The organism is Amycolatopsis speibonae, from assembly GCF_042647925.1.
Classification (GTDB): domain Bacteria; phylum Actinomycetota; class Actinomycetes; order Mycobacteriales; family Pseudonocardiaceae; genus Amycolatopsis; species Amycolatopsis speibonae.
The window spans coordinates 1-57,025 of record NZ_JBHRWK010000077.1 but is presented as its reverse complement, the minus strand read 5'-3'; the positions used below and the strand labels follow the sequence as shown (position 1 = coordinate 57,025).

The 57,025-nt window shown below is 69.1% G+C and carries 54 protein-coding genes (1 of these 54 cut by a window edge); 25 read left to right on the top strand and 29 right to left on the bottom strand.

All coding sequences use genetic code 11. The features are described 5' to 3' along the window. Positions 1-2,661, bottom strand: the 5' portion of a protein-coding gene (topA, locus tag ACFOSH_RS36710; protein WP_378245045.1) for a type I DNA topoisomerase. 264 nt of this gene lie to the left of the window's left edge; the window shows 2,661 of its 2,925 coding nt (coding positions 1-2,661); the start codon lies at positions 2,659-2,661; its stop codon lies off the left edge, out of view. Positions 2,662-2,930: 269 nt separating this feature from the next. On the opposite strand from topA, the gene ACFOSH_RS36705 reads away from it, so the two are divergent. Beyond that, complete coding sequence (locus ACFOSH_RS36705) at positions 2,931-3,743, top strand: S1 family peptidase (protein WP_378245044.1); 813 nt, start codon at positions 2,931-2,933, stop codon at positions 3,741-3,743. Between the two features lie 84 nt (positions 3,744-3,827). Here the strand turns inward: ACFOSH_RS36705 and ACFOSH_RS36700 are convergent, their stop codons facing one another. The 4 genes from ACFOSH_RS36700 to ACFOSH_RS36685 all read right to left on the bottom strand — a co-directional run bounded on the left by ACFOSH_RS36700 (position 3,828) and on the right by ACFOSH_RS36685 (position 8,125). Next, positions 3,828-4,439 carry a hypothetical protein gene (locus ACFOSH_RS36700; protein WP_378245042.1) on the bottom strand — a complete coding sequence of 204 codons (612 nt, stop codon included), beginning with the start codon at positions 4,437-4,439 and terminating at the stop codon, positions 3,828-3,830. Positions 4,440-4,473: 34 nt separating this feature from the next. Beyond that, complete coding sequence (locus ACFOSH_RS36695; protein WP_378245040.1) at positions 4,474-5,058, bottom strand: hypothetical protein; 585 nt, start codon at positions 5,056-5,058, stop codon at positions 4,474-4,476. 104 nt (positions 5,059-5,162) lie between these two features. After that, on the bottom strand, positions 5,163-5,714 hold the full coding sequence (locus tag ACFOSH_RS36690; RefSeq protein ID WP_378245038.1) for a hypothetical protein: 552 nt from the start codon (positions 5,712-5,714) through the stop codon (positions 5,163-5,165). 116 nt (positions 5,715-5,830) lie between these two features. After that, positions 5,831-8,125, bottom strand: coding sequence for a sodium-translocating pyrophosphatase (locus tag ACFOSH_RS36685; protein WP_378245036.1), 2,295 nt, complete (start codon positions 8,123-8,125; stop codon positions 5,831-5,833). A gap of 320 nt (positions 8,126-8,445) precedes the next feature. On the opposite strand from ACFOSH_RS36685, the gene ACFOSH_RS36680 reads away from it, so the two are divergent. After that, on the top strand, positions 8,446-10,929 hold the full coding sequence (locus ACFOSH_RS36680) for a DEAD/DEAH box helicase (RefSeq protein WP_378245034.1): 2,484 nt from the start codon (positions 8,446-8,448) through the stop codon (positions 10,927-10,929). Positions 10,930-10,954: 25 nt separating this feature from the next. Here ACFOSH_RS36680 and ACFOSH_RS36675 read toward each other — a convergent pair whose 3' ends face one another. The 8 genes from ACFOSH_RS36675 to ssd all read right to left on the bottom strand — a co-directional run bounded on the left by ACFOSH_RS36675 (position 10,955) and on the right by ssd (position 16,408). Further along, positions 10,955-11,581, bottom strand: a complete 627-nt coding sequence (locus tag ACFOSH_RS36675) for a bifunctional DNA primase/polymerase (RefSeq protein ID WP_378245032.1) — start codon at positions 11,579-11,581, stop codon at positions 10,955-10,957. Positions 11,582-12,000: 419 nt separating this feature from the next. Further along, a complete protein-coding gene (locus tag ACFOSH_RS36670; protein WP_378245030.1) occupies positions 12,001-12,357 on the bottom strand; it encodes an Rv3654c family TadE-like protein in 357 nt (118 codons plus the stop codon). Next, a complete protein-coding gene (locus ACFOSH_RS36665; RefSeq protein WP_378245028.1) occupies positions 12,354-12,698 on the bottom strand; it encodes a TadE family type IV pilus minor pilin in 345 nt (114 codons plus the stop codon). Before ACFOSH_RS36665 ends, ACFOSH_RS36670 begins: the two co-directional genes overlap by 4 nt. Continuing rightward, the gene (locus tag ACFOSH_RS36660; protein WP_378245026.1) at positions 12,698-12,871 is read right to left on the bottom strand and encodes a DUF4244 domain-containing protein; all 174 of its coding nucleotides are present in this window, start codon (positions 12,869-12,871) and stop codon (positions 12,698-12,700) included. Before ACFOSH_RS36660 ends, ACFOSH_RS36665 begins: the two co-directional genes overlap by 1 nt. Before the next feature lie 15 nt (positions 12,872-12,886). Continuing rightward, positions 12,887-13,465 carry a type II secretion system F family protein gene (locus ACFOSH_RS36655; RefSeq protein ID WP_378245024.1) on the bottom strand — a complete coding sequence of 193 codons (579 nt, stop codon included), beginning with the start codon at positions 13,463-13,465 and terminating at the stop codon, positions 12,887-12,889. Further along, a complete protein-coding gene (locus tag ACFOSH_RS36650) occupies positions 13,459-14,199 on the bottom strand; it encodes a type II secretion system F family protein (protein ID WP_378245022.1) in 741 nt (246 codons plus the stop codon). Before ACFOSH_RS36650 ends, ACFOSH_RS36655 begins: the two co-directional genes overlap by 7 nt. Then, positions 14,196-15,338 (bottom strand): TadA family conjugal transfer-associated ATPase, encoded by a 1,143-nt coding sequence (locus tag ACFOSH_RS36645; RefSeq protein WP_378245020.1) that lies wholly within the window; start codon positions 15,336-15,338, stop codon positions 14,196-14,198. Before ACFOSH_RS36645 ends, ACFOSH_RS36650 begins: the two co-directional genes overlap by 4 nt. Continuing rightward, positions 15,335-16,408, bottom strand: coding sequence for a septum site-determining protein Ssd (ssd, locus tag ACFOSH_RS36640; RefSeq protein ID WP_378245018.1), 1,074 nt, complete (start codon positions 16,406-16,408; stop codon positions 15,335-15,337). The genes ACFOSH_RS36645 and ssd overlap by 4 nt, the downstream gene beginning before the upstream one ends. A 594-nt stretch (positions 16,409-17,002) precedes the next feature. Between ssd and ACFOSH_RS36635 the strand changes: the two genes are divergently transcribed. The 7 genes from ACFOSH_RS36635 to ACFOSH_RS36605 all read left to right on the top strand — a co-directional run bounded on the left by ACFOSH_RS36635 (position 17,003) and on the right by ACFOSH_RS36605 (position 26,568). After that, positions 17,003-17,800 carry an HAD family hydrolase gene (locus ACFOSH_RS36635; protein ID WP_378245016.1) on the top strand — a complete coding sequence of 266 codons (798 nt, stop codon included), beginning with the start codon at positions 17,003-17,005 and terminating at the stop codon, positions 17,798-17,800. 576 nt (positions 17,801-18,376) lie between these two features. Further along, positions 18,377-20,182, top strand: a complete 1,806-nt coding sequence (locus ACFOSH_RS36630) for a glycoside hydrolase family 3 protein (protein ID WP_378245014.1) — start codon at positions 18,377-18,379, stop codon at positions 20,180-20,182. Further along, complete coding sequence (locus ACFOSH_RS36625; protein ID WP_378245012.1) at positions 20,179-21,447, top strand: exo-beta-N-acetylmuramidase NamZ family protein; 1,269 nt, start codon at positions 20,179-20,181, stop codon at positions 21,445-21,447. The genes ACFOSH_RS36630 and ACFOSH_RS36625 overlap by 4 nt, the downstream gene beginning before the upstream one ends. Positions 21,448-21,458: 11 nt before the next feature. Further along, complete coding sequence (locus ACFOSH_RS36620) at positions 21,459-23,234, top strand: serine hydrolase (RefSeq protein ID WP_378245010.1); 1,776 nt, start codon at positions 21,459-21,461, stop codon at positions 23,232-23,234. Between the two features lie 210 nt (positions 23,235-23,444). After that, positions 23,445-24,443, top strand: coding sequence for a MurR/RpiR family transcriptional regulator (locus ACFOSH_RS36615; RefSeq protein WP_378245008.1), 999 nt, complete (start codon positions 23,445-23,447; stop codon positions 24,441-24,443). A 17-nt stretch (positions 24,444-24,460) separates the two neighbouring features. Then, the gene (locus tag ACFOSH_RS36610; protein ID WP_378245006.1) at positions 24,461-25,390 is read left to right on the top strand and encodes an N-acetylmuramic acid 6-phosphate etherase; all 930 of its coding nucleotides are present in this window, start codon (positions 24,461-24,463) and stop codon (positions 25,388-25,390) included. 74 nt (positions 25,391-25,464) lie between these two features. Next, positions 25,465-26,568, top strand: coding sequence for a HoxN/HupN/NixA family nickel/cobalt transporter (locus ACFOSH_RS36605; protein ID WP_378245004.1), 1,104 nt, complete (start codon positions 25,465-25,467; stop codon positions 26,566-26,568). 304 nt (positions 26,569-26,872) lie between these two features. Here the strand turns inward: ACFOSH_RS36605 and ACFOSH_RS36600 are convergent, their stop codons facing one another. Next, positions 26,873-28,042 carry an MFS transporter gene (locus tag ACFOSH_RS36600; protein ID WP_378245002.1) on the bottom strand — a complete coding sequence of 390 codons (1,170 nt, stop codon included), beginning with the start codon at positions 28,040-28,042 and terminating at the stop codon, positions 26,873-26,875. A 51-nt stretch (positions 28,043-28,093) separates the two neighbouring features. Here ACFOSH_RS36600 and ACFOSH_RS36595 point away from each other — a divergent pair, with 51 nt between their 5' ends. Beyond that, positions 28,094-28,399: an ArsR/SmtB family transcription factor gene (locus ACFOSH_RS36595; protein WP_378245000.1), complete on the top strand. Its 306-nt coding sequence runs from the start codon at positions 28,094-28,096 to the stop codon at positions 28,397-28,399. Here ACFOSH_RS36595 and ACFOSH_RS36590 read toward each other — a convergent pair. Next, positions 28,376-29,230, bottom strand: coding sequence for an extracellular catalytic domain type 1 short-chain-length polyhydroxyalkanoate depolymerase (locus ACFOSH_RS36590; RefSeq protein WP_378244998.1), 855 nt, complete (start codon positions 29,228-29,230; stop codon positions 28,376-28,378). The two genes, ACFOSH_RS36595 and ACFOSH_RS36590, sit on opposite strands and share 24 nt — an antisense overlap. Positions 29,231-29,349: 119 nt before the next feature. Here ACFOSH_RS36590 and ACFOSH_RS36585 point away from each other — a divergent pair, with 119 nt between their 5' ends. Both ACFOSH_RS36585 and ACFOSH_RS36580 read left to right on the top strand, forming a co-directional pair. Further along, positions 29,350-30,621 carry a tannase/feruloyl esterase family alpha/beta hydrolase gene (locus ACFOSH_RS36585; RefSeq protein ID WP_378244996.1) on the top strand — a complete coding sequence of 424 codons (1,272 nt, stop codon included), beginning with the start codon at positions 29,350-29,352 and terminating at the stop codon, positions 30,619-30,621. 4 nt (positions 30,622-30,625) lie between these two features. Beyond that, positions 30,626-31,210, top strand: a complete 585-nt coding sequence (locus tag ACFOSH_RS36580; protein ID WP_378244994.1) for a nitroreductase family protein — start codon at positions 30,626-30,628, stop codon at positions 31,208-31,210. Here the strand turns inward: ACFOSH_RS36580 and ACFOSH_RS36575 are convergent. The 5 genes from ACFOSH_RS36575 to ACFOSH_RS36555 all read right to left on the bottom strand — a co-directional run bounded on the left by ACFOSH_RS36575 (position 31,188) and on the right by ACFOSH_RS36555 (position 36,526). Then, complete coding sequence (locus tag ACFOSH_RS36575; RefSeq protein ID WP_378244992.1) at positions 31,188-33,023, bottom strand: helix-turn-helix domain-containing protein; 1,836 nt, start codon at positions 33,021-33,023, stop codon at positions 31,188-31,190. The genes ACFOSH_RS36580 and ACFOSH_RS36575 overlap by 23 nt on opposite strands. Beyond that, complete coding sequence (locus ACFOSH_RS36570; RefSeq protein WP_378244990.1) at positions 33,020-34,357, bottom strand: MFS transporter; 1,338 nt, start codon at positions 34,355-34,357, stop codon at positions 33,020-33,022. Before ACFOSH_RS36570 ends, ACFOSH_RS36575 begins: the two co-directional genes overlap by 4 nt. A 26-nt stretch (positions 34,358-34,383) precedes the next feature. Beyond that, on the bottom strand, positions 34,384-35,142 hold the full coding sequence (locus tag ACFOSH_RS36565; protein WP_378244988.1) for a 3-hydroxybutyrate dehydrogenase: 759 nt from the start codon (positions 35,140-35,142) through the stop codon (positions 34,384-34,386). A gap of 158 nt (positions 35,143-35,300) precedes the next feature. Beyond that, positions 35,301-36,032, bottom strand: a complete 732-nt coding sequence (locus ACFOSH_RS36560) for an oxidoreductase (RefSeq protein ID WP_378244986.1) — start codon at positions 36,030-36,032, stop codon at positions 35,301-35,303. Then, positions 36,029-36,526 (bottom strand): phosphoribosyltransferase, encoded by a 498-nt coding sequence (locus ACFOSH_RS36555; RefSeq protein ID WP_378244984.1) that lies wholly within the window; start codon positions 36,524-36,526, stop codon positions 36,029-36,031. The genes ACFOSH_RS36560 and ACFOSH_RS36555 overlap by 4 nt, the downstream gene beginning before the upstream one ends. A 113-nt stretch (positions 36,527-36,639) precedes the next feature. On the opposite strand from ACFOSH_RS36555, the gene ACFOSH_RS36550 reads away from it, so the two are divergent. The 3 genes from ACFOSH_RS36550 (at position 36,640) to ACFOSH_RS36540 (ending at position 39,954) form a co-directional block, all read left to right on the top strand. Next, on the top strand, positions 36,640-37,218 hold the full coding sequence (locus ACFOSH_RS36550; protein ID WP_378244982.1) for a GNAT family N-acetyltransferase: 579 nt from the start codon (positions 36,640-36,642) through the stop codon (positions 37,216-37,218). Between the two features lie 100 nt (positions 37,219-37,318). After that, positions 37,319-39,289, top strand: a complete 1,971-nt coding sequence (gene acs / locus ACFOSH_RS36545; protein WP_378244980.1) for an acetate--CoA ligase — start codon at positions 37,319-37,321, stop codon at positions 39,287-39,289. Positions 39,290-39,453: 164 nt separating this feature from the next. Beyond that, positions 39,454-39,954 carry a DUF6319 family protein gene (locus ACFOSH_RS36540; protein ID WP_378244978.1) on the top strand — a complete coding sequence of 167 codons (501 nt, stop codon included), beginning with the start codon at positions 39,454-39,456 and terminating at the stop codon, positions 39,952-39,954. A gap of 58 nt (positions 39,955-40,012) precedes the next feature. Here ACFOSH_RS36540 and ACFOSH_RS36535 read toward each other — a convergent pair whose 3' ends face one another. After that, positions 40,013-40,348, bottom strand: a complete 336-nt coding sequence (locus ACFOSH_RS36535; RefSeq protein ID WP_378244976.1) for a cupin domain-containing protein — start codon at positions 40,346-40,348, stop codon at positions 40,013-40,015. Beyond that, the gene (locus ACFOSH_RS36530) at positions 40,345-41,649 is read right to left on the bottom strand and encodes an MFS transporter (protein ID WP_378244974.1); all 1,305 of its coding nucleotides are present in this window, start codon (positions 41,647-41,649) and stop codon (positions 40,345-40,347) included. The genes ACFOSH_RS36535 and ACFOSH_RS36530 overlap by 4 nt, the downstream gene beginning before the upstream one ends. Before the next feature lie 108 nt (positions 41,650-41,757). Here ACFOSH_RS36530 and ACFOSH_RS36525 point away from each other — a divergent pair, with 108 nt between their 5' ends. Continuing rightward, positions 41,758-42,438, top strand: a complete 681-nt coding sequence (locus ACFOSH_RS36525) for a DUF2848 domain-containing protein (protein WP_378244972.1) — start codon at positions 41,758-41,760, stop codon at positions 42,436-42,438. On the opposite strand, the gene ACFOSH_RS36520 is transcribed toward ACFOSH_RS36525, so the two are convergent. Next, positions 42,402-43,184, bottom strand: coding sequence for a tRNA(His) guanylyltransferase Thg1 family protein (locus ACFOSH_RS36520; RefSeq protein WP_378244970.1), 783 nt, complete (start codon positions 43,182-43,184; stop codon positions 42,402-42,404). The genes ACFOSH_RS36525 and ACFOSH_RS36520 overlap by 37 nt on opposite strands. Beyond that, entirely contained in the window at positions 43,181-43,633 is a 453-nt protein-coding gene (locus ACFOSH_RS36515) for an AAA family ATPase (protein WP_378244968.1), read from the bottom strand. The genes ACFOSH_RS36520 and ACFOSH_RS36515 overlap by 4 nt, the downstream gene beginning before the upstream one ends. Before the next feature lie 112 nt (positions 43,634-43,745). Between ACFOSH_RS36515 and ACFOSH_RS36510 the strand changes: the two genes are divergently transcribed. Beyond that, positions 43,746-44,465, top strand: a complete 720-nt coding sequence (locus ACFOSH_RS36510; protein ID WP_378244966.1) for a VIT1/CCC1 transporter family protein — start codon at positions 43,746-43,748, stop codon at positions 44,463-44,465. Positions 44,466-44,653: 188 nt separating this feature from the next. Here the strand turns inward: ACFOSH_RS36510 and ACFOSH_RS36505 are convergent, their stop codons facing one another. Further along, positions 44,654-46,114 carry a peptide MFS transporter gene (locus ACFOSH_RS36505; protein WP_378244964.1) on the bottom strand — a complete coding sequence of 487 codons (1,461 nt, stop codon included), beginning with the start codon at positions 46,112-46,114 and terminating at the stop codon, positions 44,654-44,656. A gap of 206 nt (positions 46,115-46,320) precedes the next feature. Between ACFOSH_RS36505 and nhaA the strand changes: the two genes are divergently transcribed. The 4 genes from nhaA to ACFOSH_RS36485 all read left to right on the top strand — a co-directional run bounded on the left by nhaA (position 46,321) and on the right by ACFOSH_RS36485 (position 49,229). Continuing rightward, positions 46,321-47,523: a Na+/H+ antiporter NhaA gene (gene nhaA, locus ACFOSH_RS36500; RefSeq protein WP_378244962.1), complete on the top strand. Its 1,203-nt coding sequence runs from the start codon at positions 46,321-46,323 to the stop codon at positions 47,521-47,523. A 48-nt stretch (positions 47,524-47,571) separates the two neighbouring features. Continuing rightward, positions 47,572-48,060 carry a phage holin family protein gene (locus ACFOSH_RS36495; protein WP_378244960.1) on the top strand — a complete coding sequence of 163 codons (489 nt, stop codon included), beginning with the start codon at positions 47,572-47,574 and terminating at the stop codon, positions 48,058-48,060. A gap of 11 nt (positions 48,061-48,071) precedes the next feature. Then, on the top strand, positions 48,072-48,995 hold the full coding sequence (locus tag ACFOSH_RS36490; RefSeq protein ID WP_378244958.1) for an alpha/beta fold hydrolase: 924 nt from the start codon (positions 48,072-48,074) through the stop codon (positions 48,993-48,995). A gap of 90 nt (positions 48,996-49,085) precedes the next feature. Then, positions 49,086-49,229, top strand: coding sequence for a hypothetical protein (locus ACFOSH_RS36485; RefSeq protein WP_378244956.1), 144 nt, complete (start codon positions 49,086-49,088; stop codon positions 49,227-49,229). 80 nt (positions 49,230-49,309) lie between these two features. On the opposite strand, the gene ACFOSH_RS36480 is transcribed toward ACFOSH_RS36485, so the two are convergent. Genes ACFOSH_RS36480 through nth form a run of 4 tightly spaced genes read right to left on the bottom strand, consistent with a single transcriptional unit; the run spans position 49,310 to position 52,481 of the window. After that, positions 49,310-50,494 carry a MarP family serine protease gene (locus ACFOSH_RS36480; protein ID WP_378244954.1) on the bottom strand — a complete coding sequence of 395 codons (1,185 nt, stop codon included), beginning with the start codon at positions 50,492-50,494 and terminating at the stop codon, positions 49,310-49,312. A 6-nt stretch (positions 50,495-50,500) separates the two neighbouring features. Next, the gene (locus ACFOSH_RS36475) at positions 50,501-51,208 is read right to left on the bottom strand and encodes an NUDIX hydrolase (protein WP_378244952.1); all 708 of its coding nucleotides are present in this window, start codon (positions 51,206-51,208) and stop codon (positions 50,501-50,503) included. Further along, on the bottom strand, positions 51,205-51,801 hold the full coding sequence (locus ACFOSH_RS36470; RefSeq protein ID WP_378244950.1) for a TlpA family protein disulfide reductase: 597 nt from the start codon (positions 51,799-51,801) through the stop codon (positions 51,205-51,207). The genes ACFOSH_RS36475 and ACFOSH_RS36470 overlap by 4 nt, the downstream gene beginning before the upstream one ends. Continuing rightward, a complete protein-coding gene (gene nth / locus ACFOSH_RS36465) occupies positions 51,798-52,481 on the bottom strand; it encodes an endonuclease III (RefSeq protein ID WP_378244948.1) in 684 nt (227 codons plus the stop codon). Before nth ends, ACFOSH_RS36470 begins: the two co-directional genes overlap by 4 nt. Before the next feature lie 238 nt (positions 52,482-52,719). Between nth and ACFOSH_RS36460 the strand changes: the two genes are divergently transcribed. From ACFOSH_RS36460 to dnaN, 4 genes are all read left to right on the top strand, one after another. Further along, a complete protein-coding gene (locus ACFOSH_RS36460) occupies positions 52,720-52,971 on the top strand; it encodes a hypothetical protein (protein ID WP_378244946.1) in 252 nt (83 codons plus the stop codon). Between the two features lie 159 nt (positions 52,972-53,130). Next, positions 53,131-53,805 (top strand): Crp/Fnr family transcriptional regulator, encoded by a 675-nt coding sequence (locus tag ACFOSH_RS36455; RefSeq protein ID WP_003081747.1) that lies wholly within the window; start codon positions 53,131-53,133, stop codon positions 53,803-53,805. A 671-nt stretch (positions 53,806-54,476) separates the two neighbouring features. Then, positions 54,477-55,739: an MFS transporter gene (locus tag ACFOSH_RS36450; RefSeq protein ID WP_378245052.1), complete on the top strand. Its 1,263-nt coding sequence runs from the start codon at positions 54,477-54,479 to the stop codon at positions 55,737-55,739. Positions 55,740-55,748: 9 nt separating this feature from the next. Continuing rightward, the gene (gene dnaN / locus ACFOSH_RS36445; RefSeq protein WP_378244944.1) at positions 55,749-56,813 is read left to right on the top strand and encodes a DNA polymerase III subunit beta; all 1,065 of its coding nucleotides are present in this window, start codon (positions 55,749-55,751) and stop codon (positions 56,811-56,813) included. Positions 56,814-57,025 lie beyond the last annotated feature (212 nt).

Here is a 57,025-nt window from a genome sequence, read left to right as displayed (position 1 = left end):
GTTGTACTCGCCGTCGGTCACGTACGGGCCGAAGCGGCCGTCCTTGACCACCATCGGCTTGCCGGACACCGGGTCGTCGCCCAGTTCCTTGAGCGGCGGCTTCGCGGTCGCGGACCGGCCACGCTGCTTCGGCTCCGAGTAGATCTTCAGCGACTCTTCGAGCGTGATCGAGAACAGCTGGTCCTCGGTCGTGAGCGAACGCGAGTCCGTGCCCTTCTTCAGGTACGGCCCGTAGCGCCCGTTCTGCGCGGTGATCTCGTCGCCGGATTCCGGGTCCTTGCCGACCACGCGCGGAAGCGAGAGCAGCTTCAGCGCGTCTTCGAGGTTCATCGTCTCGATCGACATCGACTTGAACAGCGAACCCGTACGCGGCTTCGGCTGCTTCGCCTTCGCGGCCTTCTTCTGCGCGGCTGTCGCGCCTTCGGGCAGCGGCTCGGGCTCGGGGAGGAGCTCGGTGACGTACGGGCCGAAGCGGCCTTCCTTCGCCACGATCTCGTGCCCGCTGACCGGGTCCTTGCCGAGCACGCGGCCTTCCTGCGGCGTCGCGAACAGCTTCTCCGCGATCGCCGGGGTCAGCTCGTCCGGCGGCATGTCCTCGGGCAGGTTCGCCCGCTGCGACGCGCCGTCGACCTCGCGCTCGAGGTACGGGCCGTAGCGGCCGACGCGCACGACGACGGTGTGGCCGTCGGCGTCGCTGAACAGCGGGATCGAGTTGATCTCACGGGCGTCGATGTCCTCGACACCCGAGCCGACCAGCTTCTTGAGCCCGCCGAGGCGGCCGACGGAGCCGTCGACGCCCATGTCGCCACCGAAGTAGAATTTCGACAGCCACTGCGTCCGGTGCTCGTTGCCGGCGGCGATGCGGTCGAGCTCGTCCTCCATGCCGGCGGTGAAGTCATAGTCGACCAGCCGCTCGAAGTGCCGCTCCATCAGGCCGATCACGGCGAACGCGACCCAGGAGGGCACCAGCGCGGAACCCTTTTTCCAGACGTAGCCGCGGTCCTGGATGGTCTTGATGATCGACGCGTACGTCGACGGGCGGCCGATCCCCAGCTCTTCCATCTTGCTGACCAGGCTGGGCTCCGAGTACCGCGCCGGCGGCGAGGTGGTGTGCCCGTCCGGGTTCAGCTCGGTGGCTTTCAGCGCCTGGTCCTTGACCAGCTGCGGCAGCCGGCTCTGCTTGTCGTCCGCTTCGCCACCGCTCTCGGTGTCGACGGCCTCGACGTAGGCCTTGAGGAACCCGGCGAAGGTGATCGTGCGGCCCGAAGCGGCGAACGTGCACTCCTCGCCGCTGGTGGCCGTGCCGACGATGCGCACCGACATCGTGGTGCCCTTCGCGTCCGCCATCTGCGACGCGATCGTGCGCTGCCAGATCATCTCGTAAAGGCGGTACTCGTCGGTGTCCAGATCCTTCGCGACCTGGCCCGGCGTGCGGAAGACCTCGCCCGAGGGGCGGATCGCCTCGTGGGCTTCCTGCGCGTTCTTCACCTTGCGGGTGTACTGGCGCGGCGACGGCGAGACGTATTCCTTGCCGTACAGCTGCGTCGCCTGACTGCGCGCCGCCGAGATCGCCGACTCCGACAGCGTCGTGGAGTCGGTACGCATATAAGTGATGTAACCGTTCTCGTACAGCTTCTGCGCGATCCGCATGGTGCGCTCGGAGGTGAACCGCAGCTTGCGGCCCGCCTCCTGCTGCAGGGTCGAGGTCATGAAGGGCGCGTACGGCTTGCGCGTGTACGGCTTCTCTTCGACGCTCGCGACCTTGAAGTCACGGTTCTTCAGCGCCTCGGCCAGCCGGACCGCGTCGGCCTCGGCCAGCACACGGATCTCGTTGTTCGAGGCCTTGAGCCTGCCGTCCGAGCCGAAGTCACGGCCGGTGGCCAGGCGCGCGCCGTCGACGGCGATCATCCTGGCCGGGAAGTTGCGCGGCTCGCCGTTCTCGGTGCCCGCGGCCGTGTTCTCCATCGTCGCCGAGATGTCCCAGTACGACGCCGAGGTGAAGCGCATGCGTTCGCGCTCCCGCTCGACCACGATCCGGGTCGCCACGGACTGCACGCGGCCGGCCGAAAGCTTCGGCATGACCTTCTTCCACAGCACGGGCGAGACCTCGTAGCCGTAGAGCCGGTCCAGGATGCGGCGGGTCTCCTGCGCGTCGACCAGGTCGCCGTCGAGCTCACGGGTGCTGTCGGCCGCGGCGCGGATCGCCTGCTCGGTGACCTCGTGGAAGACCATCCGGCGGACCGGGACCTTCGGCTTGAGCGTCTCCAGCAGATGCCACGCGATGGCCTCGCCCTCGCGGTCGGGGTCCGTCGCGAGGTAGAGCTCGTCGACGTCCTTCAGCAGGCTCTTCAGCTCGGTGACCTTGGACTTCTTGTCCGGTGTGACGACGTAGAGCGCCTTGAAGTCGTTGTCGACGTCGACACCCAGCCGCGCCCACGACTCACCCTTGTACTGGGCGGGCACGTCGGCCGCGCCGCGGGGAAGATCGCGGATGTGTCCGACGGAGGACTCCACGACGTAGTTCCCGCCGAGGTACGGGGCGATCTTGCGGGCCTTGGTAGGCGACTCGACGATCACCAGCCGACGACGGCCGGCGCCGTCGTCCGACGCCGCGCTCTTCTTCGTCCGTGCTCCTGCCACGCTGTCCTGCTCTCCGCTCATCTTCGGCGCCTGCGCGCCGCCTCTCGACCCGTCAGTGTGCACGCTCGCACCGCCCCGACCACGGCTAGGTGGTGCAACACGCCGCCGATCGTGTGTCCAGCGCATCGCCGCTGACCTCGTCGATGTTTCCTTTCAACACCTAGCACGTGATGTCCGACACGTCCGCCTGGGGTACCGCGTGACGGGGTGAACACCCTCCGTTCGACGGTGGTGACACCGTGGCCGCCAACGCTTCACTTGATATCCACGCCGACCCGAAAGGACTCCACGTGACCCGACGACTCCTCGGCACACTGTTCGCCATGCTGACCGCATCCGCCCTGGTCGGAGCCGCCCCCGCGGAAGCGGCGACGACCACTTTCGCCGGAACCGTGGCCCTGTCGAACTGCTCCGGGTCGGTGGTCAAGCCGCCCGAGGCGAGCCTCGGCGACCCGGCCCTCGTCCTCTCCAACGGGCATTGCCTGCTGGAAGGTTTCCCGGAACCCGGAGAAGTACTCGTCAATCAGCCGTCATCACGGACCTTCAGCCTGCTGTCCAAGGACGGCCGCTCGTCACTGGGCACGCTCAAGGCGAAGAAGCTGCTCTACGCGACGATGACCGACACGGACGTCTCGCTCTACCAGCTCAACACCAGCTACTCCAAGATCCAGTCGACCTACGGTATCGCCCCGCTGACGCTCTCGCCGACCCGTCCGTCGGCAGGCGTCGCGATGGACGTGGTGTCCGGGTACTGGAAGAAGATCTACTCCTGCAACGTCGACGGCTTCGTCCACGAGCTGCACGAGGCGGACTGGGTCTGGAAGGACTCGATCAGGTACACCCCGGCGTGCAAGACGATCGGCGGGACCTCGGGGTCGCCGATCGTCGAGACCTCGACGGGCAAGGTCGTCGGCGTCAACAACACCGGCAACGAAAGCGGCCAGCGGTGCACGATGAACAACCCGTGCGAAGTCGACGCCGCCGGGCAGGTGACCGTGCGCAAGGGCATCAACTACGGGGAACAGACCTATCAGCTGACCTCCTGTCTCGCACACAGTGAACTGGACCTGGCGAACCCGAACTGCAAGGCACCGAAACCCTGACGACACCCCTTCGTCCGGTGCTATGAAAGGTCCTTTCCTTGCGAAATTTGCAAGGAAAGGACCTTTCATAGCGTCTACGTGAGATCAGACGGCACGGACGACGGGCACCAAACTGGGCCAAGCGGGCTCCGCCCCGGCGGGTGCGTCCCCGATCAGCTCCAGGACGTGCGCGAGCCGCCGCCGTCCGGTGACCCGGAGCAGCGCATCTTCACCCTTCTGCACCTTCGCCGGCACGCCCAGCTGAGCCAGCGCGGCGATCAGCCGTTCATGCGTCTCCGGCGCCTCCGGATCGAGCGCGAGCAGGTAACCATTGCCCTGCGGACTGCCCGCCGCCAGCGCCCACATCCTCAGCATCGCCCCGTCGAGCCGGAACCCGGCCGGCAGGACCTTCCCCTCACCACGGGCCCAGCGCTGCTCCAGCGGCAGCAGATCGACCCGGAACGGCGTTCTCACGAGCGGCCGCCCGCATTCGGCGGCCGAGACCTGCGCCTGGACGCCGCGACGACGGCATTCCCTGGCGAGGGCACCCGCCCGCCAAGGCTCGTCGACCAGGGCGGACAGCCGTGCCGCCGTCCGCCCGAAGCCCGTCATCCGCCCGGGCCCGCACAGCACTCCGGCGAGGTCGGCGAGCCCAGGCCCGCTCGCCTCCGCCGAGAAGAGCGAGATCGTCCCGTCCACCCGGACACAATAGAACACAAGTTCGAGTCATGGCCAGTGACAGCGCGATGACTCAGCGCGGTTGCTTGACCAATTCCTGGCAGACCGGGATCCGGCTGGCGGCCGAAGCGAGCTGAGGGACGTCATTAAGGCCCCTGAGAAGGTCGAGACGGTCGAGTTCGTCGAGGGAGGTCCTCGCGTCGCGAAGCGCCGTTTTCGTCGTCTCGGGGTCGGTTGAGGAGTCGAGACGGAGGCGGACGTCGTCGGCGCGGGCACTGATGCCGTCGAACTGGGCGACGGCGGCAGCTCGTGAGGCGTCGCCACCGGCGACCGGGGCCGGACCGAGGTTCGCGAGCGCCGCCGAAGTGCGCTTCAGCCCTTCGACCACCGAGGCCATCAGCTCACCGGAGGTCCGGGAGGCCTGCTGGGGCGTGCTCGGATCGACGCTGGGCAACGTCGCCAGCGTGCGTACGAGTCCGCCCGCAGCGCCGCAGTATCCCTCGGCCCAGGCGGAGATGGGGTCGGCCTCCGACGCGCTGACCGTCGCGAGACCTTCTTGTCTGGCGTGGGAAGTCACCGCGGGCTGCTGCCCGCACCCGGCGAGGCCGAGCCCGATACCTGTTGCTAGCGCGGCAAGGACGGTGAACCGCGGCCGCACGAAAACACCTCCCGACCTCCACGACTTCCCAGCTGGCCCCCGACGGTACCGATACCGGGGGGCAATGCAAATCGCCGGGCGATCGACACGGCGGGAAAGAATGGTCAGGAGGGCAACTTCTTGCAGTTCGGGGCCTGTCCGGCCAAGTTCTTCAACGAAGCGTTCGTTTCCAGCTGCTGGAACGGGTCGGGCATGTCGTTGATGTCCGACCCGATTCGCCGGAACGCGATCGCGGCCTCCGCCGTGGCCTTCTTGTCGTCCTTCGGCGCGGCGTCCAGTTTCGCCTTCGCGGCGACGACCTGGTCCCGGATCGGTGTCAGCGCGTCGACGATGCTTTTGCGCGCGCTCTCGGCTTCCGCGCTCGGCGCCTGACCGAGCCCTTTCAGGCCGGTGACGGCGTTGTCGAAACCGGGCGCGAACACCCCGAAGGCCTCGTCCATCGCGTTGCGGGCGTTCGCGGGGTCGTCCTGCTCGAAGTCGGGCATCCTGAAGTCGCCGATCTTGGCGAAGTCGATCAGCGAGCCGCAAAAGCCGTCCATCCAAGAGCCGCCCGCCACGGGCGCGGGAGAAGGAGGCGGGGCGGTCGCGGTCGTCTCGGCACCACCGCAACCGGCCAGCAGGAATGCGGCGGTGAAGAGCGCGAACGAACGCCTCATGACAGGGACTCCCCCGGATCAGGATCAGTGTGACGCGCAGAGATTAACCTGCCAGGACATCGCACTGGGCCCGCCACGGGAAACGTGGCGGGCCCAGTGGGTACTGCTTTACGGCGTTATGCCTTCGCTTCCGCGGGACTGTCGGAAAGAACCGACGCGCGACGCTTGGAAACGACGATCGCGGCCACGATGATCGCGACGGCGACCAGCGAGATCCCGACCCGGACGCCGACGTTGGCGTCCGCCCCGATCGAGAACTGCACGATCGCCGGGGCGATCAGCACCGACACCAGGTTCATCACCTTGATCAACGGGTTGATCGCGGGACCGGCGGTGTCCTTGAACGGGTCACCAACGGTGTCACCGATGATGGTGGCCTCGTGCCCGGCGGAACCCTTGCCGCCGTGGCTTCCGTCCTCCACGAGCTTCTTCGCGTTGTCCCAGGCGCCACCGGAGTTGGCGAGGAAGATCGCCATCAGGGTGCCGGACGCGATCGCACCGGCCAGGTAACCGGCGAGCGCGCCCGTGCCGAGGCCGAAGCCGACCGCGATCGGGGCGAAGACCGCGAGCAGACCGGGTGTGGTCAGCTCACGCAGCGAGTCACGCGTGACGATGTCGACGACGCGGCCGTACTCGGGACGGGTGGTGCCCTCCATGATCCCCGGGATGTCGCGGAACTGGCGGCGCACTTCGTAGACGACCGCGCCGGCGGCCCGGGACACCGCGTTGACCGCGAGACCGGAGAACATGAACACGACCGCCGCGCCCACGATCACGCCGACCAGGGTGTTCGGGCTGACCACCGAGTTCACGAAGAAGTTCAGCGCGCTCGTGCTGGCTTCCGCCGCCTCCGGGATCGACTTCAGCGCCTTGCTGATCGCGTCCTGATAGGACCCGAACAGCGCCGTGGCCGCGAGGACCGCCGTGGCGATCGCGATGCCCTTGGTGATGGCCTTGGTGGTGTTGCCGACCGCGTCGAGCTCGGTGAGGATCTGCGCGGCGTCTTCGTCGACGTCGCCCGACATCTCGGCGATGCCCTGCGCGTTGTCCGAAATCGGGCCGAAGGTGTCCATCGCGACGATGACGCCGACGGTGGTGAGCAGACCGGTACCGGCCAGCGCCACGGCGAACAGCGCGACGCCGCCACCGAGCAGGTACGCGCCGAAGACGGCCGCACTGATGACGAGAGCGGTGTACACGGCGGACTCGAACCCGACCGAGATACCGGCCAGGATCACCGTCGCCGCACCGGTTTCCGAGGACTTGCCGACTTCCTTGACCGGCTTGTGCTCGGTGCCGGTGTAGTACCCGGTGAGCTTGAGGATGATCGCCGCGAGCACGATGCCGATGATCACCGAGATGGTCGCGATGACAGCCGGGTTGCCGGGCTCGCTCGTGGCGCCGCTGGTCAGCTCGGAGAACGAACCGGGCAGGTAGACGAACGCCGCGATCGTCGAGAGCACCGCGGAAATCGCCGCGGAGATGTAGAAGGAGCGGTTGATCGTGACCAGACCGCCTTCGCCCGCCTTGGCCTTGGTGATGTAGACACCGATGACCGCGGTGATCACGCCGATGGCGGGAACGATGAGCGGGAAGATCAGGCCGTGCACGCCGAAGGCGGTGCTGCCCAGGATCAGCGCCGCCACGAGCATGACCGCGTACGACTCGAAGAGGTCCGCCGCCATCCCGGCGCAGTCGCCCACGTTGTCACCGACGTTGTCGGCGATGGTGGCCGCGTTGCGCGGGTCGTCCTCGGGGATGCCCTGCTCGACCTTGCCGACCAGGTCGGCGCCGACGTCGGCGGCCTTCGTGAAGATACCGCCGCCGACACGCATGAACATCGCGATCAGCGCGGCACCGAAACCGAAGCCCTCCAACACCTTCGGGGCCTGTCCGGTGTAAACCAGGACGACCACCGCGGCACCGAAGAGGCCGAGGCCGACGGTGATCATGCCGACGACGCCACCGGTGCGGAACGCGAGGCGCATCGCCTTCTCGCGGCCGCCGGGCTCCCGCGAAGCGGCCGCGACGCGCAGGTTCGCCTGCGTCGCCAGCCACATGCCGAGATAGCCGATCGCGAAGGAGAAGCCCGCGCCGACCAGGAAGAAGATCGACCTGCCGATCTTCTCGTTCCAGTCATCGGCCGGCAAAGCGAAGAGCAGCACGAACACGATTCCCCCGAAGATCACGAGGGTGTTGCGCTGCCGTTTCAGGTAGGCAGCCGCGCCTTCCTGCACTGCCTTCGCGATGTCCTGCATCTTGGAGGTGCCCTGGCCGGCGGCCAGCACCTCCTTGAGCAGTACGTAGCCGATGACCAGTGCGGCAAGGGCGACCACGGCGATTACACCGACAATGGTGTAACCACCTCCGGTGAGCGTGAGTTCGCCCGCCGCGAGGAACTGCCGGGACATTCGTCCTCCTGGAGACGTCGCCGTTGGCCAACGACGATCCGCCGATGGGACCGGCGGCCCGTGCGTTGGCATGGGGATCTGAACCGAATGTCACGCTAGTCGCACTGCAAGGTACGTCTCACATGACGCTCGCCACAGACGGTGTGGATTGCGGGAGTGTATTGGTAGTGGGATGGCGGGCGGCAAGGCGTCCCTGCCACCGCACGTTCCGTTACCTTGTGAGTCTGATCACTGTATCGATCATCCGCGGCCCCCTTCCGGCGTCGTTCGCCTCCGGCGGTGGCCCGTTTCTGTCGGTGCGTTGTGCGAAGCTTCCGAAGGTGGACGGCACGGCGGAATCCGGTAAGGGACGGCGGCTTCTCGACCGCGCGACGGCGGGAATCCCGGCTTCGCTGTACCCGGTCACGCATGTGACCGAACTGCCCGCCCGCGCGGCGGATTCGGTGGACTGGCCGGAATGGGTGGCGGCCGAAGTCGTCGAGGCGTTGAGAGCGGGCGGGGTCGAGGCGCCGTGGCGGCATCAGGCGGAAGCCGCGTCGCTGGTCCATGCGGGCCGGCACGTCGTGATCTCCACCGGGACGGCTTCGGGCAAGTCGCTCGCGTACCAGTTGCCGGTGCTCTCGGCGCTGGTCGAGGACGAGCGGTCTTCGGCGCTGTACCTGTCCCCGACCAAGGCGCTCGGCGCCGACCAGCTGCGCGCCGTTTCCTCTTTGGAGATCAAGAAGGCGCGAGCGGCGTCGTTCGACGGTGACACCCCGATGGAGGAGCGGGACTGGGTCCGCGCGCACGCGAACTGGGTGTTCACGAACCCGGACATGCTGCACCGCGGGATCCTGTCGTCGCACGCGCGCTGGTCCCGGTTCTTCCGGCGGCTCTCGTTCGTCGTCGTCGACGAATGCCACAGCTATCGCGGCGTCTTCGGTTCCCACGTGGCACTGCTGCTGCGCAGGTTGCGAAGGGTCGCGGCGTACTACGGCGCTTCGCCGGTCTTCGTTCTCGCGTCGGCGACGACGGCGGATCCGGCGGCGTTCGCGTCGAAACTCTCCGGGCAGGACTGTGTCCCGGTCACCGAGGACGGCTCGCCGCGCGGCGCCCGCACGGTCGCGTTGTGGGAACCCCCGCTGCTTTCGGAGATTTCGGGCGAGAACGGGGCACCGGTCCGGCGCTCGGCGGGCGCCGAGGCTTCACGGATCCTCGCCGAACTGGTCATCGAGGGCGCTCGCTCGCTGGCGTTCGTCCGGTCGCGGCGAGGCGCGGAGCTGACGGCGATCGGCGCGCGGCGGATTCTGTCCGAAGTGGACGGTTCGCTGGCGGAAACCGTCGCCGCGTACCGGTCCGGGTACCTGCCGGAGGAGCGGCGCGCGCTCGAAGCGGCGTTGCAGTCCGGGCGGTTGCTCGGGGTGGCGACGACGAACGCGCTCGAACTCGGCGTCGACATCGCCGGGCTGGACGCGGTGGTGCTGGCCGGTTATCCGGGAACGCTCGCGTCGTTCTGGCAGCAGGCGGGCCGGGCCGGGCGCGCGGGTGACTCGGCTTTGGTCGTGTTCGTGGCCCGCGACGATCCGCTGGACACCTATCTCGTGCACCATCCGGCCGCGATCCTGGACAGGCCGGTGGAAGCCGCCGTCCTCGACCCGTCGAATCCGTATGTACTGGGACCGCAGCTGGCCTGCGCCATCGCCGAACTCCCGCTGACCGAACCGGAGGTCGCGGCCTTCGGCGGTGACGCGGCGCGTGCCGTACTCGCCGATCTGGTCAAGGAGAAGATCGTCCGGCGCCGCACGAGCGGCTGGTACTGGACTTCGCGGGACCGTCCGCACGCCGAGGTCGGCATCCGCGGTTCCGGCGGCGAGCAGATCGCCGTGGTGGAAGCCGATTCCGGGCGGATGCTCGGCACGGTCGACCCGGGGTCCGCCTGCTACGCGGTGCATCCCGGCGCGGTGTACCTGCACCAGGGTTCGTCCTATCTGGTCGACGAACTGGATCTGGAGACCGGGCTCGCCCTGGTGCACGCGGAGGATCCGGACTGGACCACGTCGCCGCGCGAGATCGTCGACATCAGTGTGCTGCGCACCGAAGAGCGCCGGGTGCACGGCGGGATCACGGTGAACCTCGGCGAGGTTTCGGTGAGTTCGCAAGTAGTCGGCTACCTGCGGAGACGTCCGTCGGGTGAGGTGCTGGACCAGACTCCGCTGGACCTGCCGGAACAGAGCCTGCACACCCGCGCCGTCTGGTACACGATTTCGGCGGAGCTGCTCGGCTGTTCCGACAGCTCCGGGGTTTCCGATGGCGTGGCGGGGACCGGGGGCCATCGGCGGGGGACCGAAGTTCTGGAGCCGGTGGGGACCGGAGGCTCCAGGGTGGGGACCAAGGAACTTGGCGGAGCACCGGGGACGAGCGCCGAGTTGGATCCGGCGCGCGTCCCCGGTGCCCTGCATGCCGCCGAGCACGCGGCGATCGGCCTGCTACCGCTGTTCGCTACTTGCGACCGCTGGGACATTGGCGGGGTGTCTACCGCGTGGCACGAGGACACCGGGGAGGCGACGGTGTTCGTGCACGATGGCCATCCCGGGGGTGCGGGATTCGCCGATCGCGGGTTTGCCGCAATTGTCCCTTGGCTGGCCGCAACGCGGGAGGCGATCGTTTCCTGCGAATGCCCGGCCGGCTGCCCGTCCTGCGTCCAGTCGCCGAAGTGCGGGAACGGCAACGATCCGCTGGACAAGGCGGGGGCAGTGGCCGTTCTGGACACCGTGCTCGGGGCGTTGCGTCAGCACGGGTCCCAGTCAGGCCACTTGGAGCTTTGAAATTGTGGGGTGAATCGTGGGTTGATCAGGCGGCGGTGGTCAGGCTCGCCACGGGGGCGGCGGCCTGGTCTCCGGCCAGCGCACGGACGAGCACGTCGTGCACCTCGGCGGCCTCGGGCAGCTGCCAGCCCCAGACCTCGGGCTTGACCCGCCAGTGCACGACACCGTGCTGGAACGGCGACGGAGGCAGCGGGATGTAGTCGTTCGCGCCGTGCCACTGGACCGAGGCATGCTCGGCCAGTTCCCGCGGGATGCTCGCGGCGGCGGTGGTCAGGAACAGCCAGCGGCCGTTCGGCATAGCGACGATCGGCGCCGGGTGACCGGTGGCGCGCAGCAGACGGGCGGCGGCCTTGCCGAGCTCGTCGTCGACCTCGATGGCGTCCAGCACGGTGCCGGTGGCCACGAGCAGGCTGTGCGTGTCGTCGCCGAACCAGGTGGCGACCTCGTGCGGGTGGGTCTCGATCAGTTCACGCCAGTTGTCCTGGGCCGGGACGGGACGCCGCCAGGTGAGGTCGTCACCTTCCGCGGTGATCGCGGCGGGCTCGGCACCCGGGAGCACCGGCCAGCCACGCCATGCGAGGCCGATCGCCTCCGCCCGCATCTCGATGCGGAAGGCGCCACGCCAGCTGTCCGGCCAATTCGCGTCCAACATTACTGTCCCTGCCTCAGGTCAACTCTGTCCTGTGTGGTCCTGCTGTGCTGCCACCCGGCGACCTTCTCGAGGTGGTGCACATCTCAATAAACGGCAAGTTGCACATCGGGAGAAGACCTCACGCGACAACCGGCCGTTACTTAGCGATGAACGCGCGGTAGTGCGACAGGACGGACCGAAGGCCGGACGTCCGATTAACGGCCGTGCGCGACCGGTCCGGGGCCGTTCGTCGCAGCCGAGCTGGGCATCCTCCGCCCTGTGACCACGCTCACGACCGGCGGTGCGCGACCGTTCGGCGGAGCGCTGATCATGACTTCGACCGCTCGCCGCGCGTCAACGACCGCTGCTCGCGCCCGGCGGTTACTCACCCGTACGACAGGCCGGTCACCGCCGGTCGACCGTTCACCGTGCGACGCTCGTCACGGCGGCCGGTCAACCGGGCCCGCCCTGGCCCGCGCCTCGGCCTGCCCGACCGCCGCGAGGTGTCCCGACAGCTCTGACCGCACTTCGACCAGGGCGTCGCCTCGCACCCACCGGCAGGTCAGCAGCGAGACCGACATCCGGGCGGCCACCTGCCGCGCCCGCTCGCAGGCCGCGCCGGGACCGTCCGCCGCGGACGAGGCCGCGGCGAGCGCCGCCAGATCGGCGGCGGCCTCGGTGTGGTGCCGGGCCGTGACGGCGGCGCCGATCCGGAAGGTGAACGCCGCCACGCAGATCAGGACGGCGACGATCGAGGCGGCCCACACGGTCGCGGCGCCGCGATCGTCCCCGCTCACGGCCCACCGCCCGGCTCGGCCATCGCGAAAGCGTGAGAACGCAGCCGGATACCCGGCAGCAACCCGGCCACCGGTTCGGCCTCGACGCCGGCGGTGATGGTGTCGCCTTCGCGGACGACGTCCAGCCGCGCGCCGGGCGGCGCGATCTCCCGTACCGCCTGTTCGGCACGGGCGGGCTGGCCACGGGCGAGGAGCCGGGCGGCCTCGCGGGCCGCGTCGGTGCAGCGGAGCTGATCGGTGGCGACGCCGATCCCGGCGAACAGCAGGGCCGCGACGAAGGTGAGCGCGCCGATGCCGAGCGCGGCCTCCACCGTGACGGATCCGCGGTCTTCGCCGGGCATCAGAACTTCACCGACAGGGCCCGCTCGATGAGCGCGGTGAGCCCGGCGACGACGGCCTCGCTGTTGACGATCAGGTAGAGGACACCGCCCAGCGCGGCGGCGGCCAAGATGCCGATGGCGTACTCGACCGTCGCCATGCCGTCGTCTTCGCGGAGGGTGGGGAGCTTGCTCATGGGTTCGCCTTTCGATCAGAGGAGGCCGTCGAGACGACCCGCGAGGCCGAGTACGACGGGCAGGACACCGAGGCAGAGGAACGCGGGCAGGAAGCAGAGACCGATCGGTGCCGCCAGCAGCACTCCGGCCCGTTCGGCGCGTTCCTCGGCTTCGGCGGAGAGCGACTCGCGCAGCCTTCGAGCGAGGTCCTTCGCGTGCGTCGCGAGCGCGGTGCCCGCCCTCGCCGTGCGGACGGCGGCGACGGACAGTTCGGTCAGGCCGGGCCGATCACGGATCGGCGCCCACGCTTCGCCCGGTCCGACGCCCACGGCGAGACGCGACGCCACCGCGCGCAGAGCCACCGCGGTCTCCGGTGACGCCGTCGGCACGACGGCTTCGAGCGCGACGGGCACCGGCAGCCCGCCCGCCAGGCAGGCGGCCAGCAGGTCGAGGGTGGCCGCGGACCGGAGGAGTTCGGAGACACCTTTGTCCCGGGCGGCCCGTTCCCGAAGCCAGGTGAGGAGACGTCCTGGCCGCGCGATCGTCCCGGTACCGACGCGTGGCCAGCAGAAGACGGCACCGCCCAGCAGGATCAGCGCCGCCCCGGTCAGCACGGCGCCACCCGCCCGGTGAGGGCCCGGCACCAGGCCGTCCCCGCCCAGATCAGCCCGCTCCCCACGACGAGCAGCGACTGACCGGCGCCTGTCCCGGAGAGGACACGGACCGGGCTCGCGCCCATCGCCTCGCCGAGCACCAGACAGAGCAGAGGGAGGACGGCGAGTACGGCGGCGCTCGCCCTCGGACCGGCCATCTTGGCCTTGAGACGACGCCGGAAACCGATCTCCGCCTCGGCGTCCCGTCGCGCGGCGTCGAGCACGCCGGCCATCGGAAGCCCGTACCGGCCCGCGAGCGCCCACGCGTTCACCAGCGCCGATGGCGCGTCCGGATCGGCCGTCCCGCCGCCGAGCCGGGCGGCCGCGATCAGCCCGCGCAACCGTCCGGACGCCGCGGGCACCGCTTCCGCGACGGCCTCGGCCGCCGCCACCGGATGGGCGCCCGCCCGGAGTTCGCCGGTCATCGTCCGCAGCACGGACGCGGTGAGCTCGGCTTCGGCCAGCGCCGTCTTCGCCCGTGCCCGCCACCGGCGCTCCTGGCGGACGGTCAAGGTGAGCATCAGCGTCGCCAGTGCCCAGCCGAGCCCGAGGAGCGGCAGGACGCACAACGCGGGCAGCGGCCACCAGCCCGCGCGAACGGCCTGAGGCAGGCGCCAGGCGAACGGAGTGCGCGCCGACGGCCTCGGCCAGCAGGCCAGCCCCGCGCCACAGGAGAGGAGGAACCAGGGGTTCATGCCGCCATCTCCTCGAAGGGCGTCTCGTCGCCGATCCAGTCGCCCTGGCTCCAGACCGGGACGACACTGGCCTCGCCTCGCAGCGATCGAAGGACGCCGACCTCGTCGAGCCGCCGGATCCCGCTCGGCAGGCGGCGCATGTGCAGGACCACCCGTACCGCCGCGGTCAGCTGGCTGTGCAGCGCGTCCCGCTTCAGTCCGCCGAGCGCGGCCAGCGCCTCCATCCGCGCCGGGACCTCCGACGGCGAATTGGCGTGCAGAGTGCAGGCTCCGCCCTCGTGCCCGGTGTTCATCGCGTTGAGCAGCGCGCAGACCTCCCCGCCGCGCACTTCGCCGACGACCAGGCGGTCCGGGCGCATGCGCAACGCCTGCCGCACCAGTTCACCGAGGCCGACTTCGCCCGCGCCTTCGACGTTGGCCGGGCGCGCGATCAGGCTGACGAACTGCGGATGGTCCGGCTGGACTTCGCCGGCGTCCTCGACGCAGACGATGCGTTCTCCCGGGGACACCGCGCCGAGCAACGCGGAGAGCAAGGTCGTCTTGCCCGCTCCGGTCCCGCCGGAGACGAGGAACGCGAGCCGTCGCCGGATGACCGATTCGAGCAGGTTCGCGCCGCTGGTGCCGAACGCCCCGCGCAACCGCAGTTCGGCGAGGTCGTGGGTGGCGGGCCGGAGAACGCGGAGCGAGAGGGCCGTCCCGGCGGGCGCGATCGGCGGGAGGACGGCGTGCATCCGGATCCGTCCCGGCGGGCCCACTCCCGGCAGCCAGCAGTCGGCGAACGGTTGCGCGTCGTCCAGTCTCCGCCCGCCGGCGAGGGCGAGCCGCTCGGCCAGTCTGCGGACCGCTTCCTCGTCCGCGAAACGGACTTCTGTCTTTTGAGGACCTCCGCCGGTGTCGGCCCAGACCTCGTCCGGTGCGGTGACGAGAATGTCTGTGACGCCGGGCTTCGCGAGAAGCGGCGCGAGCGGACCGGCACCGACGAACTCGTCCCGGGCCAGCCGGACCGCCCCGAGGACCGCGTCCTGACAGAGCGCGCCGCCCGCTTCGGCGCGGACGGCCCGCGCGACGCTCACCGGATCCGCCGGGACGGCCGATCCGGCCAGCCGCCGCCGGACCCGCTCGACCAGTTCGTCGGTCATCGCGAGGCACCGGCCAGATCTCCGCGTGCGGCCGCGAGGACCTCGGCGGCGGCCGTGGCCAGACGTCCGCGACGCCTCGGGACGAACTCGCCGCGATCGAGGGCGGCCGAAAGGGATCGCTCGCGGCCCATCGACGTGATGAGCGGGGCACCGACGGCGTCGGCGATCTCCTGCGGGACCAGCCCTGCGGGCGACGGACCCCGGACCGCGACACCGATCCGCGCCGCGTGGGGTTCGAGCCTGGCGAAGACCTGTTTCGCCGCCGCGCAGGCGCGTAGTTCCGACGGGACGACGACCACGACCAGATCGGCCAGCCCGATCACGGCGGACGTTTCGGCGCCGAAATACCTCGGCAGATCGCAGACGACCGTCCGCCCCGCCCGCCGTCCGGCGCACAGCACGCCCTCGATCGCGTCCGGCCCTGGACCGCGCCCTCCCCTTCCGTAGGACACAAAGGACAGTGAGCCGCTCGCGTACCTTTTCCGCGGCAGAGCTTCGCTCAACGCCGTCATGGACACCCTGCCGCCGAGGTCGAGCTCCGGCCAGCGCGGCCCGCGATCGCGTTCGGCGGCGAGGAGGACGTCGACACCGCCGCCGAGCGGATCGCAGTCGACGAGCAGCCCGCCGCTCCCGGATTTCTCCGCCCGGTACGCGACTGCGGCCGCCAGCACGGAGGCGCCGGCTCCACCCCGCCCGCCGATGACCCCGATGACGACGCCGTCATCACGCGCCGGGCCGTCGACGACATCGGCGAACTCGCCGATGAGGTCACCTTCCTCGTCCGGCAGCGAAAGGACCTTCTCCGAACCGGTGTTGAAGGCGCGCTCCCAGGTCACCGGGGTCGGCGCGCCCTTACAGACGAGCAGGACCTTGTTCCGCCGCAGCAGGCGGTTCGGCGCGCTCGCGGCCTCTTCGTCGAGCACCACGAGCGGCGCGCGGGCCCATCTCCCGCGAGCGGCGTCCAGATCGGGTGCGCGATCGACCTCGCACCCCGCGGCCGCCGCCACGCGCAGGATCTCGTCGAGCAGGATGTCGTCTCCGGCGACGACGAGCGGATGTTCCTCGGTCATGGCTCCCCCAGGTATTCGGTCGGACTCGGGCGGTGACTCCACGGTCCCGCCGGATCCGGCCGCGCACAACACCATTCCTCGCCACCTGTGGACAACTGGGGTGTTGTGGACAACTCAGCCGCCGGAAACCGGATTCCGGGCGTTTCCGTCGGCCCTTTCCAGCATGATTCCCGGCTTTTCCACGCCGAACGCGCCCGCACCGTTCCGGGTCGAACCGGGCGGGAAAAGTGTTGAGAGAAAAGAAAGTTTACGAACAGCGACCGGTTCGGCCTTGCCCCAGCGAGGTTTCCGCGACCGATGAGGTCTGAACCATTGAGGGGTTGGGAAGTTAGGAGGCGGCCCTCGCCAGGGGGGAGGGACGAGGGCCGCCTGGGGTTCAGCCCCGGGGGGTCGGACTGAACCTGGGTCCGGTGCTACACCGGACAATCTCACTGTAACTCCGGTACCGGCCCGTTGCGGGCGAGGACCGTACCCACAATTCGATAACGGCACGACGCGCCGGATCGGGGGTGCGGTCGTGAAATTTCCACCGCCGTATCCCGATCGTGGTCGACCAACGGGCGCGTGGCCGTCCGGCTCTCCTATCCTTGGCGGGTGGCCCAACCCAGCACGACGCAGAGCCCTGTCGCGGCGTTCTTCGATCTCGACAAGACGATCATCGCGTCCTCGAGCGCGCTGGCCTTCAGCAAACCTCTTTTGCGCGAAGGCCTGATCAACCGCCGAGCCGCCCTTCGCAGCGCGTACGCCCAGCTCGTCTTCTCCCTCGCGGGCGCGGACGCGGCGAAGACCGAGCGGATGCGGGCCGAGGTTTCCGCGCTGTGCGCCGGATGGGACGTCGCGCAGGTGTCCGCGATCGTCCGCGAAACGCTGCACGACGTCGTCGACCCGCTCGTCTACGCGGAGGCCGCGGAACTGATCTCCGCGCACCGCGCGGACGGTCACGACGTCGTGGTGCTGTCGGCGACCGGCGAAGAGGTCGTCGCCCCGGTCGCCGAAATGCTCGGCGCGACGCGCAGCGTGGCCACGCGGATGCAGATCGTGGACGGCCGCTACTCGGGCGAAGTCGATTTCTATTGCTACGGCGAGAACAAGGCCGTCGCCGCGAAGGAACTCGCTGCCACGTACGGCTACGACCTCACCCAGTGCCACGCTTACACCGACTCGAGCACCGACATCCCGCTCCTCGAGGTGGTCGGACGGCCGCACGCGGTCAACCCCGACCGCGTGCTGCGCAAGCACGCGACCGAACAGGGCTGGGAGATCCTCGCCTTCGAACATCCGATGTCGTTGCGGACGCGGATCCCGGCCCGGTCGGCGGGCCTGGTCGCGCTCGGCGCCGTCGCCGCGGGGGCCACCTGGTACGGCTACAACCGGCGTAAACGCACCCGCTGAACGCGAACCCGGACGGCGGTACGGAACCTGTTTTCGCAGCCAGGGCGGCGAATTGTCCGTCGCGGAGGGTGCCCGTGTCACTAGATCGAGCCTCTGTACCGGTGCACCCGTCTGCGCACTTGAAGTGACCCGGCTCACGGCGTAGAAAGAAGGTGCGGACGTTCGGTCGGCCAGGGAACAGGTAGAAGAGAAGCCTGTTCCACCCCGGCGAATCTCCGTGTGCGGACACCGGGTACCCACGCGCAGCGCGCCGCGGGAGGCTCGTCGTCTAGGGACTGCGTACCGGGACGCCGGACGCCGAGTCCATGAAGGTACGACCAGAGTTGCACGCTTGGTCGCCCGAGTAGCCCGCACTGACTGGCGGCGCCCGCCGGCTTCTTGCCGACGGGCGCCGCCAGTGTTTTACCCCCGTTTTCAAGCGTGACAGGCCCCTTCGCGTCCCTTTGTGTATGAACGGACCGATCGCTGGGGTTGCCGATGGACAAGCAAAGTGCTCGTGGGTAGCTTCCGGATATCAGTGCTTCCAGGTGGACTTCTTTCCATCTGAGAGTCAGGCACGAATCTGGGAGGCTTGAGGTGACGACCCGAACCGCGCACGCCCGTCATCGGAGGATCCATGCGCTCGCCTTGCCCCTCGCGGGTCTGCTCACCCTCGCCGTCGCCGGCGTACCGGCGACCGCGCAGCCGGTGACCGCGGACGCGGAGGCTCAGCGGACGCTGCGCGGGCTCACTCTGGAGCAGAAGGTCGGCCAGCTGTTCGTCACGTGGGTGAACGGCAAGTCCGCCGACGAGGTCAACGCCAAGAACAAGGCCGACTTCGGCGTGGACACCCCCGCGCAGGTGATCGAGAAGTACCACCTGGGTGGTGTCATCTACTTCAACAACACCAGCCGCGACAACTTCGACGACCCGGTCCAGGTCGCCAAGCTGTCGAACGGGCTCCAGCGGGCCGCCATCCGCAGCGGTGCCCGCATCCCGTTGCAGATCGCGACCGACCAGGAGGGTGGCACGGTCACCCGCATGGGTGCCCCCGCCACCGAACTGCCGAACGCGATGGCGATCTCGGCGGGCCGTGACACCAAGGCCGCGCAGGAGGCCGCCCGGATCCTCGGGCACGAACTGCGCGCCGTCGGCATCAACCAGGACTTCGCCCCCGACGCCGATGTGAACTCGAACCCGGCGAACCCGGTGATCGGCGTCCGGTCCTTCTCCGGCCGCCCGGATCTGGCCAGCCAGTTCGTCGGGGCCCAGGTCAAGGGCTTCCAAGACTCCGGACGGCGCTCGGAAACGGTGTCGGCCGCCGCGAAGCACTTCCCCGGCCACGGCGACGCGGCCACGGACAGTCACCTCGAACTGCCCCGGATCGACCGGAGCGAAGCCAGCTGGCGCGAGACGGACGTGCCGCCGTTCAAGGCCGCCATCAAGGCGGGCATCGACTCGATCATGAGCGCGCACATCCAGTTCCCCAGCCTCGACCCGTCGGGCGAACCCGCGACGCTGTCGAAGCCGATCCTCACCGGCAAGCTGCGCGATGAGCTGGGCTATCGCGGCGTCGCCATCACGGACTCGCTCGAGATGGACGCGGTACGTGCGATGCACACCGACGCGGAGATCCCGGTACTCGCGCTGAAGGCGGGCATCGACCAGCTGCTCATGCCGGTGAACCTCGAAGTCGCGATCAATTCGGTGCTCGACGCTGTCCGCAAGGGTGAACTGACCGAGCGGCGCATCGACGAGAGTGTCCTGCGGGTGCTCAAGCTCAAGCTGAACCGGGGAATCCTGACCTCGCCGTTCGTCGACCCGGCCAAGGTGATGTCGAAGGTCGGCGTCCCGGCCAACCTCGCGACCGCGCAGGGCATCGCCGACCGATCGGTCACCGCGATCCGCAACGACGGCGGCGTCCTGCCGCTCAAGCAGCAGCCCGCGAAGACGCTCGTCACCGGTTGGGGCGCGAGCACGACGACAGCGCTGGCCTCGAAACTCACCGCGCACGGAACGCAGGCGACAGCGCTGCAGACCGGCCAGACCCCGACAGACGCGCAGATCGCGCAGGCCGTCGCGGCGGCGAAGGACGTCGACCTCGTCGTGGTGCTGACCAACAACGTCGGCACGTATCCGTTGCAGGGCAAGCTGTTGCAGGCGCTGACCGACACGGGGAAGCCCGTGGTCGCGGTCGCCGCCCAGATCCCCTACGACGCCGGTTACGAAAACCCGGTCAAGACGTGGCTCGCGACGTACGGCTACATCACGCCGTCGCTCGAAGCGCTGGCGAAGGTCATCCTCGGGAAGGTGAAGCCGCAGGGCAAGCTGCCGGTGGACGTCCCCGCCGGCAAGGACGTCGGCACGGTGAAGTACCCGTTCGGTCACGGGCTGACCTGGTGAACCTCAACCGCCGCCACTTCCTCGCCACCGGCGCGCTCGCGGTCCCGGCGCTGACGGCGGGCTCCTCGGTCGCGCGGGCGCAGCCGGAAAGCGAGAGCAAAGGTCCCCCGCTCACCCGGACCGGAGCGGACGTGCTCGCCGCCCGCGGCTGGGCGGCGCTGGCCGGGCGCAAGCTCGGCGTGCTGTCGAACCCGACCGGCGTCCTGGCGAACGGCGACCACATCGTCGACTCGATGGTCGCCGCCGGGGTCCGGCCGCTCGCCGCTTTCGGGCCGGAACACGGCTTCCGCGGCAGCGCGCAAGCGGGCGGCTCCGAAGGCGACTACACCGACCCGCGGACCGGTGTGCCGGTGTACGACGCGTACGGCGCCGACGCGACGAAGCTCGCCGGGATGTTCACGAAGGCGGGCGTCGACACCGTCGTCTTCGACATAGCCGACGTCGGCGCGCGGTTCTACACCTACATCTGGTCGCTGTACACAGCGATGGTCGCGGCGGCGAAGGTCGGCGCGGCGGTCGTCGTACTGGACCGGCCGAACCCGCTGGGCGGCAAGGCCGCCGGGCCGATGCTGGACCCGGCGTACGCCTCGGGTGTCGGCCGGAAGCCGATCGTGCAGCAGCACGGCATGACCGTCGGCGAACTCGCGCGGTTCTTCGCGGCCGAGTTCCTGCCCGCCGAGGGCGTCACGCCGGGCAAGCTCGAAATCGTCGAAGTGCGCGACTGGCGACGTGATCAGCTCTTCGACCGCACCGGCCTGACCTGGATCCCGCCGAGCCCCAACATGCCGACACCGGACACCGCGCTCGTCTACCCCGGCACCGGGATGTTCGAGGGCACCGTGTTCTCCGAAGGCCGCGGCACCACCAGGCCGTTCGAGATCATCGGCGCGCCGGGTCTCGACTGGCGCTGGCGCGAAAAGCTCGGCGAACTCCGGCTTCCCGGGGTGAAGTTCCGCGAGACGTACTTCGTGCCGACGTTCGGCAAGTTCGTCAACGAGCCCTGCGGCGGTGTGCAGGTGACGATCACGGACCCGCGGGCGTTCGACGCCATCCGCACCGCGGTCACCATGTTCGTCACCGCGAAACAGGTGCACCCGGACAAGTTCAAGTGGCGCCCCGACAACTTCCTCGACAAGCTCTCCGGCTCCGACAGGCTGCGCACGATGATCGACAAAGGCGCCGGAGCGGACGAGATCGTCGGGTCCTGGCAGGCGGAGCTGACCGAGTTCGACCGGAAACGCCGTCGCCATCTTCTTTACCGCTGAAGGGAACGACCTTGCATGCTAGGAAGATCCTGATCGCGGCTGTTTCCGTGCTGGTCGCGGCGACCACGCTGTCGACGGCGGGAGCACAGGCGATTCCGGGTACCGGAGAACAGGGAGACCGCGCGGCGGGCCGGTTCGACAGGCCACGCCTGGGCTTCGCGCCCGCGTCCACCGTCCTGCGTGACGGCGCGCCCTCCGAGGTCGGCCTCGACCCGGAGCCGATCAAGGCGGCCGAACGGTTCGTCGAGAGCTGGACGAAGCCGGACGCCACCGGGCATCCGCACTTCTCCGGAGCTGTCGGCCTGCTCGCGCACGACGGCGTGGTCGTCGAGCGCCAGGCGGTCGGCGGCGCTGTCCGCTACGCCGACGCGAACGGCACCGAACTGCCACCGGAGCAGCAGGTGCCGATGCGCGCGGACACCCTCTTCGACATGGCCTCGATCTCGAAGCTGTTCACCTCCGTCGCGGTGATGCAGCTGGCCGAGTCGGGCGCGCTGGACATCTCGGCGCCGGTAGTGCGGTATCTGCCGGAGTTCGGGGTGAACGGCAAGGAGACCGTCACCGTCCAGCAGCTGCTCACCCACGTCTCGGGTTTCGCCGCGACGCCGCTGCCGTCGCTGTGGGAGGGCTACCCGGACATCCCGTCGCGTCGGAAGGCCGTCCTCGACAGCCCGCTGAAGAACCCGCCGGGCAGCACGTACCTCTACTCCGACATCAACCTGCTGACGCTCGGCTTCCTGGTCGAGAAACTGGCCGGGGCACCGCTGGACAAGGTCGTCCAGGATCGCATCGCCGGGCCGCTCGGCCTGGCCGACACCGGGTACAACCCGCCGGCGTCGAAACTGGCCAGGGTCGCGGCGACCGAGTACGCGGTGAAGCCGCCACGGGGCCTCGTGCGCGGTGAGGTCCATGACGAGAACGCCTGGTCGCTGGGCGGCGTCGCCGGGCACGCGGGCGTGTTCTCCACGGCAGGCGACATGGCCGTGCTGGCGCAGACGATCCTCAACGGCGGCGCGTACCGCGGTCACCGGATCCTGCGCCAGGAGACCGTGCGGGCGATGCTCACGAACTACAACCAGAAGTTCCCCGACAACGCCCACGGACTCGGCTTCGAACTCGACCAGCCCTGGTACATGGGCGCGCTGTCCGCGCCCTCGACAGCCGGTCACACCGGGTTCACCGGGACCTCGCTGGTGATCGACCCGCTGTCGAGGTCGTTCGCGATCCTGCTCACCAACCGCGTGCATCCGACGCGGAACTGGGGCTCGATCAACCTCGCCAGGGAGACGTGGGCGAGCTCGCTCGCGAAGGCGATGGCCGTCCGTCCGGCGCACGGCCGTGAGGCGTGGTTCAGCGGTGCCGGGGACGTCTCCACGGCCACGCTCACGACGCCGCCGTTACGGACCCGTGGCGGCCCGCTGAAGGTCTCCTTCGACACCTTCGTGGACACCGAAGGGCCGTCGGACTCGCTCTTCCTGGAAACAAGTACCGACGGCGGCGCCACCTGGAAAACGATTACTGTGCGTGCAAGCGGACCGGGCGCACCCGCGGGAGACCAAACCGGCCTCGGCGGGCATGGCCATCGAGCCTGGTGGCAAGTCGCCGCCGAGGTGTCGCAAAGCTCACAAACCACCCTCCGTTGGCGTTACACGACCGATGCCCGTTACACCGGGCGCGGAATTTCCTTGGACGGTGTGAAAGTCACTGAACGAGGCCACATACTGCTGGACAGTGAGCATAATCGCCCTGCTTTTGCAGCTTCCGGATGGAAGTTGAGCAGTAGGTAACCAGGCCACTGCAATGCGCTGACCGAACTGCCCCGTTGACCGGGACACAGCCCCTTGCGTCGCGACACTAAGTTGCCAAGTCGTTAGCTCGACCTCGTTAACGACCTCGACCTGGTTAGCGACTTTCTGGTCAACGATTAATCGCAAATCGAATCCGCAGACACGGATAGGTTGCGATCTTCCCGAAGGGTGTGGGTAGCCTTGTCGCAGATGCCAACGGTTAGTAACTTTCCCACGGTGGGCGATACCGATTCAGTAATCGCGGCCGCACCGTCCGAGGCCGTGCCGGCGCAGCCGACACGGGACGCTGACGCGAGCCCGCTTGTCCGGATTCGCTCCCTCCTGCCCGGGCTCGCCCGGGCCGAGCAGCGCGTCGCGAAGGTCGTCCTCGACGACCCCGCACAGGTCGCGCGACGCAGCATCACCGAGGTCGCGCTCGCGGCCAACACCAGCGAAACCACCGTCACGCGGTTCTGCAAGGCGGTCGGTGTCGGTGGATATCCGCAGCTCAGGATCGCTCTGGCGGCCGACACCGCACGCTCCGAGGCGCGGTCGAGCCGTAACCTCGGTGGCGAGATCGGGCCGGAGGACGATCTGGCCGCGGTGATCGGCAAGGTCAGCTTCGCGGACGCGCGTGCCGTGGAGGAGACCGCCGACCAGCTCGACGTCCCGTCGCTACAGCGCGTGATCGACATCGTGGCCGGCGCGGGCCGGGTGGACGTCTACGGCGTGGGCGCGAGCGCGTTCGTGGCCGCGGACCTGCAGCAGAAGCTGCACCGCATCGGCCGGGTCAGCTTCGCCTGGTCGGACACGCACATCATGCTCACCTCGGCCGCCGTGCTGAGCCCCGGAGACGTCGCGATCGGCATCTCCCACACGGGCGCGACCACGGACACCGTCGAGGCGCTGCGTGTGGCCCGTGAGCACGGCGCGATCACCGTCGCCGTGACGAACTTCCCGCGTTCGCCGATCACCGAGGTCGCCGACCACGTGCTGACCACGGCCGCGCGGGAGACGACGTTCCGTTCCGGTGCGACCGCCAGTCGCATCGCGCAGCTGACCGTCATCGACTGCCTGTTCATCGGTGTCGCGCAGCGGCACATGGACGCGTCGGTCAACGCACTCGACGCGACCAGGGACGCGGTTGGCTCGCACCGTCTGGGCGTCCGGCCCGACGGCAGGCGGCGGCCGCGGGAAACCGGCAAATGAGCGAAAAAGTGAGGCGCATGATGACCGTCCCACGCCAGGTGGTGCACGTCGATTCGCCAACCGAACAGCGCAATCCACGGACGACCGACATCGACCTGATGTCGACCATGGGCATCCTCGGCGCGATCAACGCCGAGGACCGCCGGGTCCCCGAAGCCGTCGCCGCGGTCCTGCCGCAGGTGGCGCGGGCTGTCGACTTCGCCGTGGAAGCGCTGCGGTCGGGACACCGCGTGCACTACTTCGGGGCCGGCACGTCCGGCAGGCTGGCGACGTTGGACGCGGCTGAGCTCGTGCCGACGTTCAACGTGCCCGCGGACTGGTTCATCGCGCATCACGCGGGCGGCGCGCGCGCTCTGCGCCAAGCCGTCGAAGACGCCGAGGACAACGCGAAGGCCGGAGCCGCCGAGGTGGCCGAGTCCGTCGCGCCCGGTGACTTCGTGCTCGGGCTGACGGCTTCCGGCCGGACGCCCTTCGTGCTCGGCGCGCTGGCCGCGGCCAGCCGTCTCGGTGCCCGTACCGCCCTGGTTTCGGGCAATCCGGCAGCGGTGACGCCGCCGGGTGTCGATGTCCTCATCGCGGTGGACACCGGCCCCGAGGCGATCGCCGGGTCGACGCGGATGAAGGCGGGCACGGCGCAGAAGATCATCCTCACCGCGTTTTCCACGGCGACGATGATCAAGCTCGGCCGTACGTACTCGAACCTGATGGTCAGCATGCGGGCGACCAACGCGAAGCTGCGCGGGCGGACCATCCGGATCCTGCGCGAGGCCACCGGGATGAGCATGGCGGACTGCTCCGACGCGCTCACCGAGGCCGACGGCGACCTCAAGGTGGCGCTGGTCCATCTGCTGTCCGGTGAGGACGTCGCGAACGCGGCGAAGGCTCTCACGGCCAACGATGGCCACGTACGCAAGGCTCTCGACTCCCTGCGGGTGCGCGCGAGCTGAAAGATCACTGATTGCCCATCATCAGCTCAGCTGCCTAGGCTCTCGGGTATTCACGATCGAGAGGCCGGGTGGTCATGAGCACCGGCGGACAGCCCCGTTCATCCCGACGCCTCGCGCTCACGCGACGCGAACGGGTGTCCGTCGCCGGGATGGCCGGATTCATCCTGCTGCTCAACGTCGTGGGCTGGGGGGTCCTGACGCTTTTCGTGGCGCCGCGCCAGTACGAGCTCGGCGCCACGGGCGTGTTCGGGGTCGGCCTCGGCGTCACGGCCTTCGTGCTCGGGATGCGGCACGCGTTCGACGCGGACCACATAGCCGCGATCGACAACACCACCCGCAAACTGATGGCCGACGGGCAACGGCCGCTTTCGGTCGGTTTCTGGTTCTCCCTGGGCCATTCGACGATCGTTTTCGTGCTGTGCCTGCTGTTGTCGCTCGGCGTGCGCGCGCTCGCCGGCGCCGTCGAGGACGACTCGTCCGCGCTGCACGAAGCGACCGGTCTGATCGGGACGTCCGTTTCGGCGGTGTTCCTGTACCTCATCGGGATCATGAACCTCGTGGTGCTGGTGGGCATCGTGAAGGTGTTCCGGCGCATGCGGCGGGGCGAGTTCGACGAAGCGGCACTGGAGCGGCAGCTCGACAACCGCGGCTTCATGAACCGGTTGCTCCGCGGCGCCACCAAGGCGGTGCGCAAGCCGTGGCACATCTACCCGATCGGCGTGCTGTTCGGCCTCGGCTTCGACACCGCTACTGAGATCAGCCTGCTGGTGCTCGCCGGCGGCGCGGCCGCGTTCTCGCTGCCCTGGTACGCGATCCTGGTGCTGCCGATCCTGTTCGCCGCGGGGATGACGCTGTTCGACACCGCCGACGGCTGCTTCATGAACTACGCGTACGGCTGGGCCTTCGCGAAGCCTGTGCGGAAGATCTACTACAACCTGACGGTGACGGCCCTTTCCGTCGCGGTCGCGCTGCTCATCGGGACGATCGAGGTGATCTCGATCGTCACCGAACGGTTCGGCATCACGACCGGACCACTCGCGGCGATCGGGTCACTGAGCCTGGACTACGTCGGCTACGCGGTCGTAGCGCTCTTCGTGCTTACGTGGCTCCTCGCGCTCCTCGTATGGCGCTTCGCGCGTATCGAGGAGCGCTGGTCGGCCCGGCTGCCCACGAAGTAGCCCCTGACCTGCAAAAAGAGAGCAAGGGACCTTTGCTGTCACTTCTCTTAATGTTGAGAGAGGCGATAGCAAGGGTCCCTTGCTATCGCTTTTGGTCAGGCGGGCTGGGCCACCGGAGCGCGCGAAGGGACCGTCGTGGCCGTGCCGCGGGATCGGTCACGACGGCCAGGTGGACCGAGGCTGAGGGGGTGTGTGGAATAGGGACGTTCAACGTCCCTATTTCCACACACCTCTCACCCTGAGTGACACTTCACGATCTCGCCGGCCACAACGACCCGACACCTTTCTGAACAGTCCTACCCGGTCAAGCGGGCTGGACCACCGGAGCGCGCGAAGGGACCGAAAGCGCGAAGGCGAGCAGAGCGACGAAGGCGGCAACGGGAGCGACCCACCAGACCCCCGCCGACGACAGGACGACGCCACCCAGCGCGGCACCGAGGGCGCCCCCGCCGTAGATCGCGGAACCGTTGAGCCCCAAGGCGACCGTCGGCGCGTCAGGCGCCAGCGAGAACAGCCGGTGCTGCTGCGGCACCATCAGCATCCCACCGAACACCCCCGAAGCCAGCGCGAGGACCAGCGTGCCGGGCAGGCTCAGCACGGCGACGTCCAGCAGCGCCAGCGTCGCGACCGTGCCGATGAGCGAGAGGGACCGGACGCGCGCGGGGCCGAGGGAGTCGGTCGCCCGGCCCGCGAAGGCGTTGCCCGCGATCTGCCCGATCCCGAAACCGACGAGCAGCCACGAAATCATCGCGCCCGTCGCCACCGGGGCCACCAGCACCGGCAGGTACACGAAGGCCACGAAGCCCGCAGCGGTGCCGAGAACGCTGACGCCGAGCACTCGCGCGATCGGCGGCCGCACGACGACGGCGAGCCTGTCGCGCAGAGACACCGTCGGCATCCGCAGGCCGGGCAGCAGCGGCACTAGCAGCATCACGACCACCGCCACCGCGCCGATCCCCCACATCACCGCGCGCCAGCCGAACCACGTGCCCGCCAGCACGCCGATCGGCACGCCGAGCACCATCGACACGCTCATCCCGGCCGAGACCGTCGCCAAAGCACGGCCACGGCGCTCGTCCGACGCCAGCGCGCCGGCGAGGACATAGGCGTTGGACTGGAACGCGGCGGCGCCAAGGGCGGCCAGCACGCGAGCGACGGCGACCACGGCGAAGGACTCGCCGAGCGCCTGACCGGCCATGCCGATCGTGAACAGCACCATCCCCGCGCCGAGCACCCAGCGCCGGTCCAGCCGTCCGGTGAAAGCCGCGATCAGCGGCGAAGAAACCGCGTAGGTCACCGCGAAGACCGTGGTCAGCTGGCCCGCGACGGCTTCGGAAACGCGCAGGTCGGCGGCGATGGTGGGCAACAGCCCGTTCAAGACGAACCCGTCGGTGCCGACGGTGAACGTCCCGACGGCGAGTATCAGCAAAGCCCCCAAGGCGAGCCGATCATTTGATGATCGTCGAATCGTCATGGGAGGTATAGTGGCCGGACTATTCGATGACTGTCAAACAGTTGGAGCGAAGTGAGCACCACGCTGCCGCAACCGGCGACCGGGGAGATCGAGATCGTGCCGGTGCTCAGCGCGCTGGCGGATCCGGTGCGCCTGGAGCTCATCCGAGCCCTCCGAAGCAACCCTTCGCCGCGAAGCTGCGCCGTCACCGAGTACGACGTCGTGATCAGCGCGCCGACGCTCTCGCACCACTGGAAGGTCTTGCGCGAGGCCGGCCTCACGACGACGTTCGTCGAGGGCCGGACCCGCTGGGTCGAGCTACGGACCGAGGACATCCACAAGCGCTTCCCCGGGCTATTGGACGCCGTCCTCGCCTAACCGCCACTTCGCCGCGAGTTCCGCCGCGGCGCAGACGCCGACGTCCAGCAGATACGGCCCCGCTTGCCCGCAACCGGACCCGGGCGCGATCGGCTGACCGTGCCCCATCCCGTCGACGGCGTGCGTGTCGACGGCGGCACCGACGTCGGCCCACTGCTCGGAAAGCTCACGCATGTTCATCGGTGCGACCGTGTAATCCGCGGTCCCGTGCCAGACGCTGACCGGGGATCGCGCCCCCGTACTCGCGGCCCGCACCTTGTCGCCCCATTGCGCAGGGGTCAGATCCTTGCCAGGATTCATGCACGAGTACGCGTCGATCATCGAGGTCGCGCAGGCGTAGGGCAGCCCCGCCACGACACCGCCGCCCGAGAACAGTTCCGGATACGCCGCCAGCATCACCGAGGTCATCGCGCCGCCCGCGGACAGGCCGGTCACGTACGTCCGGCTTCCGGCCGAGAACCGCGCCATCTGCGCGATCGATTCGGCTTCCCCGGACCCGCGTTTGATGTCGCCCGTCTGGAACCAGTTAAAGCACTTGGTGAAGTTGTTCGCCGAAACCTGTTGCGGCAGAACGAGTTTGAACCGCAGCTTGTCCGCGAGCCCGACCCAGCCGGAGCCACGCGCGTACCCGGCGGCGTCCTGGGTGCAGCCGTGCAGCACGACCACCGCCGGACGTCCGGACGGCAGCCCGTCGGGAACGTATTCGAACATCCGCAACGCACCGGGATTGCTCCCGAACCCGGTCACCGGACGGATCGTCGCCGCCCGCGCCGGAGCAGAAAGGAAGAGGACCAATGCCGAAACCACCGCACCGATGAGGAGTTTTCGCATCACCCGAGGCTAAAGCCGCCGACGCCTGAGTTCCCACGTGGACGACCACCACAGCGACGGCCCGTTTTGTGTGGCCGCGCCGGGTACCGATCCGGAAAGGCCGCGCTTACCGTCGGCCGATGCGGCTCATTCTGGTCCTCGCGATGATGCTGGCCCTGGCCACACCCGCCCAGGCGGCGAGCGGTTGCGGGAACGTGCGCGTTCCCGGGGCCGTGAGACAACAACTGTCCTGTTTGGACGATCTGACCACCACCGGCACCCTGGCCACCGGGCATACGGTCCAGGCCGACTGGGCCGGGCTGACCTCGGCCGGCCTCCCCGCCCCCAAGGGCGTTCCCGGCATCCAGGTCGACGGCTACTTCCCGGACACGTCGACGGCCAACACCACGCACGGCTGGAACCACGACGCGCAGTTCGTGCTTCGGTTGCCCGATCGCTGGAACGGCGGCCTCGTGGTCTCGGGGTCCCCCGGCGTGCGAAGGCAGTACGCGAACGACCGCGCGATCGCCGACCAGGTCCTCGCCGCCGGTTACGCGTTCGCCGCCACCGACAAGGGCAACACCGGCGCTGACTTCCACACCGACGGACGACGGCCCGGCGACGCGCTCGCCGAATGGAACTCGCGAGTCACGCAGCTGACCATCGCCGCGAAGGTCGCCGTGGCGCACCGGTACGGGCGCCTGCCGAGCCGCACCCTCGCGGCCGGGATGTCGAACGGCGGCTATCTCGTCCGCTGGCAGCTCGAGAACCGGCCGTGGCTCTACGACGGCGGCATCGACTGGGAGGGCACTCTTTGGCATGAGGACGGCCCGAACCTGTTCACCTTCCTGCCGCCCGCGATCAAGGCCTACCCCGCCTACGCCGCCGGTTCCGCCCAGGCACACCAGCAGATCCTCGACGCCGGTTTCGCGCCGGGCTCGGAATTCCTGTGGCAGTACCACAACGACGTCTACTGGGGCCTGACCCAGCGCATCTACCAGGCCGAATTCGATCCGGCGTTCACCGGGACCGACTACGACTACGCCACCCGGCCGCCGTCGGTGCACCGCGCGGTCGAACGGATCTCGCTCACCGGCCGGATCGGCAAACCGCTGATCACCTTGCACGGCACCCTCGACACGCTCCTGCCGATCACCCGCGATTCCGACGTCTACCAGCGGATGATCGCCGACCAGGGCCGTGCCGGGCTCCAGCGCTACTACCGGATCGTCGACGGCAACCACGTCGACGGCCTGTACGACGCCTTCCCCGGCAAACTGCGTCCTATCGGCCCTTGTTTCCGGACCGCCTTCACCACTCTCGAAGGCTGGCTCGACGGTGTCCGCCCGCCCGCCTCCGCGACCATCCCCCGCGGAGAAGGCGACCTCGCGACGACTTGCGTACTAACCTGATCGCATGGAATTCCAGGACGTCGTACGACGCCGTCGCATGGTCCGGAAGTTCACCGACGAGCCCGTCGACGAGGCGAGCCTGCGGCGTATCCTGCGCAACGCGCAGAAAGGCCCCTCCGCAGGTTTCTCACAGGGACAAGGGTTTCTCGTCCTCACCGGCGAGGAACTCGCGAAGTTCTGGGAGTTCGGCGCGAGCTGGGCACCGGAAACCGTGACCACCGCACCGGTCGCGATCGTGCCGCTCTCGGTCAAGAACGCCTACCTCGACCGCTACGCCAAGCCGGACAAGGGTTTCGCCGAAGGTGACGACTCCTGGTGGCGCGTGCCGTACTGGGACGTCGACACCGGGATGGCGACGCTGCTGATCCTCCAGACGGCCGTCGACGAGGACCTCGGCGCGGTGTTCTTCGGGCTCGCACCGGAAAGCGTGGAACGGCTCCACAGCGAGTTCGGGGTGCCGGAGGATCACGACCCGATCGGCGTCGTGGCGCTCGGGCACAGCGCCGAACCCGGCCCGTCGCCCGGTTCTTCGGCGACCAAGATCGCGCGCCGCGAGTTCGAGGAAGTCATCCGGTTCGGTCATTGGTGAGGCGGTGCAGCCTGAGCGCGAGCTGAAGTTCCAGCGCGCGCTCGGGCGCCTGCCAGTGCTCGCCCAGCAGTGACGCGATGCGGTCCAGCCGCTGCACGACAGTGTTGACGTGCACGTGAAGCAGGTCCTTCGCCTTCGTCAGATTGCCGCCACAGGCGAAGTACGCGCGGAGGGTGCCGATCAGATCCGTGCCGCGGCGTTCGTCGTAGTCGAGCACCGGGCCGATCGTGGCCGTCACGTACGCGTCGAGATCGGCGTGCTCGCCCAGGAGCAGCCCGACGAAACCGAGGTCGGCCATGCTCGCGCCTTCCCCCGCCCTGCCCAGTGCCAGCAACGACGCGACGCACCGCGCGGCTTCGGCGTGCGCCACCGCCAGCTCCCGAGGGGAGGTGGCCGGCCCCGCCGCGCCCACCGTCACCGGACAGTCCATCGTGGACGTGAGGTCGGCGGCGACGGATCCGGCCAGCGCACCGGCGTCCGTGCCGCGGACCAGCAGGACGACCTCGTCCGCGTGGACACCGACCAGGGCCGCGTGCCGGACGGCCGCCACGGCCAGCCGCCGCCGGGACACGTCGTCGGAATGCGCGATCAGCACCGCGTGCGATGTCGACAAATCGACCCCGAGTCGACGGCCTCGCGCCAGCAACGCGGCGGGATTGCGGCCCGGCGCCGTGAGCAGGTCCGACAGCAGTTCCCCGCGCACCTCGTCCTCGGCCCGCGCGACGGAACGCCGTTGCATCAGCAGTACCGCGGTGACCACGCCTGCGCGCTCGAACAGCCGCCGGTCCGCCTCGCCGAGCGACCGCCCGCCGCCCAGCACCAGGCTGCCGAGGAACTCCTGCCCCGCCTGGACGGCGCACAGCCAACCGTCCTCAGTGGACACCGCCCGCCCGCTCGCCCGGGACGCCGACACCGCGTCCCGCGAAAGGTTCAGCTCCCCGCCGGTCCGGGCCAGGACGACACCGTCGGCGTCGTAGACGGCGATGCCGCCACCGAGTACGTCCGCGACCGCGGCGGCGACCTCGGCCAGATCACCGCCGCGCAGCACGAGATCCATCAGCCGGTCGTGCGCGTCTTCGGCGCGGCGCATCGCGTCGTTGTGCGCGCTGATCGTCGCGTTGGCGGCGTTCAGCTCGGCGACCGCGCGCCGCGTCTCGTCCAGCAGATGCGCGTTGTCCAGCGCGATCGCCGCGTGGTCGGCCAGCGACGACAGCAGCGCGACTTCCTCGGGCGAGAATGCCCGCGTGCTCCGGTCCGAGGCGAACAGCACCCCGATGACCTTGCTGCCGATCGCGAGCGGCACCCCGAGGATCGCCGTCAGCCCCTCGTCGAGCACGCCGGTGTCGATCGGCGAAGTGTGGTGGAACCGCTTGTCGTCGAAGTAGTCCGCCGTCGCGTACGGCCGCGCGGTCTGCGCGACCAGCCCGCCGAGCCCCTCGCCCATCCCCAGCTTGATGTCCTGGAACAGCGCGGAAACCGAGCCGTCGGTCACCCGGACGTAGGTGTTGCCCTCGGTCTCGTCGTTGAGGCTGAGGTACGAGACGTCCACACCGAGCAGCGCCCGCGCCCGCCGCACGATCGACCGGAGGACGGCGTCCGGATCGTCCAGCCGGGCGAGGTCGCTGGCCGTGTCGAACAGCGCGGCCAGCTCCGCCTCGCGCCGCCGGTGCTCGGCGACGGTGTCCCGGATCCGCAGCGCCAGCTCGGTGGCCTTCGGGTCGACGGGGACGTGCGCCAGCTGCTCGCTGCCCGCCCCGGAGGCGAGCAGTTCGAGCAGCCGGCGTAGCTGGTCCGCGCTGTCCACAACGGTCATGCTGACACGTGACCGCGCTCCGTGAGAACTTCGGAGTGCAGGGACTGGCCCTTGGTCTCACGGGCGGCGAGCAGCGCGATCACGGTCAGCGCGCACATCGCGACGACGTAGAGCGAGACCGGGACCGTGCTGCCGAACTCCTTGAACAGCGCGACCGCGATGAGCGGCGCCACCGCGCCCGCGGCGATCGACGACAGCTGTCCGCCGACCGAAAGGCCGGTGTAGCGGACCCGCGTCGGGAACTGCTCGGAGAAGAACGCGGCCTGCGGGCCGTACATCGCACCGTGCAGCACCAGCCCGACGGTCGTCGCGAGAATGATGACACCGGAATTCTTCGTGTCGAGCATCGCGAAGAAAGCGAAACTCCACACAGCCATGCCGACAGCACCGAACAAGTAGACCGGGCGTCGGCCGATCCGGTCGGAAAGAATGCCCCACAAGGGAATCGTCACGAAATGCACGGCCGAACCGATCAGCACCGCGTTGAGGCCCGCCGATTTCGGCAGACCCAGCCCGGTGGTGACGTAAACGAGAATGAACGCGGTGATCACGTAATAGGAAACGTTCTCCGCCATCCGCGAACCGATCGTGATCAGCACCGCGCGCCAGTTGTTCCGGAACACCTCGACGACCGGCGCGTGCTCGGGCTTGCTCTTTTCCTGTGCCGCCAGACTGTGTTGTTTTGCCAAAAGAAAGGCGGACGACTCACTGACCGCGAGCCGGATCCACAGGCCGATCACCACGAGGACACCGGAAAGCAGGAACGGGATCCGCCAGCCCCAGCTGAGGAAGGCCTCGTCGGACTGCGTCGCGGCGAGGATGGCCAGCACCGCCGTCGCCAGCAGGTTCCCGCCGGGAGCCCCGCACTGCGGCCACGACGCCCAGAACCCGCGGCGTTCGTCGTCGCCGTGTTCGGAGACGATCAGCACCGCGCCGCCCCATTCGCCGCCGAGCGCGAAACCCTGCACCAGCCGCAGCAGCGTGAGCAGGATCGGCGCCAGGACACCGACGGACGCGTAGGTCGGGAGGACGCCCATCGCGCAGGTCGAACCGCCCATCAGCAGCAGGCTCAGCACCAGCAGCTTCTTGCGGCCGACCCGGTCGCCGAAGTGCCCGAACACCAGCCCGCCGATGGGCCGCGCGAGGAAGCCGACGGCGTAGGTCAGGAACGCGAGCAGCGTGCCCGTCAGCGGATCGTTGGTGGGGAAGAACAGTTTGCCGAACACCAGCGCCGCGGCGGAGGTGTAGAGGAAGAAGTCGTACCACTCGATCGTCGTGCCGATCAGGCTGGCGCTGACGACCTTCGCGATCGAGCCGCGGTTCTGGGTGGTCACCGGGGGACGTCCTTTCTGGGAGGGGTTCACGCGGCGGTCCAGCCGCCGTCGAGGGGGATCGAGGTACCGGTGACATGGGCGGCGTGGTCGCCGGACAGCCAGAGCACGCACGCGGCGACGTCCTCGGGCTCGATGAGCCGCTTGATCGCCGAACGGCGCAGCAGGACCTGTTCGATGACGGCGTCGCGGTCGAGGCCGTGTTCTTCGGCCTGCGCCTGGAGCTGGCCGGTGACCAGCGGGGTCCGGACGTAGCCGGGATTGACGCAGTTGCTGGTCACCCCGTGTTCCGCGCCTTCGAGCGCGGTGACCTTGGAGAGCCCTTCGAGCGCGTGCTTCGCGGTGACGTACGCGGATTTGAACGGACTCGCGCGGAGACCGTGGACGCTGGACATGTTGACCACGCGGCCGCGACCGCGTTCGTACATCCACGGCAGCACGCGGCGGATGAGCAGGAACGGCGCGGTGACCATGAGCGCCTGGATGCGGGTGAACGTCTCCGGCGGGAACTCGTGGATCGGCGCGATGTGCTGGAAACCGGCGTTGTTGACGAGGATGTCGATCTCGGCCGGGAGGGCCTCGACGGCCTGGGCGTCGGTGAGGTCGGCGACGTGCGCGATGCCGTTGACGTCGGCCGCCGCCTTCTCGACGGCGTCGTCGATGTCGACAAGGTGGACCTTGGCCCCGGCCCGCGCCAGCGCTTCGGCGCAGACCAGGCCGATCCCGCTCGCCGCGCCCGTGACAAGCGCGGACTTACCCGCCAGATCGCTGTGATACGCACCACTCATGCCGGACGACGTTAGGTCGCCCGGCCCGCTTAGGCCATGTGGTTACGCGCTACACCTGCCCAAGATCCCATATGCGCTCGCCACACCCCCGCAATTCGTCACCTAGTTGCGGGGTAGGTGCGCGCGCAACCATCGCAACTAGGTGACGAATTGCGGGTTCAGCCGGCCGCGTCGGAGATGGACTTCGCCTCGCGAGCACCGGCCTCGAAGGCTTCGCACGAGAAGAGCAGCCAGGACCGGACGCCCTCGGGAGTCCCGCCGGCGAACGTCGTAGCGGCCTCGATGTACTTCGGCACCCTCCGGAAGTACGCGACCTCCGGCACTGTCAGCGCCTTCGGGTCGAGCCCCGTCGCCACCGCCGAAAGCCGCGCCGCCGCCCGCGCGACGACCCCGTCCGCGGAGCCGAAAGGCTTCAGCGCCAACAGTTCCCCGTGCACGACGGCGGTCAGCACCGGACCGGGGACCGACGTCGCGCCGGTGACCAGTTGCGCCAGCATCTCCAACCGCGGCCCGACGGCACCGGACGACCGCGGCCGCCCCAGCGCGTCGAGATCCGTCACCAGGTCCGACGCGGCGAGAACGTGCAGGCGCGCCAACGCCTGCAGCGGCGCGCGCCGCCAAGTCGGCAGCAGGCCCTCCAGCGCTTCCGCGACGCGCAGCGCGCCCGCCAGCACCGGATCGGTCACCTCACCGGATTCCGGCAGTTCGGGCGCGGCACCCTCGATCCCGGCCGACGCGCGCGCCGACCGCACGGACGCTTCGGCGGCCGTCGCCGCGCCGCCACGCAGGTTGGCGGGCAGCCGGTGGACGGCGAACACCGCGTCCTGCGCCGATTTCGCGGCCGCCGCGACCCCTTCGAGGTCCAGCAGCGGCTTCAGCGGATCCGTCACGCGTCCAGCACCTGCCCCTCGCGCCGGACCACCGGCGCCTGCACCGACCACGGGAAGTTGATCCACCGGTCCGTGTGCTTCCAGACGTACTCGCACTTGACCTCGGAGCGCGGCTTCTCGTAGACGACCGCGCAACGCACCTCGGCGACGTGGTCAGCGCAGAAGTCGCGGACCAGCTTCAGGGTCGCGCCGGTGTCCGCGACGTCGTCGGCGACGAGCACCTTCTTCTTCGTCAGGTCGACGACGTTCGGCACCGGCGGCAGCATCACCGGCAGGTCGAGGCGCTGGTCGACGCCGGTGTAGAACTCGACGTTCATCACGTGCAGGTTCTTCACGTCCAGCGCGTAGCCGAGCCCGCCGGCGACGAACAGGCCGCCGCGCGCGATCGACAGGATGAGGTCCGGCTCGAACCCGTCGTCGGCGACGGCCTGCGCCAGGTCCCTGCTGGCCGTTCCGAACAACTCCCAGGTGAGCTCTTCCCGCTCCTCGGCCATGCCGCCTCGCCTTCTCGATCGTTCCCGCGAGCATAGGCAACGCCTCAGTGGCCTTCTCGAATGCTTCGAAACTGGCTATCCAGCAAGGCCATTACCGGCCGTAACGTCAAGACGTGACCGACTGGAACACCCATGCGACCCTGACCGGCGAACGCGTCCGCCTCGAACCCCTCACCCGCGACCACGCGAAAGGCCTGTTCGAGGCCGGATCAGACCCGGCGATCTGGACCTGGCTCAGCCTGCGGCAGCCGGAAGACCTCGCCGCGGCCGAAGCGATGGTCGACGGCATCCTCGCCGACCCGGACCGCCGCGCCTGGGCGCAGCTCGACGCGCGCACCGGCGAGGTCGCGGGCACGACGTCGTTCTACGCGATGAACGCGCGCAACAAGATCATTTCCCTTGGCTACACCTGGATCGGTTCCGCGTGGCAGCGGACCGGGCTCAACCGCGACTCGAAACTCCTGTTGCTGCGCCACGCTTTCGACGACCTCGGCGCGAACCGCGTCTCGTGGGAGACCGACATCCTCAACCTGAAGTCCCAGAAGGCGATCGAACGCCTCGGCGCGCAACGGGAAGGCGTACTGCGCGCGCATCGCGTCCGGCCTGACGGAACCGTCCGTGACACCGTTGTCTACTCCCTCACCGGACCAGAATGGCCGGCGGTCCGTACCGCTTTGTCCTCAAGCGTGTGAATGCCACGCGCAACCACGATGCAACCTTTTACTTCGCGTCGTAACGTCGATAGCGTGCCAACGGGCGTGAAGACACGCGAATCACAGGAGGCATCGCACCATGACCGAGCAGTCGCCGGCGCTGGACAATTTGCTCACGGAGAGCAGGACCTTCCCCCCGAGTGAGGCTTTCAGCGCGCAAGCGAATGCCACCGCCGACTTCTACGCCGAAGCCGACGCCGACCGGGATGCGTTCTGGGCCAAGCAGGCCGAGCGCCTCCACTGGGACACGAAGTGGTCGCAGGTATTGGACTGGACCAATGCTCCGGTCGCGAAGTGGTTCGTGGGCGGGAAGCTGAACGTCGCCTACAACTGTGTCGACCGCCACGTCGTCGACGGGCACGGCGACCAGGTCGCCATCCACTGGGTCGGCGAGCCCGGCGACAACCGTGACATCACCTACGCCCAGCTGAAGGACGAGGTTTCCCGGGCGGCGAACGCCTTCGAGTCCCTCGGCCTCACCGCGGGCGACCGCGTCGCCATCCAGATGCCGATGGTGCCCGAAGCGATCTTCGCGATGCTCGCGTGTGCCCGCATCGGCGTTCTGCACAGTGTCGTCTTCGGTGGTTTTTCCCCGACAGCACTGCGTTCCCGGGTGGACGACCAAGCGGCGCGGATCGTCATCACCACCGACGGCCAGTACCGCCGCGGCAAGGCCGCCCCGATGAAGGCCAACGTCGACGAAGCGCTCGAAGGCGCCGAATCGGTCGAGAAGGTCATCGTCGTCCGCCGCACCGGCGACGAGGTGCCGATCACCGAAGGCCGCGACCTCTGGTGGCACGAACTGGTCGACGGCCAGTCCGCGGAGCACGCGCCGCAGGCGTTCGACTCCGAGCACCCGCTCTTCATCCTCTACACCTCCGGCACCACCGGGAAGCCGAAGGGCATCCTGCACACCTCCGGCGGATACCTGACCCAGGCGGCGTACACGCACCACAACGTCTTCGACCACAAGGCCGGCGAAGACGTCTACTGGTGCACCGCCGACATCGGCTGGATCACCGGGCACACGTACATCGTGTACGGGCCGCTGGCGAACCGGACGACGCAGGTCGTCTACGAAGGCACGCCGAACACCCCGCACGAGGGCCGCCACTGGGAGATCGTCCAGCAGCACAAGGTCTCCATCTACTACACCGCGCCGACGTTGATCCGCACGTTCATGAAGTGGGGCAACGAGATCCCGGAGAAGTACGACCTCTCCTCGCTGCGCGTGCTCGGCAGTGTCGGCGAGCCGATCAACCCCGAGGCGTGGATCTGGTACCGCGAGAACGTCGGCGCGGATTCGGCGCCGATCGTCGACACCTGGTGGCAGACCGAGACCGGCGGGATCATGATCTCGCCGCTGCCGGGCGTCACAGCCACGAAGCCGGGCTCCGCGCAGAAGGCGCTGCCGGGCATCTCGGCGAAGGTCGTCGACGACCAGGGCGTCGAGGTCGGCAAGGGTGGCGGCGGCTACCTGGTGCTCGACAAGCCGTGGCCGGGAATGCTGCGCGGCATCTGGGGCGATGAAGAGCGTTTCCGCGACACCTACTGGTCGCGTTTCCGCGATCAGGGCTACTACTTCGCCGGTGACGGCGCGAAGTACGACGCCGACGGCGACATCTGGCTGCTGGGCCGGGTCGACGACGTGATGAACGTTTCCGGCCACCGCATCTCGACCACCGAGGTCGAGTCGGCACTGGTCTCGCACCCGACGGTCGCCGAGGCCGCCGTCGTCGGCGCGACCGACCCGACCACCGGGCAGGGCATCGTCGCGTTCGTCATCCTGCGCGGCAACGCGGTCGACGGTGGCGAGGCGGCCGTGCAGGAACTGCGCAACCACGTCGCCAAGGAGATCGGGCCGATCGCGAAGCCGCGGCAGATCCTGGTCGTGCAGGAGCTGCCGAAGACACGGTCCGGCAAGATCATGCGCCGCCTGCTGCGCGACGTCGCCGAGAACCGCCAGGTCGGCGACGTCACCACGCTGGCCGACTCGTCGGTGATGGACCTGATCTCTTCGGGCCTGAACTCCGGCAAGTCCGAGGAGTAGCAGCTCGAAAATGTCATGAAAGGGGCGTTCAGGACACTTTTCGTCCTGAACGCCCCTTTCATGACACCCGACACGCCTACCACACCCCGGTTCGCATCACTCGAACGCCTGTTCTAGGATGTGCCGGGTACCACCCCATACCCGGGCAAGGAGCGACACCGACGATGACCGTGGATGCCTTGACACGCACTGACGCCGTGTCCGAAGAAGCGGCTACCGAAGCGCCCGTCGACTCGACGCCGCAGGCGGAGACCACCTCGGAGACCACCGAGGCCAAGACCGAGACCTCCGAGTCTTCCGACTCTTCGGAAACCCCGGAGGCCCCCGCCGAAGGCGCGGCCGAGTCCCCCAAGCCCAAGCGCGGCCGCCCCAAGGTCGCCACCACCGCGAAGAAGACCCGCACCGTCGAGCTGACCCTCACGGTCACCGGCACCGCCGACGGCGAGTGGCAGGCCGAGCTCAAGAACGGCGCCAAGTGGGTCGCGAAGGGCCTGGAGATCCCGGCCGCCGCCGTGTCCCGCGCCGCCAAGGAGCTGCACGCGGACCTGTCGGGCCCGATCGACGAGGTCATCAACGCCGCCCGCGAACTGCAGGCCGCGAAGGTGGCCCAGCTCGAAGCCGAGCTGGAGAAGGCGAAGCTGGCGCTGGCCGAGCTGGACGCCTGAGACTTTCCTCCCGACCGGGGCGGACGCTGGACAGTTCAGTGCCCGCCCCGGTTTCTTTTTACCCGCTGATCGGCGGCCGCGACGGCAACGGCGTCTTGAACTCGACCCACTGACTGTCCACAATGGCCTCGACACTGTGCGGGACACCGCGCGGGTGGACGAGCGCGCCGCCCGCCTCCAGCGTCACTTCCCGGCCGTCAAGCGTGCCGCGCAGCGAACCCGAAACCAGGTACACGATGCTGTCGTGGTCGTGGCTGTGCACAGGAGAAGCGACTCCGGCCGGATAGCGGATCTCGTACGCCAGACCGCCTTCCGCCGTCGCGAGCGTCCGGAACCGGCCCTGCCCGCCGAGCAGCGGCAGACCCTCCACAGTGGACATCGGCTGCCAGGTCATCGCGCGGTCTCCATAGCCGCCGCCTCCTCGCGGTCGGGGTCACGGGCGAGCAGGACACCGATGACGGTCACCACCGCGGTCGCGAGCAGGTAGACGCCGATCGCGAGCCAGGTGTCGAAGCCGGCGAGCAGCGCCGTGAACAGCAACGGCGCGGGCGCCCCGCCGATCACGCCGGCGAGGGTGTACGCCAGCGAACTGCCGGTGTAGCGCAGGCGCGGCGAGAACTGCTCGGTGACGAGCGCGGCCTGCGGGCCGTAGAGCGCGGCATGGATGACCAGCGCGAACACGATCCCGATCGCCAGCATCGCGAACGAGCCGCCGCTGACCATCGGGAAGAACACGAACGGCCAGATCCCGGCGGCGATGGTCGCGACGAGGTACATCTTGCGCCGCGAGATCCGGTCCGAAAGCGCGCCGAACAGCGGCATCAGCACCAGCTGGAAGGCCGAACCGATCATCACCGCGGCCAGCCCGGCGCCGCGCGAGAGGTCGGTGTGCGTCGTGACGTAAGTGAGGACGAAGACGGTGAACAGCGCGTAGAGCACGTCCGGGCAGACGCGGATCAGCACGGCCGCGACGAGCGCGCGGCGTTCGGTGCGGAAGACCTCGGAGATCGGCGCCGACGAACGTTCGCCCCGCTCCTGGATCTGCTTGAAGACCGGCGTCTCCTCCAGCTTGAGCCGGATCCACAGGCCGAACCCGACCAGCGCGCCGGACAGCAGGAACGCGATCCGCCAGCCCCAGCTGTTGAACTGGTCCTCGGTGAGCAGCGCGGCCAGGACGGCGAGGACACCGTTGGCGAGCAGGTTGCCCGCGGGCGGGCCGATCTGCGCGGCCGACGCCCAGAACCCGCGTTTGTCCGGATCCCCGAACTCACTCGACAGCAGGACGGCGCCACCCCATTCGCCGCCGATGCCGACACCCTGCGCGAACCGCAGCAACACGAGCAAGACCGCCGCGAAGCCGCCGATGCTCTCGTACGTGGGCAGGACGCCGATGAGGAACGTCGCGACACCGGTGAGCACGAGGGTCATGACCAGGATGCGCTTGCGGCCGAGCACGTCGCCGAGGCGGCCGAAGAGGAACCCGCCGATCGGCCGGGCGAGGTAGCCGACGGCGTAGGTGGAGAACGCCGCCATCGTGCTCGCGAGCTGGTCTTCCGAGGGGAAGAAGAGCTGCCCGAAGATCGTCGCGGCCGCCACCGAGTAGGCCGCGAAGTCGTACCACTCGAGCGCTGTCCCCGAGAGGCTGGCCGCGAAGGCCTTGTGCAACGAACGCCGGTCACCGGCTGGTGAGGTCATGTCCACTTCCCGTCCGCAGTAGGTCCGCAACCCCGCCGGGAGGGGTTGAATTGCGGATATACTCCTTGTATACAAGCTGTATGCGCAACCCCCAATCTCGGAGGACAGATGCCTGAGCTGCGTTTCACCCTTCCCGACGGCCAGGAGCGGCGGACCGAGGTCCACACGCTGCTGAACGCCGGATACGCCGGTCGCAGCCAGGAAGACGTCGCCGCCCACGTGGCCGAACTGGCCGAACTCGGCGTCCCCGCGCCCTCGGTGATCCCGGCGCTCTACCCGGTCGCGCCGTACCTGGCGAGCCAGACCGAAGAGGTCGCGGTGCAGCACGAGAAGACCTCCGGCGAGGCCGAGTGGGCCCTCGTCATCACCGGTCCCGCGCCCGAGGACGTCCTGCTGACCGCCGCCTGTGACCACACCGACCGCGCGCTCGAAGCGCACGGCGTCGCGTGGAGCAAGAACGCAGGCCCCGACGTCCTCGCCGCCAAGGCCTGGCGTCTCGTCGACGTCCAGGACCGGCTCGACGAGCTCACGCTGTCCGCCTGGGCGGGAGAAACCCTGATCCAGCAGGGGAAACTCGCGGAGCTGCTGCCGCCGTCGTACTGGCTGGACGTGCTGCGCGAGCGCGACCTGTACGCCCCGGGCACCGTGCTGATCTCGGGCACGATCCCGATGGTGCGAGGCGTCGACCAGTTCGCCGACTCCTGGCGCGTGGAACTGGGCGACCCGGCGACCGGCGAGACGATCGACCTCGCCTACAGCGTGCGGCGGCTGCCCGAACCGATCGGCTGAAGCAGTTCGCCGAGGAAGGCGCGGTATTCGCCCTTCATCGGCAGCTCCCTGTCCACGCGGACGCGGCGACGGGTCGCGGAGACCTCGATCTCCCGCACCGGATCGAAACCGGTGCGCTCGTAGGACTCCCAGTACAGCCCGACGCCACGCCGCTGCCAGGCGGGGACTTCGGCGAAGTTGACGCCGTGCGCGAAAAGCAGCTCGTTCTTCTCGGAGACGCCCGCGCCTTCGAGAGCCGCCCCGGCCTCGCTCGCCGACTTCCCCGCCTTGCGCAGGATCCAGTAGCACCAGCCGTTGAGCGCGCAGCGGGTCGCGTCCGCCTGGCGCCACGAGAAGTAGTCGACGACGTCGTCCGCCGTCGTGCCGAGCCAGACCCGGCCGTCGAAGTGCGCCGGGACCCCGGCCGCGTGGGTGAACGCGGCCGACGCGACCCCGGCGGAGATCGACACGAGCTTCTCGACACCCCTGCCGAACAGCTCGGCGGAAGGCGGGAGCAAGAGCGAGATCTCGTCGCTTTCCGTGTACACGTAAGGCGAAGCGAATTCCGCCAGCAAGGCACTCGCCGCCTCGGCCATGCACTCGGCGAAGCGGGGATCGAACGGTTTCTCGAACCGCGCTTCGGTGAACTTGGAGAAGCCCCGGCCGTCGACCCGGAGCACCGTCCAGGAACCCGGCGGCACGGTCAAGCCGTGGAACCACTCCCGTTCCCGTTGCCGCGCCTCGAAATCACCGGCGTCCATGCTCATCCCCGCTCCACGACGAAACCGCCTTCACCGTCGAAACCGACGGTGTGCAGCTCGTCGAAACCGTCCTCCGCGGTCGGTCGCCGCAGCCGCTTGAGAGTCGCATACAGACCGACGTCGGGCACCCGGGTTTTGACTTTCCGGCGCGCGTTGCGCTCCTTCGACCCCTCGAAGTCCGGCGGGAACCAGTACGCGGCGACGCGCGCGCCGTGGCGCCTCGCGACCTCGATCAGCGGAGCCCACTCCTCGGCCGACGGGTTGGTGTTGTCCACGACCACCGAACTGCCGTCTTCGAGCGCTTCGGCCAGCATCCGCAGCTGACGGCTTTGCCGTCGCTTGGCGTTCGGGAAGTTGTCCTTGCTGAGGTGGACGTGCGTGTCCGCGAACTCCCGCCGGAAGAACGTCGTCTTCCCGGACGCCTGGAGCCCGATCAGGATCACCACCTCGGCCATGTCCGACAACCTATCCGAGGACTTAGGCAAGGCAATAGTCAATAAGGATCGCCTGCATTGACCGAAACGGTTTCCTCTCGCCGATTCCCGTTCTTCGTGTTTCACTGAAACGGTGACCGAAACCGTGTCGACCGGACATCCCCACGAACCCCACGCGGATCTGAGCGGCAAACTGAACTGGCTGCGCGCCGGCGTCCTCGGCGCGAACGACGGGATCGTGTCGGTGGCGGGCATCGTGGTCGGCGTCGCGGGCGCGACCACCGATTCCACCGCGATCGCGACAGCGGGAATCGCGGGCCTGGTCGCCGGCGCGCTTTCCATGGCGGGCGGCGAATACGTCTCGGTGAGCACACAGCGCGACACCGAACGCGCGCAGTTGCGGCTGGAAAAGCGCGAACTGAAAGAGATGCCCGAAGCCGAAGAACGGGAACTCGCGGGAATCTACGAGGCGAAGGGCCTATCCCCGGACCTCGCCGCCCAGGTGGCCCGCGAACTGACCGAAAAGGACGCGCTGCACGCGCACGCCGAGGCCGAACTCGGCATCGATCCGGACAATCTGACCAGCCCGTGGCAGGCGGCGTGGGCGTCGCTGGTGGCGTTCACCGTCGGCGCGCTGCTGCCGCTGCTGTCGATCGTGTGGACGTCGACCTCGGCGAGGGTCTGGGCGTGCGCGGCGGCGGTCGTGGTCGGGCTGGCGCTGACAGGGCTCCTCAGCGCGAAACTCGGCGACGCCCGCGTCGGCCGCGCGATCGCACGGAACGTCGGCGTCGGTGCGCTGACGATGCTGGTGACGTACTACGTCGGCGTGCTGTTCGGGACGACCATCGGGTAGCCGACATCGCCGTCCAATCACGTGAGTTCCGTCTTCGATCACGCGAGAACGGCGCCTGATCACGCGAGTCACGTCTTCGACCACGGGGCCCCCGGTGCGATGAAAGGCCCCTTCATCGCAAATTTTGCGATGAGGGGGCCTTTCATCGCACCTTCGAGGGTCGCTCGTCGGCGCGGGCGGAAGAGCGTCTAGTGGACGCCCTTCATCAGCTTGCGGATCATCGGCGTCGCCACCAGGAGCGCCACACCGACCACGATGGCCACCCCGCCGACGATGCTGAAGTACGGCGCTTCGTCGTCCACCGTGTAGTACTCGGCGAGCTTCCCGGACATCGCCGTACCGAGCGAGATGGACAGGAAGTTCAGCGCCACCATCTGCGTCCGGAAGGCCTCCGGCGCGAGTTTGGTCGACAGCGAAAGGCCGACCGGCGAAAGCATCAGCTCCGCCATGGTGAACACGAACAGGATGCCGGCCAGCGCGAGCAGCGGGCTCGCGTTCTTGCCGCTGCCGACCATCGGGAGGAACAGCAGGAACGCCGCGCCCATGGTGACCGTGCCGAGCACGAACTTGATCGGCGAGGACGGCTGCCGCGAACCGAGTTTGGTCCAGATCGCCGCGATCACCGGCGCGAACAGGATGATGAACACCGGGTTGATCGAGTTGACCCACGCGACCGGCATCTCCCAGCCGAAGATCGTCCGGTTCAGCCGCTCGTCGGTGTAGGCCGCGACGACGGTGAACTGCTGCTGGTACAGCGAGAAGAACGCGGCGCTCGCGATGAACATCGGGATGAACGAGTACACCCGGCTGCGCTCTTCGGAGGTGATCTTCTTGCTGGTGATGATCACCACGAAGTAGATCACCGAGATGATCGCGACGGCCCCGACGACGACGTCGACCAGGTTCTCCGGGTTGATCACGCCGAAGACCACGAGCAGCACGATCGCCGCGACACCGGCCACGGTGCCCCCGAAGACCAGCGGGCGCCGCGACGCGGGCAGCGGGTTCGGGATCTCGCTCGCCTTCTCGCCGAGGTTCTTGCGGCCGATCGTGTACTGGATCAGGCCGAGCGCCATGCCGACCGCGGCGAGCCCGAAGCCGACATGGAAACCGATCTCGCTCTGCGCGAGCCCGGTCAGCAGCGGCCCGACGAAGCCACCGAGGTTGATACCCATGTAGAAGATGGTGAAACCGCCATCGCGGCGCTCGTCGCCCTTCGCGTACAGCGTCCCGACGATCGTGGTGGCGTTGGACTTCAGCCCGCCACTGCCGATGGCCACGCACGCGAGACCGACGCCGATACCGGCCAGCCCCGGCAGCACGGCGAGGCTGATGTGGCCGATCATGATCAAGATCGCGCTGTAGAACAGCGTCCGTTCGGAGCCGAGCACGCGGTCCGCGACCCAGGCGCCGATCACCGCCGACAGGTAGACCATGCCGCCGTACGCGCCGACGATGCCGAGCGCGGAGGCCTTCGGCAGCGCGAGGCCGCCCTGACTGACTTCGTAGTAGAGGTAGATCGGGAGGATGCCGAGCATCCCGTAGTACGAGAACCGCTCCCACATCTCGACGCCGAAGAGGTTCGCCAGCCCTCGTGGGTGCCCGAAGAACCTCGTGTCTTGCTGGACCTCGGTAGAGGTACTCACCATGCCGTCCTTATCGAAGACATCGTTGTCGTTTTCCGTTCACATGCTAAGAGTCCAGCATGTGGAACTGACACCGACGTCCGGCTGGATCTTGTGGTCGCCGTCATGAAGAGATGAAATCCGCAGCTCCAGGCGTTAAAATTGACTCAAGGTGCGCCGGGAAGGCTGGTCGGCAACAGTATTCGTGTTGCCGAAATCCGGAGGATGCCGTGTCCGGCCCCAACCGTCCCGCGAAGGCCGTCGTCGCCGACTTCGCCCGCTATCTCCGCACGGAGACCACCGGCGGATTGATCCTGCTCGGTGCCACCGCGCTCGCCCTGCTTTGGGCGAATTCGCCCATCGACGACCTTTACCGCGCGATCCGCGATTTCCGGCTCGGTCCCGAGTTCCTTCACCTGAATCTGACGATCGGCGACTGGGCGAAGGACGGCCTGCTCGCGCTGTTCTTCTTCGTCGCGGGGCTCGAACTCAAACGCGAACTCGTGGTCGGTGAACTGTCCCGGTTCAAACAGGCCGTGCTGCCGGTGGTGGCCGCGATCGGCGGCATGATCGTCCCCGCCCTGGTCGCGCTCGCCGTCGGCTGGGGAACGCCGGGGATCGACCGCGCGTGGGCCATCCCGGTCGCCACGGACATCGCGTTCGCGCTCGGTGTCCTCGCCCTGACCGCGTCGAACCTGCCGAGCAGCGCCCGGGTCTTCCTGCTCTCGCTGGCGGTGGTCGACGACCTCGGCGCGATCCTCATCATCGCGATCCTGTTCACCGCGAAGTTCGACCTCGTCGCCGCGGGCGTCGCCGTCGTCGCTCTCGCGTTGTACGCCTACCTGCAGCACCGCCGCGTCCGCAGTGCCTGGATCTACGTGCCACTGGCCTTGATCACCTGGGTCGCGGTGCACTCGGCCGGCATCCACGCCACCATCGCCGGCGTCGCGCTCGGCCTGCTCACCCGCGTCCGCGCCGACGAAGGCGAGGAGCACGCGCCCGCGATCCGGCTCGAACACCGGCTGCAGCCGTGGTCCGCCGCGGTCGCGGTGCCGCTGTTCGCGCTGTTCGCGGCGGGGATCAAGGTGGACGGCGAATCGCTCGGCGCGGTCTTCACCACGGCGTTGCCGCTGGCCGTGCTGGTCGGGCTCGTCGGCGGGAAGCTGATCGGGATCTTCGGCGCCAGCCTGCTCGCGGTGAAGTTCAAACTCGCGGAGAAACCCCGGGGAATGGGCTGGCGGGACATCGGCGCGCTGTCGATGCTCGGCGGTGTCGGGTTCACCGTGAGCCTGCTGATCGCCGATCTCGCGCTCGACGGGGAAGCCGTCGAACTGACGAAGGCGGCGGTGCTGATCGCTTCGGCCATCGCGTCGCTTTCGGCCGCCGCGATGCTGCTGCACCGCAGCCGCGTGCACGCGCGTGAGGATCTTTGACGCGACACTCGCCGGTCCGCCGCGCCCGGGATGAGGGCACGTGGCACGATGGCCGGTGTGAGCAGCCCCAAGCACGAACGTACCGGCCCCGACGGCGTGGGGGCCGTGCCCTACCTCCCCCTGTCGAGCGATGACGACGTGGTAGCGAGCGAGCAGTCCCTCGGGAAACTCGTCGGCGATGCCACACAGCACGTCTCGACGCTGATCCGCGCCGAGGTCGAGCTGGCCAAGTCCGAGGTCGTCGCGGAGGCGAAGAAGGGCCTCAAGGGCGCCATCTTCTTCTTGGTCGCGCTGGTCATCGGGCTGTACAGCTCGTTCTTCTTCTTTTTCTTCCTCGGCGAGCTGCTGTCGGAGTTCCTGCAGCGCTGGGCGGCGTTCCTGATCGTGTTCGGGCTGATGCTCGTCTCGACGGCGGTCGCGGGCTTCCTCGGCTACCGCAAGGTGAAGAAGATCAAGGCGCCGGAGCGCACGATCAACAGCTTCAAGGACACCGCCGCCGCGTTCAAACCGCGGCACGACGCCGAAGACCAAGACTGAGTCTTCGGGCGGTGCAGGCGACACCGGACCCGTCGATCGTCCGGATCGACGGGCCGTGGACCCATCGTGACGTCTCCGCGAACGGCATCCGGCTGCACGTCGCCGAACTCGGCGACGGACCGATGGTCCTGCTGCTGCACGGGTTCGCCGAGTTCTGGTGGACCTGGCACCACCAGCTGACGGCGCTCGCCGACGCTGGTTTCCGCGCGGTCGCGGTGGATCTGCGCGGCTACGGAGACTCGGACAAACCCCCGCGCGGCTACGACGCCTGGACCCTCGCGGGCGACGTCGGCGGGCTGATCAAGTCGCTCGGCGCGCGCAAGGCCCATCTCGTCGGACATGCCTGGGGCGGCATGCTCGCGTGGACGGTCGGCGCGCTGCACCCCCGGCTGGTCTCCTCGGTCACCGTGCTGGGCGGCGCGCATCCGCTGGCATTGCGCCGGGCCGTCAAGCGGCCGGGACAGCTACGGGCGTCGGGACACCTCTTCCGCTTCCAGGCGCCGATGGCGCCGGAGAAATGGCTGGTCAAGGACGACGCGTCGGCCGTCGAGGAGCTGTTCCGGAACTGGTCCGGTCCACAGTGGACGGACTCCGCGGACTTCGCCGAAACCGTGCGGGCGTTCCGGCAGGCGATGCTCGTGCCGGGAGTGCCGCACAGCGCGCTCGAGTACTACCGATGGGCGTTCCGCGCGCAGTTCCGCGGCGAAGGCCGCCGCTTCAGCGAAGCGCTGCGAGGCCGCTTCGCGCCCCGAGTGCTGCAACTGCACGGCGAAGAAGACCGGTGCATCCTGCCCGACACCGCGGCGGCATCGCGGCGCTGGGCCCCGGACGCCCGTCTCGAACGCTGGCCCGGCATCGGGCACTTCCCGCATCTGGAGGCCCCGGATCGCACGTCGGCCGCCCTGCTGGAGTTTCTCCGCACTTCGGAAGCGTGACCGAGCGCAAACCGACGGGCGTGTCGTTCGAGTCTTGGATGGTGAACAAGGTCCGAGCGGAGGGGCACGCGGGTGCGCCGGGAGGCGCGGGTGCGGGAGATCGTCGAGGAGCTGAACGAACGGATCCGGGCCGAGCACCGGCGGCCGGCGGGCGGGCCGGTGCTGCGGGCGCGGCCGCTGGACGTGGAGGAGGCCGTCACTTCTTGGCGCGAAGGCCTCTCTTCAGGCTATTGACCCCGCCTCCGTGCGTGCAATGAAGGGGCCTTTCATTGCAAATTTTGCTATGAAAGGCCCATTCATCTCACGCACGGGGCTCAGTTCGCGCAGGGACCGGTCGAAGTGTTCGCGCTCAGCGACGAAGCCGTGTCCACCACCGGTCGCACCTGTTCGGACGTCAGCGTGAAGCCGGTCTCCGGGTCCTCGACAGCCGCGCCGAAGACGACCCCGATGACCTCGCCCTCGGGGTTGATCATCGGCCCGCCCGAGTTCCCGCTGCGGACCTGCCCGCGCACGGTGAACACGTCGCGCTGCACGGTGTTGGACTCGTAGATGTCCGGTCCGCGCAGGTTGATCCGGCCGCGCACTCTGGCGGGCGACGCGGTGTACGGGCCGTCGAGCGGGTAGCCGAGCACGATCGCGTTGTCGCCCGCCCGCGCGACCCGCGGCGTGAACGGGAGCACCGGCGCCTGCAGCCTCGGTACCGCGAGCACGGCGACGTCGGCCTCGGGGTCGAAGTAGACGACCCTGGCCGGGAACTTGCCCGAAGTCGACTCGATGGCGACCTCGTCGGTGCCCGCGACGACGTGCGCGTTCGTCATCACGCGCTGCGGCGCGATGACGAATCCGCTGCCCTCCAGGGCCCGGGAGCACGAAGTCGCGTTGCCGCGGATCTTCACGACACTGCCGTGCACCTGTTTGACGATCGCGCTCGCCTGCAGCGCGGTGTCCGGCGGGCTGGTGTCCTGGACGTTCGGCTTCTGGAACGGGTCCACAATGGACGGGAAGCCGGACTTGTCCAGCAGTTTGCGCAGTTCGCTCGGGAAGCCCTGCGCCGCTTCCGGCATGACGTCGTTGACGCCGCCGAGCACCACCGAGCTGTTGATCGACTTCGCCAGCCCCGGCACTCCCGAGACGGCCGTGAGCGGCGTCGCGATCAGCCACGCGACCACGAACACGACGGCGGCCTGCACCACCGCGCCGAGTGTCTTGTCGACCCCGGAAAGCTTGTCCGGATTGATCTTCTGGCGCAGTTTCCGCCCGACCCAGACACCGAGGGTCTCGCCGAGCGCGACCAGGAACACCACCGTCGCCACCGCGAAGGCGACCTTCGCCGCGGGATGCTCGAAGAGTTCGACGACCAGCGGCGCGACCTTGATCCCCGCGAGCGCGCCCAGCACCACGCCGACCAAGGACGGCAGGGCGATGATCACCCCCTGGAACGCGCCGGACACGCCCGCCAGCAGCGCGAGCAGGATCACCAGTACGTCAACCCAGTTCACCGGCGCCTACTCCTTCTCCGGCACTTGCCGCCCGTCGACCCGCGCCTGATGTTCGGCCAACGCTACGTCAAGCTCCCGGACGTCGCCGTGGTCCCAGTCCCGTTCCCAGCCGCCGAGCGAAAGCGTCATCGCCAGCAGTCCGCCCGTGAACCCCCAGACGAACAGCCCGCCGACGTCGAACGCGGGCCCCTTCCAGCCGAAACCCTCGCGCCTGACCTGGAACCGGTTGGCCGGGTCGGTGAGTTCGGCGACCGGCACCCTGGCCACCGCCGCCGTCTCTCCCGGGTCGACGGCGTGCACCGGGGAAGGCGTCCGCCAGTAGGCGAGCACCGGCGTCACGGCGAACCCGGACACCGGCACGAACAGTTCGGGGAAGATCGCCAGCGGCTGCACCCCGGAGGGCACGACGCCGGTCTCCTCTTCCGCTTCGCGCAACGCCGTCCCGACCGGACCGTCGTCACCGGGCTCGGCGCCACCGCCGGGGAACGCGACCTGGCCGGCGTGCGAACCGAGGGTGTCGGCGCGGCGCTGCAGCAGGACGTCCGGCCCCTGCGGGCCTTCGCCGAAGAGAATCAGGACGGACGCGGGCCGGTAGCTCGCGTCCGGCGGCACGCTGAACCGGCTGAAGGTGTCCGCGCCGACTTCCCCGCTGATCTTGACCAGCGGTTGCAGCCAGGCGGGCACGTCCTCCGGGTCCACGAGGGGGCCGGTCATGGTGTCCCTTCCACAGCGGCGCGCACCTGGTCAGTGTTCAGGAAAACGCGTGGGTTCTCGATGAGCCGGACGTCGCCTGCCGCCGTGACCAGGTACGTCGCGGGGAGAGAGGGAGGGACCTTCAGTGCCGTCCGCGCGGGCCCTGACTGCCCGTCACCGTCGAACACGGACGGCAGCCGGACACCCAGCTCGGACAGCATCGCCAATCCGTCGGCCCCGGAGCTCGCGACCTGGACGAGCAGCACCCGCGCGGCACCGGGCTGCGCGGCGTACTCCTGCAGCAGCGGCAGCTCGGCGCGGCACGGCCCGCACCACGACGCCCACAGGTTGACCAGCACGGAACCGCCCGAAAGCACCCGGGCGAGGTCGACCCGGGAGCCGTCGCCGAGGCATTCGACGTCGACCCCGCGCAGCTTCGCCACCTCGCCGGGGCCGGGCGGCGGACAGGGGGCCAGCGCGGCCTTCGAGCGGGCGGCCGTGAGATCCCCCGACGTCTTGACCGGCGCCTGGCCGTCACGGGTCGTGAGCAGAGCGACGATCAGGGCCACCACCAGCACGGCGGCACCGAGGGCGAGCTTGGTGACCCTCGTCACCGGCGTGCCGCCAGGTCGAGGATGTGGTCCCGTTCTTCGCCCTTGACCAGCTTCGCGGCCTCTTCGAACCCCGTCGGGCCGGTTCCGTACGAGGGGCACATCTTGGCCAGCGGACAGGCGCCACAGGCGGGTTTGCGGGCGTGGCAGACGCGGCGGCCGTGGAAGATCGTCCGGTGCGAGAGGAGCGTCCACTCCTTGCGCGGGATCAGCTCGCCGACGACGTGCTCGACCTTGACCGGGTCTTCCTCCTCGGTCCAGCCCCAGCGGCGGACCAGGCGGCCGAAATGGGTGTCCACGGTGATCCCGGGGACCCCGAAGGCGTCGCCGAGCACGACGTTGGCCGTCTTGCGGCCGACCCCGGGCAGCGTGACGAGGTCCTTCAGCTTGCCGGGCACCTCGCCGTCGTAGCGCTCCACCAGCGCGGCGCCCAGCCCGAGCACAGAGTTCGCCTTGGCGCGGAAGAACCCCGTCGGCCGGAGGTACTCCTCGAGTTCGGCGCGGTCGGCGCCGGCGAAATCGGCGGCACTTCGATAGCGCGCGAAGAGCGCGGGGGTGACCTGGTTCACCCGGACGTCGGTGGTCTGCGCCGAAAGCACGACCGCGACCAGCAATTCGAGCGGAGTGGTGAAGTCAAGCTCACAGTGGGCGTCCGGGAACTCGTCGTCGAGGCAACGCTTCATCCGCCTGGCGCGTCTCACCAATGCGAGCCGGCTTTCACCCGTACCCCCCGCGCGGGGGGCATTCGTGAGGGCTGGAGGCACCCCGATAGCCTACGGGCGCCATCGGACGAGCCAGTGGGGAGCACCCGCCGGTCGACGGCCGACACGCCAGAGCACCACCTCGGCGCTTCGATCGAGGACGCCATGAGCGAGGATCTGGAGTAATGCACAATTTTTCGGAATTCCCCGGGCAGGGCGCATGACAGTCTGGTTCGTCATCCTCGTCCCCTTGGTGATCATGTTCTTCGCGCTGTTCATGGAACGCGTGGAGACCAGGCTGAAGCACGTCGCGGTGCAGGAGAACGAAGTCGAGGAGTTCCTCGAGCAGGCGCAGCCGAACGAGGTCAGGGCCCTCTACGGGCACGGCATCGGGCGCGCGCTCGAGCTGTTCCGGCTGCGCAGGCTGGGCGGGAAGGCGGCCAGGCTTCGCGCGCGGCGCGCGCGGAGTTAGGCTCCACGTTCGAGCGAGATCGTTCACGGCCCGCCCGCGCCTGCGGCGTGCCGACGAGCGATCTCGCGCGCACGACCTAGACTGACGCGAAAAGTGATCGACGACACGATCCTCGACCGATGAGGATCGCCGTCGTATCTCGATGAGGAGGCACCCGAGGTGGACGAAACCCTGGCCCGAGCGGGCATTTTCCAGGGTGTTGAGCCGGCAGCCGCCGAGGCGCTGGCACAGACCTTGGAATCCGTGGAGTTTCCTCGCGGGCATGTCATCTTCAACGAGGGTGAACCCGGCGACAAGCTTTACATCATCCAGTCCGGCAAGGTGAAGATCGGCCGCAAGTCGCCCGACGGCCGCGAGAACCTGCTGGGCATCTTCGGCCCGTCCGACATGTTCGGCGAACTGTCCATTTTCGACCCCGGCCCGCGGACGTCCAGCGCGACGACCGTGACCGAGGTCCGCGCGGTGACGATGGACCGCCCGGCGCTGCGGCAGTGGATCTCCACCCGCCCGGAGATCGCGGAGCAGTTACTGCGCGTGGTCGCCCGTAGGCTGCGCCGGACGAACAACATGGTCGCCGAGCTGATCTTCACCGACGTCCCCGGACGGGTGGCGCGTGCGCTGCTGCAGCTCGCGCAGCGTTTCGGCAGCCAGGAAGCCGGCCTGCTGCGGGTCACGCACGACCTGACGCAGGAGGAGATCGCCCAGTACGTCGGCGCTTCGCGCGAGACCGTGAACAAGGCTCTCGCCGACTTCGCGCACCGTGGCTGGCTGCGGCTCGAGGGCAAGAGCGTCCTGATCCTGGACCCGGAACGCCTGGCCCGCCGCGCCCGCTAGACCCCCGCTTCACACAACTGCCGCAAGTAGCCGACTACTTGCGGCAGTTGCGCGTTCAAGCACCGCATCCAGAGGACGAAACGCGCCTGACAAGGTGACCGGCGGACTGTCTTCCCGGAAGCGCGTCAGCGCGACGGGAAGACTTCACCCCGCGCGCCCTCTTTCGGGCCGAAGGCCCACGGAAACATTTTGTAGGGCGCCTTCACGCTGACGGAAGCATTTCGCCTGGCTGCGCCCTGCGAAATTTTTCCGTCAGCGCGCGGAGAAGACACAGCTCCGTCAGCGCGCGGGCAAACAAAGAGCCGGGCGCCACCCCCGACGTGGCGCACCGGCTCTTCGCTGTGCGCGGACCATCCCCCGACGATCCGCGCTCCCCGCCCTCCGGAACTAGGCCCCGACCCGAACGCCGGAGGGAGCTGGAGACTGCGTGTTTGTCGTACAACCATCCACGGCCGTCGGCCGTGGATTCAAGTTCTTTCACTCTCAAGGACGCCATCTGCGTCGATTTGTTGCCCCGAATGACCCAGATCCGACTGACTGTTACCCGATCGTGACGAACCTGGCGACTTCAAGGTGCGTAGTACCCGGAACCCGGAGGTGACAAACCTTACCGCCGCAGATCTGGTACTCGCGTACCAAAGTAGTTCATACTGGTACGCGTGTCCCAGTCTGTGTCCGCTTCCGCCGAGAGCCACCGCACCACCCTCGCCGACTACCAGGCCGCGCTGACCGCGCCCGGCTCCCGCGGGGCGGTCGTCGCGTCCCTGCTCGCCCGCCTGCCGATCGCGATGATCGGTATTTCCGCGCTGCTCTACGTCCAGCGCGAGACGGGCTCCTTCGCCTCGGCCGGACTGGTGTCGGCCGGGTCTTTGGTGGGCGTCTCCGTCGGCGCTGTCGTGCAGGGGCGGCTCATCGACCGCTTCGGGCCGACACGGCCGCTGCTGACCACCACGGTGCTCTTCGCGCTGGCGATGACCGGGCTGATCTTCGCGATCGAGGCGCACGCGCCGACACTCGTCCTGGTCCCGCTGGCCTTCGGCACCGGGATCACGGAACCGATGGTCGGCTCGGCCTCGCGAGCACTGTGGACACGCCTGCTGCCCGCCGGGCCGACGCGCAACGCCGCGTTCTCCTACGAGGCGATCAGCATGGAGGTCTTCTTCATCCTCGGTCCCGGGTTCGCCGGGCTGCTGATCGCCGCGCCGTGGGCGGGCACCGGCATCGTGGCCGGCGCGCTGACCATGATCGCGGGCGCGGTGCTGTTCGCGCTGAGCCCGACGGTGCGGGCCTGGGGACCGGCGCCGTCGTCGGGCGGCAAACTGCTCGGCGCGCTGGCCAGCCCCGGCATGCGCACGCTCGCGCTCGCCGCACTGGGCTTCGGGGCCGTGATCGGCTTCGTCGAGGTCGCCGTCCCGGCGGCCGCCGCCGAAGCGGGGAACACCTCCATCGGCGGGCTGCTGCTCTCGGCTTGGTCGGTGAGCTCGGTCGCGTTCGGTGTCGCGTACAGCCTGCGGCCGTGGCCGCGTCAGATGGGCCTGCGGCTGCCGGTGCTGCTGGCCGGGTTCGGCGCGCTGGTGGCGTTGCTCGCGCTGCCCGGGTCGCTCTGGGGCCTCGCGCTCGCCATGCTCGCCGCGGGCGCGCTCATCACCCCGCAGTCGACGACGCACTCGGCGGCCATCGAGATCGCCGCGCCGAAGGGTACGGCGGCCGAGGCGTTCGGCTGGGTGCTCACCGCGGTGACCCTCGGCCTCGCGTTCGGGCAATCGATCAGCGGTTACCTCGTCGAACACGCGGGGCACGAAGCGGCGTTCCTCGCCGCCGGCGCCGTCGGGTTCGTGCTCGCCGCGGTGGTGTGGCTGCTGCGCGGCACCTTCCGCCCGAAGCCGTCCGGAGCCGTCGCCGAAGCCCCCGAACTTGTCGGTGCCGCCCGCTAACTTGCGGGCATGGACCTGACTGCCGCCACCCGCTCCCTCTCGTCCGCCGTTTCCGCCGCCGCCCGGCTGCTCACGGCCCGCTCCGGCCTGCTCCTGCGCGCCGGGCGGGACGGCCTGACCATCGGCGGCAACGACAGCGAACGCGCCGTCCGCCTGACTTGTGACGCCGTCTCGCACGCCGACGGCGAGGTCGTCGTCCCCGCCGGTCCGCTCGCGGAAACCCTGCGCATGCTCGACGACGACATGGTGCGCCTGGTCGTCGAGGGTTCGCGGCTGGCCGTGCGGGTCGAAGGCGGCCGGTTCGCGCTGCCGCTGCTGAGCCGCGAACTCCGGCTCCCGGACATGCCGCCCAGGGTGTCCGAAGTGGACGGTTCCGCGCTGGCGACGGCGTTGCGGACGGTCGCGGGCACGGCGGCCAAGGACGACGCGCTGCCGATGTTCACCGGCGTCCGTGTGCAGAGCTTCAGCCGCGAGCTGCGACTGACGGCGTCCGACAGGTACCGCATGGCCGTGGCCACCCTGCCGCTGCGCGCCGAAGGCGAGCCTGTCGACGCGCTCGTCCCGGCGGGCCTGCTCGCCGAGACGGCGAAACAAGCGCGCGGCGTCGTCGGCCTGCACGGCGACGGGACCCGGTTCGGGCTGAGCTGGGCGGGCGTCGCCGTCACCACCGCCGTACTCGACGCGGGATTCCTGTCGGAGAAGCTGATCGAGTCGTCCACTGTGGACACGACGGTCGAGGTCGCCGCCGACGCGCTGGCCGCCGCCGTGCGCCGGGTGGGCGTCTACGCGGACGAGCGCCGGGTGCTGACGCTGGAGGTCGGCGACTCGCAGCTGCGGCTGGCCAGTTCCAAGCAGGACACCGGGGAGGCCGAAGAGACCCTGAAGGCCGAGGTGTCCGGCGGCCGGACGTCGCCCTCGTTCCAGGCGCGCTACCTGCTGGACGCGCTGCAGGGATTCGCCGGGGACCGGGTACGGCTCGACATCCAGCCCGGGATGCGGGCCTGCGTCATCCGCGCGGTGGAGCCGGGCGACGTCGAGCTGACCTACTACGTGATGCCGATGCTTCCGCGCTGACACCGGTCTCGTGAGTGGTGAGGTCGGTTATTGAGGGGTAAGGCAAACCTGGCGTGGTTGTGGATGGTGTCGGTGACTCTGCGCGACACCGGGCCGGTGGCGCCGATTGTGTGGATTTTGGTGCGTTGGATGATGCTGTTGGTTTATTCGGGGTGGTGGCGTCTACGCTGGTCAGGGTCTTGTGATGATCGCGGATCTGTGGAGTGTGGCTG

Coding starts and splice junctions, on each gene's coding strand:
- nth (WP_378244948.1), bottom strand. CDS start 52,481: ATGAAGCGTTGCCTCGACGACGAGTTCCCGGACGCCCACTGTGAGCTT.
- ACFOSH_RS36460 (WP_378244946.1), top strand. CDS start 52,720: ATGACAGTCTGGTTCGTCATCCTCGTCCCCTTGGTGATCATGTTCTTC.
- ssd (WP_378245018.1), bottom strand. CDS start 16,408: ATGACCGAGGAACATCCGCTCGTCGTCGCCGGAGACGACATCCTGCTC.
- ACFOSH_RS36610 (WP_378245006.1), top strand. CDS start 24,461: ATGATGACCGTCCCACGCCAGGTGGTGCACGTCGATTCGCCAACCGAA.
- ACFOSH_RS36530 (WP_378244974.1), bottom strand. CDS start 41,649: ATGACCTCACCAGCCGGTGACCGGCGTTCGTTGCACAAGGCCTTCGCG.
- ACFOSH_RS36540 (WP_378244978.1), top strand. CDS start 39,454: ATGACCGTGGATGCCTTGACACGCACTGACGCCGTGTCCGAAGAAGCG.
- ACFOSH_RS36650 (WP_378245022.1), bottom strand. CDS start 14,199: ATGAACCCCTGGTTCCTCCTCTCCTGTGGCGCGGGGCTGGCCTGCTGG.
- ACFOSH_RS36645 (WP_378245020.1), bottom strand. CDS start 15,338: ATGACCGACGAACTGGTCGAGCGGGTCCGGCGGCGGCTGGCCGGATCG.
- ACFOSH_RS36505 (WP_378244964.1), bottom strand. CDS start 46,114: ATGGTGAGTACCTCTACCGAGGTCCAGCAAGACACGAGGTTCTTCGGG.
- ACFOSH_RS36600 (WP_378245002.1), bottom strand. CDS start 28,042: ATGACGATTCGACGATCATCAAATGATCGGCTCGCCTTGGGGGCTTTG.
- ACFOSH_RS36555 (WP_378244984.1), bottom strand. CDS start 36,526: ATGGCCGAGGAGCGGGAAGAGCTCACCTGGGAGTTGTTCGGAACGGCC.
- dnaN (WP_378244944.1), top strand. CDS start 55,749: ATGGACCTGACTGCCGCCACCCGCTCCCTCTCGTCCGCCGTTTCCGCC.
- ACFOSH_RS36495 (WP_378244960.1), top strand. CDS start 47,572: ATGGCCGGTGTGAGCAGCCCCAAGCACGAACGTACCGGCCCCGACGGC.
- ACFOSH_RS36665 (WP_378245028.1), bottom strand. CDS start 12,698: ATGCCCGGCGAAGACCGCGGATCCGTCACGGTGGAGGCCGCGCTCGGC.
- ACFOSH_RS36615 (WP_378245008.1), top strand. CDS start 23,445: ATGCCAACGGTTAGTAACTTTCCCACGGTGGGCGATACCGATTCAGTA.
- ACFOSH_RS36685 (WP_378245036.1), bottom strand. CDS start 8,125: ATGTCCCGGCAGTTCCTCGCGGCGGGCGAACTCACGCTCACCGGAGGT.
- ACFOSH_RS36675 (WP_378245032.1), bottom strand. CDS start 11,581: ATGTTGGACGCGAATTGGCCGGACAGCTGGCGTGGCGCCTTCCGCATC.
- ACFOSH_RS36580 (WP_378244994.1), top strand. CDS start 30,626: ATGGAATTCCAGGACGTCGTACGACGCCGTCGCATGGTCCGGAAGTTC.
- ACFOSH_RS36590 (WP_378244998.1), bottom strand. CDS start 29,230: ATGCGAAAACTCCTCATCGGTGCGGTGGTTTCGGCATTGGTCCTCTTC.
- ACFOSH_RS36520 (WP_378244970.1), bottom strand. CDS start 43,184: ATGAGCATGGACGCCGGTGATTTCGAGGCGCGGCAACGGGAACGGGAG.
- ACFOSH_RS36515 (WP_378244968.1), bottom strand. CDS start 43,633: ATGGCCGAGGTGGTGATCCTGATCGGGCTCCAGGCGTCCGGGAAGACG.
- ACFOSH_RS36575 (WP_378244992.1), bottom strand. CDS start 33,023: ATGACCGTTGTGGACAGCGCGGACCAGCTACGCCGGCTGCTCGAACTG.
- ACFOSH_RS36690 (WP_378245038.1), bottom strand. CDS start 5,714: ATGAGGCGTTCGTTCGCGCTCTTCACCGCCGCATTCCTGCTGGCCGGT.
- ACFOSH_RS36605 (WP_378245004.1), top strand. CDS start 25,465: ATGAGCACCGGCGGACAGCCCCGTTCATCCCGACGCCTCGCGCTCACG.
- ACFOSH_RS36660 (WP_378245026.1), bottom strand. CDS start 12,871: ATGAGCAAGCTCCCCACCCTCCGCGAAGACGACGGCATGGCGACGGTC.
- ACFOSH_RS36525 (WP_378244972.1), top strand. CDS start 41,758: ATGCCTGAGCTGCGTTTCACCCTTCCCGACGGCCAGGAGCGGCGGACC.
- ACFOSH_RS36585 (WP_378244996.1), top strand. CDS start 29,350: ATGCGGCTCATTCTGGTCCTCGCGATGATGCTGGCCCTGGCCACACCC.
- ACFOSH_RS36565 (WP_378244988.1), bottom strand. CDS start 35,142: ATGAGTGGTGCGTATCACAGCGATCTGGCGGGTAAGTCCGCGCTTGTC.
- ACFOSH_RS36475 (WP_378244952.1), bottom strand. CDS start 51,208: ATGACCGGCCCCCTCGTGGACCCGGAGGACGTGCCCGCCTGGCTGCAA.
- ACFOSH_RS36535 (WP_378244976.1), bottom strand. CDS start 40,348: ATGACCTGGCAGCCGATGTCCACTGTGGAGGGTCTGCCGCTGCTCGGC.
- acs (WP_378244980.1), top strand. CDS start 37,319: ATGACCGAGCAGTCGCCGGCGCTGGACAATTTGCTCACGGAGAGCAGG.